Genomic DNA, 57,671 nt, shown 5'->3' with positions numbered 1-57,671 from the left:
GTATGCTGCGCTTACCTGCCTATCGTTCCCGTTTAGTGCGCCGCTGCGGGCAAAGCATGCTGCTTCAGCCCCCCAGCCGCCGCTACCCAATTTTATCGCTGGGTTCGGCGCTGTTTGGCATCATTCTAAACATTGGCGTGCTGAATCTGTTCGCTGCGATGATCGAAAAGAGCAATACCCTGAGTGCTGCCCAAGGGCGCGCCTGGGTGCGCGAGGCCCGTCAGCGGCGCATGATGCTGGCGCTGCTGCGCGGATTTTCGCTGGCCCCGCTGATTTCGCCCATGGGTATCGGGGTGGCCGTGGTGCTGTCAAGCCTTCCTCAGGTCACCTGGCTACAGCTGGCACCCTATATTCTGGGGGCCGCCGCGCTGATTTTTATGGCGGGCTGGGCGGTGGACTACTTCACCGGCCCGCACCCACCCGCCAATAAGACCTATGTCACCCCCTCGCTGCGTCCGTTGGCGCAGTTTAGCGTTCTGCTAATCGGTATCGTGGCGCTGGTGTTTTCCATTGCGTGGCTGCTGGAGTTACGTTTGCCGATTGCCGCGCTGCTGGGCGCGCCTACCGGGGCGCTTTTATGGCTGGCTTGGCAGCGTCGCCGGCTGGGTTTTGGCGGGCTGCCTGCGGCAGTCACGGCGGTACATCGCCAACTACCTTGGCTGTTGACGCCCAGTGCCAATGAGATTGTGGTGCTGGGGGCGGCAGGCTATTTGGGGCATGTATGCGTGGGCTTGGTGGATACTCAGCAGCTCGCGCCGCTATTGGCAGTGCTTGGCCCGCTAGGCGCGTTCAATGCGGTGTTGGCCATGCTGATGGTGGTGGGGCTCGCGCAAATAGGCGTCAACCCGATTGTCACGGTAACGCTGTTGGTGGGCCTGTTACCCACGCTGGGCATTGAGGGGTTAACGCCTGCGTTGATAGGGGCATCGTTAATGGTAGGCTGGGCGCTGGCGCTGATGTCATCGCCAATGACGGCTTCCATGCTCATCCTCTCGCGCTTTACCGGCGTACCCGCCACACGAATCGGCTACCGCTGGAACGGGCGCTTTCTGATCGCGGTGATCCCGCTGCTGGCGTTATGGTTTGGTTGGTCACCTTTCTGAGACTGGAGGTTCAATGAAACGCTTGACCTTTGGCAGGCGTTTTTTTATTGTTCTTTTTATAAAGTGAAATATTATTTTACTGTGCGGAATTAAAAGCCGATGGTTCAATCGCTGGAGCATGCCTAATGAAAATCCTCGTCGCGGTAAAACGCGTCATCGACTACAACGTCAAAATCCGCGTTAAAGCGGATCATTCTGACGTGGATCTTACCAACGTCAAAATGGCCATGAACCCCTTCTGCGAAATTGCCGTAGAAGAAGCCGTGCGCCTGAAAGAGAAGGGCGTGGCCACCGAAGTCGTGGCCGTGACCGTAGGCCCCAAGGCCGCCCAAGAGCAGCTGCGCACCGCGCTGGCGCTGGGGGCCGACCGCGCCATCCACATTGAGACCGACGAGCGTGTCGAATCGCTGGCGGTGGCCAAACTGCTGGCCAAAGTGGTGGACGAAGAGCAGCCCGGTTTGGTGATCCTCGGCAAACAGGCCATCGACACCGACAACAACCAGACCGGCCAGATGCTGGCAGCCCTCACCAACCTGCCGCAAGGCACGTTCGCTTCGGAAGTGGCGGTAGACGGCGACAAGGTGAATGTGACGCGTGAAATCGACGGCGGCCTGCAAACCGTCGCGCTGACGCTGCCCGCCATCGTCACCACCGACCTGCGCCTGAACGAGCCGCGCTACGCCAAGCTGCCGGACATCATGAAGGCCAAGAAAAAGCCGCTGGATGTTAAAACCTCCGCCGACTATGGCGTGGAGGTGGCCTCCAAAGTCACGCTGCTCAAAGTGGAATCTCCTGCCGAGCGCAAAGGCGGTATTAAAGTTGCCTCGGTGGACGAGCTGATCGACAAACTGAAAAACGAAGCCAAAGTGCTTTAAAAGGAGCTGATCTCATGAGCATTCTGGTACTTGCCGACCTTCATGAAGGTCAGTTAGCGGGCGCGACCGCTCACGTCGTGGCGGCGGCCCAGGCCATCGGTGGCGATATTGATGTGCTGGTCGCCGGTGAAGGCGTCCAGGCGGCTGCCGAGGCGGCCGCTAAACTCGACGGCGTGAGCAAAGTACGCGTAGCGGATAACGCCGCCTACGCCCATCAGTTGGCCGAGCCCATGGGCGCGCTGCTGGTCGAACTCGCTGGCGATTACACCCACGTGCTGGCCAGCGCCTCCACCACCGGCAAAAACGTCCTGCCGCGTCTGGCGGCCCTGAAAGACGTCAGCCAGCTGTCGGATGTGATTGGTGTCGAAAGCGCCGATACCTTCCTGCGCCCGATCTATGCCGGTAACGCCATCGCCACGGTCAAAAGTGACGACGCGCTGAAAGTCATCACCATCCGTACCACCGGCTTTGATGCAGTCGGCACCAGCGGCAGCGCCACAACGGAAGCGGTGGATTTCGTCGCAGACAACGCCCAGTCCAGCTTCGTCAAACAAGAGCTGGCGCAAAGCGACCGCCCGGAACTCGGCGGTGCCAAGGTGGTGATCTCCGGCGGCCGCGGCATGGGCAACGGCGAGAACTTCAAGCTGCTGGACGGCATTGCCGACAAGCTGGGCGCGGCCATTGGCGCTTCCCGTGCGGCGGTAGACGCTGGCTTCGTGCCCAACGATATGCAGGTCGGCCAGACTGGTAAAATCGTCGCGCCGGAGCTCTACATTGCGGTGGGTATTTCAGGTGCGATTCAGCACTTGGCAGGCATGAAAGACTCCAAGGTGATCGTCGCGATCAACAAGGATGAAGAGGCACCGATCTTCCAAGTGGCCGACTATGGTCTGGTGGGGGATCTGTTTGAGATTCTTCCTGAGCTGGAAAGCAAGCTGTAAAAGCTTCTTGCATCCACGTCTTGGTCGGAATAACCCGTAGCGGGGGTCTTTCGCCATGGATGGCGAAAGTAGCGCCCATGGATGGGTTCACAGCGCCCCCGCGTAGGGTTGTTCCGACCATGCCACTGCAGTGTGACATCTTATTGAAAGGCCCTGTGGGGCCTTTTGCAGTATTGCTTCAAAATAATAACTAGCGAGTTTTCTATGCTAACCCAACTGACTGCCTCGATGACGCTGCCGGTTATCGGCTCCCCCATGTTTATCGTTTCTGGCCCTGAGCTGGTCACTGCCCAGTGCCAGGCGGGCATCATTGGCGCGTTTCCGGCGCTGAACGCCAGGCCTGCGGAAGTGCTTCGGGAGTGGCTGCAGCAGATTACCGATACCTTAGATGACTATAACGCGCAGAACCCGCAGCAGCCCGCCGCGCCGTTTGCGGTGAACCAGATCGTGCACCCCACTAATGACCGCCTGGCTCACGATTTAGCGCTATGCGCTGAGTTCAAGGTGCCATTGATCATCACCAGCCTGCATGCGCCCAATCGGGTGGTCGAGCAAGTGCATGCCTATGGCGGCCTGGTGTTTCATGACGTGACCACGTTGAGGCACGCTAAAAAAGCCATCGATGCCGGGGTGGATGGGCTGATTTTGGTCTGCCATGGCGCAGGCGGCCATGCGGGGCGGCTTAACCCCTTCGCCTTTGTTGCAGAGGTCAGGCAGTTTTACGATGGCCCGCTGGTGCTGGCAGGGGCGATAACCAAAGGCGAGCAGATCGCCGCCGCCCAGGCGCTGGGTGTGGACATGGTGTATATGGGCACGCGCTTTATTGCCACCCAGGAAGCCAATGCTCAGCCCGCGTACAAGCAGATGGTACTGGAAGCCGCTGCGGGGGATATCGTCTATACCAACCTGTTCACGGGTGTGCACGGTAACTACCTGCGCCAAAGCATCGAGCTGGCCGGGCTTGACCCAGAGGCACTGCCAGAGGGCGACAAAAATGCCATGCGCTATGGATCAGGCGGCAGCAGTAAGGCAAAAGCGTGGCGGGATATTTGGGGTGCCGGGCAGGGAGTGGGGGGCATTACCACACTGAACAGCGTGGCCGATGAAGTAGCCACGCTGCGTACGGATTATCAGCAAGCACTGGATCAGTTACGACGGCGCTGACGAAAAGCAGCCACGCGAGCGTGAAAATCCTCGGTGGCCTTACACTCATCCTGCAGTGCGCCTTCAAGCGTTAGCGTGTCGTCAAGCGACAAGTTCGCCGCCTGTCGCATGGCCCGTTTTGTTGCTCCCAGCGCTTGGGGTGACTGAGCCACCAGGGCCTGTGCCAGCGCTCGTGCTTCCGCTAACACCTGATCATCTTCCACTGCCCGGTTGGCCAAGCCCAGCGCCACACAGCGCTCGGCATCCATTGGGGTAGCCAGTGCCGCCATCTCAAAGGCTTGGGCGTGGCCAAGCTTGCGTACCAAATGCCAGCAAGCGCCGCCGTCGGGAATCAAGCCAATATTGATAAAGGCCAGTTTTAGGTAAGCCGAGCGGCCCATCACCACCATATCGCTGGCTAGCACGTAGGACACACCAATTCCCGCAGCAGCGCCGCTCACCGCGGCGATCACGGGCTTTTCCATCGTCATCATGCTGCGCAGCGCAGGCAGAAACAGCGTTGCCAGCCGCTCGCTGGCAGGCTGAGTTGAGGCTTTTTCGAATTCTGCTAAATCGGCACCGGCGCAGAAGGCGCTACCTTCACCGCTCAGGATCACGCAGTGCACCTGCGGGTCAGCTGCCACGGTGGCTAATGCGTCATTGAGCGCAAGGGCCGTGGGCTCGTTGAGGGCATTGCGCACCGCAGGGCGCGCAATGGTCACTTCGGCGATACCGCCCTCGGTAGTCTCAAGGCGTACAAGTGACGTTTCTTCACTGTGCATAAGCTTCTCCTCAGGCGGCGTCGAGCTGTTCGCTCACCGTCTCAAGGTGATAGTCGCTGTCGCCCAGGTAGTGGTCAAACATCACCAAATGTTTGGCGTAGTGGGCCACGTAGCACTCTTCGGTCATACCCATACCGCCATGAAGCTGAATGGCTTGTTCCGCAATAAAGCGCGCAGACTCGCCGCAGTAAGCCTTGGCCGCGGCGATTTTATAGTCCCGCTCGTCAGCAGGCAGTGAGAGGCTGGTGGCGGCGAGAATCGCCATGGAGCGCGACTGCTCCAGGTGGAGGTGCATATCCACCATGCGGTGCTGCAGTGACTGGAACGTGGCCAGCGGCAGGCCAAACTGCTTGCGCTCTTTTAAATAGGCGAGGGTTTGGTCGCAGGCAGTTTCCATCGCACCAATGGCCTCGGCACACAGCGCCGCGCGGCCCAGGGCCAGCACCTCTGCCAGTGCGTCACTGACGTCTTCGCTTAGGCAGTTCTCTAGCGGCAGTGCCACGCTGTTCAATGTTAGGTCACCGGCGGGCTGTTCATCCATCGTGCGGTAGGTCTGCAAGGTGACGCCTTGAGTATTGGCAGGGACGATAAACACGCCGAGCTTGCCGGTAGGCAGTTGGGCGGTCACCAGCGTGGCGGCGGCACTGCCTAGATTCATCACGACATCTTTGCGGCCATTAAGCTGCCACTGGCCATCTTGTTGGCTCGCTTGGGTGGAAATACCGAAAGCGTCATAGCGGGCGGTGTGTTCTTGCCAAGCCAAGGCGAGCTGGTGTTCACCTTCCAACAGCGGGTCCAGCCAGCGCTCCTGCTGTGCTGAGTTGGCGCATAGCGCAAGCAGCTGCCCGGGCATGACTAACCCAAACAGGTACGCCTCTGGCACTAAGCCGCGCCCCAACGCCTGCATGATGATCATTACATCGGTGCCGTCGCCGCCAAGCCCGCCTGTGTCTTCGCTAAACGGCATATGCAGCAGGCCTAATTCTGCGAACGTGCGCCATAGCGGGCTGGCCCCTTGGGCAGGCGCTTCCAGCATAGCGCGGCGCTGCTCGGGCGTTACCTGGTCGGCCACCAAGCGTGTCAGTGTCTCTTCGAGCATGCGCTGCTCGTCGGTGAGTGCAAAATCCATGGTGACCCCCTTACATTCCTAAAATGGTTTTAGCGACGATGCTTTTTTGAATCTCGTTGGCACCGCCATAAATCGACAGCTTGCGACGATTAAAATACTGGGCGCTGGCGGCAGCGCCTTGGGCGTACTCGTCATCCAGCGATTCATCACCCTGGAGAAATTCGGGGAAAAACGGCAGGGCAGCAGGCCCAAGCGCACGGCGGGTGAGCTCGCTGATCTCTTGGCGCAGTTCAGAGCCGCGTACTTTTAGCAGCGAGCTCTCCGCACCCGGCACGCCGCCATCTCGCGCTGCGGCAATCACGCGTAGGTTGGTCACTTCCAGCGCCATCAGCTCAAGCTCGGCTTTGACCACCCGCTGGCGAAAGCTGGGGAGCGATAAAAGCGGCTTGCCGCGATGCTGCATACGGGAGGCGAGGGATTTCAAATGGCGCAATGCCTGCTTAGCGTGGCCAAGCCCGGCAATGCCGGTGCGCTCGTGGGTAAGCAAGAATTTGGCGCAGGTCCAGCCTTGGCCCTCCTCACCCACGCGGTTTTCTACCGGCACGCGCACATTATCGAGAAACACTTCGTTGACTTCATGAGCGCCGTCGAGGGTGATAATCGGCCGTACGGTAATGCCAGGGGTCTGCATATCCATCAGTAAGAAGCTAATACCCGCCTGCTTTTTTGCGTTGGGGTCGGTGCGCACCAAACAGAACATCATGTTGGCGTGCTGGCCTAGGGTCGTCCAGGTTTTCTGCCCGTTGACGATGTAGTGGTCGCCATCGAGCACGGCGCGGGTGGATAAGCCCGCCAAATCCGAACCAGCGCCCGGCTCAGAATAGCCTTGGCACCACCAATCCTGGTTATTAAGAATCCGCGGCAGGTAGTGCTGTTGTTGCTCCACGCTGCCGAATTTCATAATCACTGGCGCGACCATATTGACGCCAAAGGGCACCACTGTGGGGGCGTGGGCGGCGGCGCACTCTTCATCGAAAATATGCCGTTGCACCGGGCCCCAGCCGGGGCCGCCGTGCTCCACAGGCCAGTTGGCGGCAAGCCACCCTTGATCGCTAAGAATATTCTGCCAGCGGATGTGGTCATCGGCGCGCAGATGCCGCCCAAGGCGCACGCGCTCACGAAGTTCGCTCGGCAGTGCATCGGCTAAAAATCGGCGGACTTCCTCGCGGAATGCCTGCTCTTCAGGGCTAAACGTCAGGTTCATGAGTGTGTGTCCTTGGAAGGCGTCTTTTTGTGAATCGATAAATGGGATGGCAGCGTGGCTTGGCGGTGTGGCCCGCCTAAATGGCGGGGGTAGCCCAGCGCTTCCACCGCCAGCAGATCAATATCGCCCTCGCGGTAGCAGGTACCTTGCTGCGCTAGCGTCAGACTCGCCTGCTCCATGGCTGACTGAGTGTCGTTGGCGGGCGTTTGCTCTGTGGCGTTGCAAAGCGTGCTCAGCACGCTTTGAGACTGAGTGACCACGACATTAGCCCGCAGCGCTTTGAGCGTTAAGGCAACCCGCTGCTGGTCGGTCGCGCTGGCGCTATGATTAACCAGCTCATGGAACGGGCCGCGCTCGGCAAGCACTAGGCTGAGAGGTGATGCGGAGGCATTTCCGGTCAGTAACTGCAGCGCTACGGTGACCGCTTGAGAAGGGCAGGCGCTGGCATCTTCGCCAGGGGCGAGCAGGCACAGCTCAGTGCTATCGTTTGGGGTATCGGTAAGCGTTATGTTGGCGCGCTGGGCGGCGGTGTGAAACGTCTCAAACAGCGGGTTCTCACCGATAAGGGCGATCTGCGCAAAGGGCTCAGCATTGTCTACGCCAGGGACGACATGGGGATTTCTGGCGGCAAAAAAGAGGTGAATCAGCCCCGCGCGCTGTGGCGAGTCCATACAGGCAAGAAACAGCTCACGCTCGCGGCGCAAGCCCTCTTCCAGAGATGCGGCTTTGGTACAGGCGTCAATGGCTTCCACAATGCGAAACGGTGAAAACAGTGCCGGTGCGCTGGTTTCAAGCTGTTCGTGCATGGCGGCAATGGCCTGGGGGTTGGCCTTTGGAGCGGGTAACTGGCCGGTGATGCGCGCCTTCTGTTGTCCCGCTAATATCTCTTTTGCCGCTGCCAAACCTGCCTCCAGCGGAGTTTGGGCATCGCTGATGGCATCAATAATGCCGATATCCTGCGCTTCAGCGGCTTCCACAAAGCGCCCGCTGGTGATGATCTCTAATGCTTTTTCTACACCTACCAAGCGGGGCAGCCGCTGAGTACCGCCTGCGCCTGGCAGTAAGCCAAGCTTCACTTCCGGTAAACCAACGCGGGTGCCTGCCAGCGCAATTCGATAGTGGCACCCTAGCGCAACTTCCAACCCGCCTCCCAGCGCGGTGCCGTGTAGCGATGCGATGAGCGGTTTAGGGCACGCTTCTAGCTGTGTAATGACATCCGGTAGCAACGGCGCTTGGGGTGGCTTACCAAATTCACGTATATCGGCACCGGCAATAAAGGTACGCCCCTCTGCCATCACCACCAGTGCTTTGGCCTGCTGATCGGCCAGCCCCTCTTTAAGGGCGCTGAGCAAACCGCTACGCACCGCTTGGCTCAATGCGTTGACGGGCGGGTTAGCGATACTGATGACCCCGACCTCGCCATGTCGCTGGTAGTGAACACTCATAGTGGCTCCCGTATTTCGCTATATGAAATTTGAAGTTGTTATTCGGAATTCAGTGATCATGGCGAAAGACGCCGTTGGAGTCAATAATGCAAAACAGCGTTCTGCATTGCGGAATATTGCTGGCTAAACAAAAGGCCGCACAGAGGCGGCCTTAGGTAATGACTTCCGTCGTGATTGAAGCAACATCAGAAAACGGGGTTTAACCCAGCTTCTTGTAAGGCGGCGCGCCGAGTTTCCATCCAACCGTCGATAAACGCCGCTTCGTCTTCGGGTGCATTGGCTTGATAGGCGTCCCAGGTGTCCATTAGCAGCTGTTGCCGCTCCACCAAGGCGTTTTGGTGGGTGTCCATTTCATCGGTCCATACGCCGCTTTCTTGGTAGTACGCCACCACGGCATCGTGGAACGGCACCACCCAGGTCATATTTTGATTCTCAAGGGCATAGCCGCTAGCCCCTGGGGCGTTATCTTTATAGTCGTCAAACGACTCCACAAGCGTAGTGATCAAGCCGGTGACCGTTTCAGGCGCTAAATCGGCGTTGCTCACCATAATCGGGTAAGGGTAGCTGGCGCTGGCTAGCGGCTGTTCGGCGTTAATACCCGCACCTGACGTTACATCGTGGGGCTGGAAGTAGGGGGCCACTTCCAGCATCTGTGCCCAGCTTGCTTCATCGTCCGTGGGCAGTTCAGGCCACTGCAAGCCACGGGGGCTAGCCGCTAACCGCTGCGCCGCCGGTGTCACGGTGGTGGTAATAGCGGCATCGGCACGGCCGCTGATAATGCCGTCGAAGGCGGCGTTGTAGCCGGGGAAGTCGACGCGTTCAACGTCATCCCAGGTTAATCCCGCAAACGCTAAATACGCCTCGGCGGCTTTATTCAACGCATCGTCGCCGCGCAGGTAAGCAAGCCGTTTACCTTCCAGATCGGCGATGGTGTCCATCTCCACATCGCCTGCCACTGCCATACCTAACCCAAAACTCGCCATGGAGGTTGAAATCACCCGAATAGGCTGTGGGCCCCAGTCCGGCCCGGCGAACATCATGACGCCTTCCGAGCCGTAGTAGCTGGCAATACCGCAGGCGCACAGATCCACGCGGCCGGTTTTCAGCGGCGTCATGCGCATGGTGTCGTTTTCACCCGGAATAACGCGAGACTGAGTGCCGTGCTCCTCCTGTAGCAGCTGGCTGATCGCCATAATCTGCGCATGGCCACTGGTGCCGGTGCCATAAGCTGTCCAGTTCAGCGTGCTCGGCATAGCGCTGGCGCTTCCAGCCGCCAGCAGGCCTGCCGTTAAACTACTGAGTACGAGGGTGAGGGTTGTTTTTGTGCTCATAAAGTTCCTCGAGGGTGGCATTAAGCGTTTGCAGTGAGCGAACGCTGGTGATGGCGTTGGCTAAGCCGCGCAAGCGCAACGCCTGGTAGCAACGCCGCTGCGGCCAAGCCAATTAATTCCCACTGGCTGAAAGGCACCATACCGCCACCGGGTAGCGCTAATAGTAGGCCAGCCATCAGCACGAGTGCGCGAATGACGATTTCCTGAAGCGCACCGTAGCCCAATCGCCCAACTCCCATCAGATATCCTTGCATGGCCGAGGCAAACAGAATGATGCCGATCACCGCCTGGATAAACACGGCAACGATCATCAGCGGCTCGCCCTGCATGATCAGCGCGGGGTTCAGCACGAATAGGAAGGGAATAAAGTAAATCACGCTGCCCAAACGCATGGCCTGAAGGCCAGTTTCCATCGGGCGGGCACCGGCCACGGTGGCCGCCGCAAAGGCACCCAGCGCCACCGGCGGCGTGATAAAGCTGAGCATGCCCCAGTAGAGGATGAACATATGCACCGCCATGGGGTCCAGGCCGCCGCCTTGAATCAGCGCAGGGGCCAGGGCCACTGCCAGGAAGATATAAGCCGCGGTGACGGTCATGCCAATGCCCAACACAAAGCTGGTGACCGCGCCCATCAACAGCAGCAGCGGCACGCTGCCACCGGCAATATTGATAAAGTCGTTGGCAATGGTGCCCGATAGGCCGGTCATCGAGAGCGCGCCGACCAGCATGCCGACACCGGCCAGAATGGCGATGAGTTCCGCAAATAGCTTGGCCGCCGATGACAGCGTCTCGGTGACATCCTTCCAGCCCCAGCGGTTGTGCTTGGAGAGCTGATTAAGCACTAACAGCAGGGCGGTTGCGTAAAAAGGCGCAACGGCTTCACGTTGCATCACCAGCAGCATCCAAACGAGAAGGCCGAAGACAAAAATGAAATACCAGCCTTCTTTCAGCGTTTGCCAAACTGACGGCAGTTCGACAGCAGGCAGCCCCTTGATGTCGTTTCGTGCAGCGTAAGCGTCGATTTGGATGAACAGGCCTAGAAAATAAAGAATGGAGGGGATGACGGCGGCCAACGCAATGGTGGAGTAAGGCACATCCAAAAACATCGCCATCACAAAGGCCGTTGCCCCCATGACCGGGGGCATGAGTACACCGCCCGTGGATGCACAGGCTTCGACACCCCCTGCAAACGAGCGGCTCATGCCGATTCGGCGCATGGCGGGAATTGAGAGAACCCCGGTGGTCAGCACGTTGCTAATCACGCTGCCGCTCATGGAACCCATTAAGCCGCTTGAGAAAATCGATACCTTTGCGGGGCCGCCGCGCACATGGCCTAGCAGCGCAAAGGCTAAGTTAATGAAGAATTTGCCGCCGCCGCTTTTTTGCAGCACCACACCAAACACTAGAAAGCCAATCACCAAGCCCGCAAAGGCCTGTAGCGGAACCCCCATGATGCTCTCAGTGCTCATGGTGTGGTACATCGCCGTTTCAGAGAGGCTAGACGGAAACGCTTGAATAGGGCCGGGCACAATATCGGCCACTAATGGATAAAGGGAGAACACGCCCGCAATGATGGCAATGGGCAAACCACCCGCTCGGCGGGCGGCTTCAATAATCAGCACCCAATAAGCGTAGCTGGCATAAATGGCGGTATCCGGTGCCGCAAATGCCCAGCCGCGCTCAAGAATAGGCACGGCGTTGTAAACAAAGTAACCACCGACGATGAGGGTCGCGGCGCTCAACAGGTAGTCATACCAGGGAATCGATTGCTCCTGCTGGCTGCTGCGTAGGGGCCATAGCAGAAACACTAACGGCAGCAGCAGCGCTACCACGGCATAGTAAAACTGGGTTTCTAGCCCTGTCACAAACGTGAGCCAGCCCAAGTTAAACAGGTAGTCCAGCGTCATCATCATTAATAAAACGGTGACGGTGGCGGGCACCCAACGAAGAGCCGCAGGCAGCTCGCGGATTTGGCTGATTTTTTCTTTAACCTGCGCCGTGTTGGCAGGTGGTGTTTCAGTGGTCATAGGGCGTTCCATCAATCAGCAGGGGCGGCGAGCGCCGCCCCATGGCGAGTTACTCGAAGATCGGCTCGAACCCAGCATCGGTGAGCGCCGTGGCGCGGGCGGCCATCCAGTCAGTGGTAAACGTATCGGCATCGCTGGGGGCGTCTTGCATAAACTGCTCCCAGGCCTGCATTAATACGTTTTGCCGCTCAACGAGCTGGTCTTGGTGGGCCTGCATCTCGTCGGTCCACACGTCGATCTCTTTGTAGTACTCCACCACTGCGTCGTGGAAAGGCACCACCCACTGCAAATCTTGGTATTCAAGCGCGTAGCCCACTGCACCCGGCGCGTTATCTTTATAGTCGTCGTAGTTCTCCTGCATCGCTTTAATCAAACCATAAGCGACGTTGTCATCAAGATCCTGGTTGGCCACCACAATGGGGTACGGGTAGCTGGCGCTGGGCACCGGGTTGTTGGCGCTAATACCTCCTGCACCCGCAGTGACTTCATGAGGTTGGAAATAGGGAGCAACGGCTGCCATACGCTCCCAGCCTGCTTCATCGTTAGGGTCGAGTACTGGCCAGCTAATACCCCTTGGGCTACTGGCAAGCTGCTGGGCGGGAGGCGTTACGGTAGTGGTAAACGAAGCGTCCACGTCGCCAGCAATAATGCCGTCAAAAGAGCGGGCGTAGCCTGGGTAGTCAACGCGCTCAACGTCATCCCAGGTTAAGCCGCCAAAGGCAAGATACGCTTCGGTGCCTTTGTTCAAGGCATCGTCACCGCGGATATAGGCAATGCGTTTGCCTGCTAAATCGGCGGGGGTTTCAACGTCCAAATCACCCGCCACGGCCAGTGAAAGACCAAAAGATGCGGTAGAGGTGGTTATCACGCGCAGCGGCTGCGGGCCCCAATCGCGGTCGGCAAACATCATGACCCCTTCAGCGCCGTAGTAGCTGGCGATCCCGCAAGCGCATAGATCCACCCGGCCCTGCTTAAGCGGCGTCATCCGTGAAACATCGTTATCGCCGGGCAAAATGCGTACCGAAGAGCCGTACTTGTTTTGCAGCATATTGCCGATAGCAACGGCTTGGGCGTAACCGCTGGAGTTGGTGCCGTAGGCGGTCCAGGCCATGGTGCTGGGAAGTTCTACTTCGTTGGCTTGGCTAACCGCTGCACCTAGAAGAGAGAGGGGAAGGGCAGCGATGAGTAGGCGGTGAGCAAACGGATGCATTGAAATGCTCCTTTATTGTGGTTGCTTCTATTGTGATTGTTACTGTCGGGCTCGTTACGTTCAGTTACTTTATGTTTTGCTGTGCGGTATTTGGTTTTGCTAAGTGGTCGAGTGATAGTAGGTAAGGCCAGAGAGGCTGTCAACGCTGTTCTCATAGGCGGCTACAAATAGTCCTTAGCACAACGTAAAAAGCCAGGCGGTTGCCTGGCTTTTCAGTAAGTTATGATTATTGAAGCTAAGAAAATTCGCGCCATGCGGCGTAGGTGCTTAAAAATACCCGCCCGGTTAAAGCCTCCAGGAAGTCACTTTTTTTCAACTGGTCCATCACCGGCCCTTTCACTTCTGACAGGTGTAGTTTGACGTCAGAATCCTTCAAGCGAGCATTGATAGCATCCAGGCTTTCTAAGGCAGAGGCATCAATCAGATTGACCGCTGAACAAATCAATACCACGTGTTCAAGCTCCGGACGACTCGCCACCAAGTTGTAGACGGTGTCTTCGAGATAACGAGCATTGGCAAAGTAGAGGCTCTCATCAATACGCAGCAGAGCTGCGTTGGTTACCGTCTCCACATCGTGGCGCTCCACGTTACGAAAGTGCTCGGTATCCGGCACCCGGCCCACTAACGCGCTGTGGGGGCGGCTGGTGCGGTACAAAAAGAGCGCAATGGAGAGCGTCACACCGCCGATAATGCCTGCTTCGATCCCTTCCACCAGCGTTAATAGAATGGTGACCGCCATGGCGGCAAAGTCGCTGCGGGAGTAGCGCCAGGTTTGGCGCAGCATGGGGATATCCACCAGCGTTAAAATAGACACCGTGATAGTGGCGGCAAGTGTTGCGATGGGTAGATAGTAAAGCCAGCCAGTGAACGCCATCGTCACCAGCGCAATGCCGAGCGCGGCAAAGGCCCCGGCAGCTGGCGTTTGCGCCCCAGCATCATAGTTGATTACCGTGCGGGATAAACCGCCTGTGACGGGCATGCCGCTGGTAAACCCAGCCGCTAAGTTGGCGGCCCCTAAGCCAATCAACTCCTGGTTGGGGGAAATACGTTGACGCCTTTTTGCCGCAAGCATCTGCCCCATAGAAACCGACTCCACAAACCCTACTAGGCTAATCAGCATGGCGGGTATTAATAGCGCTCGCCATAGCGAGGCATCCCCCCAGGGAAAGCTTAGGGCGGGTAAGCCGCTGGGAATGGTGCCCACAACGGCGACGCCTTGGTGATAAGCCAGCTGCCAGTACCAGGCGGCCAGGGTGGTGACTACCACGGCCAAGACAGGCCCTGCTTTGGTGATTAAATCGGCAAGGGCGGCGGGTATTCCTAGCTTTCGCAGGCTCTGTTTGCCGTAGCGACGCATTAGCACAAGAAACAGCAGCGTTCCGCCGCCAATCGCCAAGGTGTAAGGATTAAAAGTGGGCAAGTTAGGCAGCAACGTCATCAGGCGCTCAACCAACGTAAAGCCGCTGCTGGAAACGCCTAGAAGGCTGCCCAGTTGACTTACGGCAATCAAAATTCCCGAGGCGGTCAAGAAACCGGAAATAACCGGGTGGCTTAAAAAGTTGCTGAAAAATCCCATTTTCATCGCGCCCATTGCCACCAAAATGGCACCTGAAAGCAATGAAAGAACCAGCGCGGCCTGCAAATATTCGGCGCTGCCAGGCGTTGCAACAGAGGATAACGCGGCCCCGGTCATCAGCGCGATAATAGCCACAGGCCCCACTGCCAGAGTTCTACTGGTGCCTAAAAAGGTATAAAGAAGCTGAGGCAGGATGCTGGCATACAGCCCGACCACCGCAGGTAACCCAGCTAGCAAGGCATACGCCAGCGATTGTGGAATAACCATCACGGTCACAATCAGGCCTGCCAAGAGGTCGGCCCCAAGCAAGCGCTTATGGTAGTGGGGCAGCCAGTTAAAAATAGGCAAATAGCGCTTAAACATAAGCTCCTGAGGCGTCGGCCGAGTGTGTAAACAACAGCGTTAAAAATAAGGCCATTAGTTTAGCGCGTTACGCCATTAATTACGGCATTTAGCATGTTCATTGTCTGCCGTTCATCGTGCTCTTCCCCCAAAGTGCTACTTATTTCATTAGCATAACCCGTTAAGCTGAGTGAGAAAGAGGGTATGACTCCATCGCATCGTTTTACAGCTCAATAACGTCAACTAAAAAAGAGTGCCTTATATGCGACTACTCCGTTGGCTGATGCCACTGTTTCTTCTGCTAGCCGCTATCTGGTTAGTGTCGCTGCCCAGTGCGTGGCAATACGCTGGGGTGCTGTGTGCTGTGTTCGCCGGGATGGCCGCCGTGGTCAGTGCGCTCTACGGGATCTACAACGCGGGCCAGCACCACCTGGGGAAATCTGCGCTGCTGAAGCCATTACGCGATTATGGTTCGCTGCGCGCCATGGCGTATCGGCTCATGAACCGTGCCAGTCGCACGGCCATTGCCTCTGCCGAAGTGTCTCACTATGCCGACTTGATGGCCCAGCGGCTCGGCAAACAAGAAAGTATGGCTAGTGACGCGTCCTCTAGTATGAGCGCTATCAACACAGCGATTATGCAAGTGAGTGCGAGTGCCTCTCAGGTAGCTACGCTGGCGGAAAATGCTCGTCAGGCCAGTCATCATAATCATGATGAGCTGACTGATATCATCCTCGACATGAGCGAGGTGGCCGAACGCTCAAGCCAGGCGCTAGAGATGCTCAACGCGCTCAATGACAAAATTGAGCGGGTGCGCAGCGTTACCTCAATGATTGAAGATATCGCTGAGCAAACGCATCTGTTGTCGCTTAATGCCTCCATCGAAGCTGCCCGGGCCGGGGAGCATGGCAGAGGGTTTGCCGTGGTCGCGGGTGAAGTGCGTAATCTTGCCTTGAAAACATCCACGGCGACGCAAAGCGTTGATGAATTGGTCAAGGACATGCATCAAAGCGGGCAGAGTGTGGTCGCCACCATGGGGGACTTAATGACGCGGGTTCGCGAGCGCTCCCAAGGCATGCAGCGGGTGGGCAGTAGTTTGGCAACGATCACCGAAGAGTTTGATCAAGTACAGCAGGAAATTACCAGCGTGGCGGACGCCATGAGTAGCACCAAAGAGCACAGTCAAACCGTGGCCGATAGCCTGCGTCAACTCGAAGACGATGTGGATGAAGGCAACCGCAATATGCATGAATTAGCGCTGCAAGCGCGCGCATTAATGGATGCCGCAGAGGGCGTTGATGGCGAGCTGGCGCAGCAGCGTTTATTGGGGCGGCATCAAACGGTGTTCTTAGCCGCACGGCAAACCGCCGACCGCATTGGCAAATTGTTTGAAAAAGCCATTGCCCGAGGAGAGCTGTCAGAAACCGCGCTATTCCAGCCTGACTACGCCACTATTAAGGGTACAAAGCCGCCGCTGTACCACACCGGGTTTGATCAGTTTACGGATCAGCAGCTACCCACGCTCCAAGAGCCCTTACTCAGCGAATATGGCCTTAGCTACGCCATTGCCTGTGATAGAAACGGCTACGTGCCGACGCACAATACAGCGGTTAGCCAAGCGCCCACCGGCGATTACGACCATGACCTAAAGTTTTGCCGCAGCAAGCGTATTTTTGATGACCCCACCGGTAGCCGGTGCGGTGCCCACGAGAAGCCACTATTGTTGCAAACCTACAAACGCGACACGGGTGAAGTGATGCATGATCTATCAGTGCCCATCTATATTAATGGTAAGCACTGGGGAGGCTTCCGGGTGGGCTACCAGCCTGAAAAGGAGGTAACCCCCAGCGGCGTCCCCTCAGAACAGGCAGCGCTGCCAGCTTCAAGCAGCCGCTTGGCGCGTGCGTGATTGCCAGGATGACCAGGAGTAGAGTGCAAGCCCTGTCCAGATCATTAAGAACGTGGCCAGTTGGATAATGCCCAGCGGCTCACCAAAGACGGTCAGGGCAATGACGAACTGAATGCTGGGGTTGATGTACATTAAAAACCCTAGCGTGGCCAAGCGTAAGCGACGGGCTGCGCCTGCAAACGCCATTAACGGCAGAGCAGTTAACACGCCACTCACCACCAACAGGGCCGACATAGGCACATCGTGAATAAAGTGTGATTCGCCCTGCCAGCTCATCCATGTCAATGCCATTAGCGCGAGAGGGAAGAGCAACAGTGTTTCCACAAACAGCCCCGAAAGCCCGTCTAGTGGTACCTGTTTCCTAAATAGCCCATAGCTGCCAAAACTTAGCGCCAGCAGCAGGCTAATCCACGGCAATTCACCCAGCATGATAAATTGAATAGCGATGGCGAGGCTGGCAAGGCCAAGTGCCACCAGCTGAAGCTTTGCCATGACTTCACGCAGCACCAGCATCCCCAGCGCTACATTTACCAATGGCGTGAGAAAGTAGCCTAAACTGGCCTGCAATACCTGCTCGTTTTCCACCGCATAGATATAGATGCCCCAGTTAAACGCGATCAGTAGCGCGCAGGCTAATACGCGACCCAAGCGTTTAGGCTGCACCAGCGCCGCCACCACCGGCGGCCAGCGGCGCAGTACGCTAATAAGCCCGACTAAAAACAGGCACGACCACAAAATTCGGTGAATCAAAATTTCAAACGCGGGAATGCCGTCAAACAGAGCGAAGAACAGCGGGAAGCAGCCCCACATGGTATAGGCCGTTAAGCCAAACATAACGCCTTTGACCGCTTCAGGGTCCCGTGGAGCGGATGGAAGCATAGCAGCCTCATTAAGTAAAAATGCTAATCTAGCACACAATTGATAAAGACACTGATGCAAAGGAGACGCGGCATGAGCCAATTAAAAACCAGCTTGGTGCAGTGCGATTTACGCTGGGAAGATCCTCAAGCCAACCACGACCATTTAGCCGCGCTGTTGGGTGATTTAGATAGTCGCGATACGGACTTAATTGTCCTGCCCGAGATGTTCGCCACCGGTTTTACCATGAACTCTCGGGAAATGGCCCAGCCCATGGCCGAGAGCCAGAGCGTTGCCTGGCTACAGGCCCAAGCGAAGGCAAGAGGCTGTGTGATCACCGGCAGCGTTGCTATTGTCGACGATGGTCAGTACTTCAACCGCATGGTGTGGGCTACGCCGCAGGGTGAACTTAGCTACTACGACAAGCGCCACCTGTTTCGCATGGCCGGTGAGCACGAGCGGTACGGGATGGGTAAAGAGCGCCATATCGTCGAGCTGAAGGGGTTTAAGCTACAGCTGAGCGTGTGCTACGACCTGCGCTTTCCCGTATGGATGCGCCAGCAGCCAGCAGAGGGTGAGCATTTCGAGTATGATGCCATTCTGTGCGTGGCTAACTGGCCCGCTCCTCGGCGGCATCCGTGGCGTACGCTATTGCAGGCGCGCGCGGTAGAAAACCTCGCCTATGTGGTCGGTGTGAACCGCGTAGGGGAGGATGCCAAGGGGCTGTCCTATAGTGGCGACTCCATGCTGGTCGACTTTAAGGGCGAACCGCTCATCGACCGACCTGCCCATACTCCGTTTATTGAAACGGGGACGCTAGATAAAACGGACCTAGATGCCTTTCGTGAAAAATTTCCTGCCTGGCAAGATGCCGACCACTTTTCGTTACTGCCAGGAGTGGGCCAATAATGCGACTTGATCGTTTTTTAAGTGAGACTTCGCCGCTCACCCGCAGCTTGGCAAAACGCGCGCTTAAAAACGGTGAAGTGACGCTCAACGGTGAGCCGATTAAACAGTCGGCCACCCAGATTGATACCGAGAATGACGAAGTGAAATTAAATGGCGAGAGGCTTGCCTTAGTGGGTCTTCGCTACGTAATGATGCATAAGCCGGTGGATGTCGAGTGTACCGCACGCCGGGGGCTTTACCCGCGAGTGATCGATATTATCGATTTGCCTAAGGTAGAGCGACTGCAGCCCGTTGGGCGGCTCGATGTGGATACCACTGGCCTATTACTGCTAACGAATGATGGGCAGTGGTCTCACCGAGTGACCTCACCACGCCATCGCTGCGCCAAAGTGTATGTCGCGGAGTTAGCCGAACCGATGGAAGGCGAGACTGCCCAATGGGCGGTAGAGCAAGTAGCGCAAGGCATCCTCTTGGACGGTGAAGAAACACCGACACAGCCTGCCACGCTGCGATTTGTGACTCCACAGCAGGCGGAACTGACCATCACGGAAGGGCGTTACCATCAGGTGAAGCGCATGTTTGTTGCCTTAGGCAACCATGTGAATGCGTTGCATCGCCGCTCGATTGGCGATGTGGTGCTGCCAGATGACTTGGCCCCTGGAGAGTGGCGGGAGCTGACGGCAGAAGAGATCGCCAGCTTTTAAGCGTTGATGATCCTCAAGACGCCGCCATGGATTCTATATCCATGGCGGCGTTTTTGTAGTGAAGTAGGCATGAATTTTTATACCGTTATCTTATAGCCATCACTTTCAATTTGCCTGCCCGATTCATTGACCCAATCGAAAGTAAGCGAGGCAGAAACCTAGTGCAGGTGTGCGGCTTCGATCAGCGCTTTGGTGTAGGCATGCTGAGGGGCGGCGAGCACTTCCAGGCAGTTACCTTGCTCCACTACTTCACCATCTTTGAGCACCATGATGCGGTGAGCCATAGCGCGCACAACGGCAAGATCGTGGCTGATAAACAGATAGCTGAGCTGGCGGCGAGCCTGAAGCTCTCGCAACAAGATCACCAGCTGCTTTTGCACGGTGCGATCAAGGGCGGACGTGGGTTCATCAAGCACCAGTAGCTCTGGCTCTAAAATAATTGCCCGCGCCACGGCGATGCGCTGGCGCTGTCCGCCAGAAAACTCGTGGGGGTAACGTGCTGCGCAGCTCTCCGGCAAGCCGACTTCACGCAGGGTGCGGTGAACCCGCTCGGTGACTTCCGCTTCACTCAGCGTCGGGAAGTGAAAACGCAGCCCCTCACTGACAATATCAAATACCGGCATGCGTGGTGACAGGGCACCGTAGGGGTCCTGAAACACCATCTGCAGACGATGGCGTTGGCGGCGCAGCGCATCACCCGACAGCTGGCTGAGCGTGGCATCGCCCAGCTGCACCTCTCCTTGGCTAGTCACCAAGCGCATAATCGCCGACGCTAACGTCGTTTTTCCGGAACCTGATTCACCGACTATCCCAAGCGTTTCCCCTGGGGCGATGGTCAAGTTGGTGGTTTTTAAGGCCTCAAACGCCGGCGGTTGCCGCTGAAACAGACCTGTCTTGGGGCGTTTAAAACTGACTCGTAGCTGCTGAGCCGTCAGTAACGGTGTGGTATTCACTGGCTCAGCGGGGCGGCCTTCGGGCTCGGCGGCAATCAGCGCTTTGGTGTAGTCGCTTTGTGGATGGCTAAACACCTGGGCCACGCTGCCGGTTTCCTGCACCTTGCCTTGGTACATCACGCAGACACGGTCGGCATGGCGGCGAACAAGGTTCAAGTCGTGGCTGATCAACAGCACGCCCATGCCGTGGTGGTCACGCAGCTCTTTCAACAGCGCAAGTATGTCCTGCTGTACGGTGACATCAAGCGCGGTAGTCGGCTCATCAGCAATCAATAGTGCGGGGTTGTTGGCAATGGCCATAGCAATCACTACCCGCTGGCGCTGGCCGCCAGAGAGCTGATGGGGCCAAGCATCCAGCAATTCTTCAGGGCGGGGCAGCTTGACTTGCTCAAGCAGCATTTTTGCCTTGCTGCGAGCGGCTGAACCGCTGAGGCCTTGATGAAGCCTCAGGGTTTCGCCAATCTGCTTACCAATGCGGTGCAGCGGGTTGAGCGATGTCATTGGCTCTTGAAAAATAAACCCCACGCGATTGCCGCGAATGCCGTTCCAGTCGCGGTTGCTGAGCTTATTCAGATCGGTCTCTTCTAGCCAGCGCTGGCCGCGAACTTCCGCGTTACTTGGCAAAAGGTCTATGGAACAGAGCGCGGAAACCGACTTGCCCGAGCCTGATTCCCCTACAATGGCCAGCGTTTCACCAGCGTTAACCGTGAGCGACAGAGCGTCTACAACGACCTTGCCATCGAAGGCTACTGTTAGCTCATCAAGTCGCAGTAGCGGTTTGGCAGTAGGCTCAGACATGAGACGTTTCCTGGGCGGAGGTTTTCTGGACAGAGGTTTGCTGGATAGAGTTAGGGCGCTGTTTAACGTGACGTGGGTCGAAGGCATCGCGCAGGCCTTCACCAATAAACACCAGCAGGGAAAGCATGACGGCCAGCGTCATAAATGCGGTAATGCCCAGCCACGGGGCGTGCAGGTTATTTTTGCCCTGCGCCGCGAGTTCACCCAGGGAGGGCGCTCCCGGCGGCAAGCCAAAGCCCAAGAAATCCAGCGCAGTTAAGGTGCCAATCGCGCCGGTAAAAATAAACGGAATAAAGGTCAGCGTAGCCACCATGGCGTTGGGCAGAACGTGCCGCCACATAATAAGCCGTGATGGCAGCCCCATGGCTTTGGCGGCGCGTACATACTCCAAGTTGCGGGCGCGCAAAAACTCGGCACGGACAATGTCCACCAGCCCCAACCAGGAAAATAGCAGCATGATGCTTAATAACCACCAGAAACCTGGCTGCACAAAGCTGGCCAGAATGATCAATAAAAACAGTACCGGTAGCCCCGACCAAATCTCAGTGACTCGCTGGCCAATGAGGTCCACCTTGCCCCCGAAGTAACCCTGTACGCCGCCTGCGAAGACCCCAATCACCAATGAGCCCGCTGTCAGTACCAACGCAAAGGCCACGGAAAGCCTAAAGCCGTAGATGACGCGGGCCAGCACATCGCGGCCCTGGTCATCCGTGCCTAGCCAGTGGCGGCTGTCCGGCGGCGCAGGTGAAGGCTGCGTCATCTGCATGTCGAGGGTTTGGTAAGAGAAGGGAATGATCGGCCAGATCGCCCAGCCGTTATCACTGATCTGCTGCTGAATAAAGGGGTCCAAATAGTCGGTGCGAGTGGGCAAGAAACCGCCAAATTCCGTCTCGGGGTAGTCCACCAGCAGAGGAACGTACCACTGCCCGTCGTACTGCATCACGATGGGTTTGTCGTTGGCGATGAGTTCGGCAAACAGGCTGGCAATGAAGAGCGCGCCGAACAGCCAAAGCGATACCTGGGCGCGGCGGTTGGCTTTAAACGCTGCCATTCGGCGCAGAGTGATCGGGGAGAGGTGTGAGGTAATAAAGCGCATATTAAGACTCCCTCGATGCAAAATCGATACGCGGGTCTACCCACACATAGGTCAAGTCCGAAATCAGCTTGAGCAGCAGGCCAATCACGGTGTAAAGAAACAGCGTGCCGAAAATCACCGGGTAGTCCCGCTGCATAACCGCCTCAAACCCTAAAAGGCCCAGCCCATCCAGGGAAAAAATCACTTCAATCAATAGTGCGCCGGTGAAGAAAATACCGATCATCGCAGAAGGCAGCCCCGCGATAATAATCAGCATGGCATTGCGGAACACGTGCCCGTATAAAATGCGCTGCTCATCAGCCCCTTTAGCGCGGGCGGTTAGTACGTACTGCTTGTGGATCTCATCCAGAAAGCTGTTTTTCGTCAGCATGGTCAGCGTGGCGAAGCTGCCAATAGCCGCGGCAATGACCGGTAGAGTGATATGCCAGAAGTAGTCTTTTACCTTGCCCCAGGTGGAAAGCTCGGCAAAGTCGGGCGAGGTGAGGCCCCTCAGCGGGAACCAGTCTAGATAGGTGCCGCCAGCGAACAGCACAATCAGTAGGATAGCGAACAGAAAACCGGGGATGGCGTAGCCGACAATGACCAGCCCTGATGTCCATACATCAAAGCGAGAGCCATGGCGCAGTGCCTTGCGAATCCCTAGAGGTATAGAGATTAAGTAGACCAATAGAGTGGTCCATAAACCTAGGGAAATTGACACTGGCAGTCGCTCAATCATTAGATCAATGACCGGCCGGTCTCGAAAAAAGCTGGTGCCAAAATCGAAGGTCAGGTAATCCGCCATCATGCCAAGAAAACGCTCATGGGCAGGTTTGTCGAAGCCAAACTGCTGCTCTAGCTGCTCAATAAAGCGCGGATCAATCCCCCGCGCTCCACGGGAGTCGTCGTTGATCTGTACATCAGCACCGCCCATGTCGAGCCGGGTGCTAGCCATAGCATTGGCTCCTTCAAAGCGGGCCAGCATTTGGTCAATGGGCCCGCCGGGAGCGGCTTGAACAATCATGAAGTTAAGCAACATGATGCCGAACAGCGTCGGAATCATCAGTAGCAGTCGGCGTAGGGTATAACGTGCCACAGCGCACTCCACGAGGTTAAGCAAACAAGCCGTTGTTAATTAGCGACGCTCAGCGGCATTTAGTATCAGCGGCGGCGGTTACGTCGCTGAAGAGCTGTTTCACGATCGGTATCTACCCACCAAGCGTCTAGGTCCATGGCATAGGCAGGGAAAGGCTCGGGGTAACCGAATTTATCCCATACCGCGATGCGCGTCTCGCCAGAGTGATAGTGAGGAATGACATAAAAGCCCCAGCGCAGCACACGGTCAAGGGCTTGGGTGGCGGTATCCAGGGATTCGCGATTATCAGCGCGAATGATCTGTTCCACCAGAGCATCAACGGCCGGGTGAGCCAATGCCATGCGGTTTCGGCTTTGGGGCGCTTCTGCCGCGGCGCTGGTCCAGTAATCCCGCTGCTCATTGCCGGGGTTGTTGGATTGCGGGAAGTGGCTAATCACCATGTCATAATCGTAATCACGTACCCGGTTAAGGTACTGGTTAATATCGACAATACGCAGTGATGTTTGAACACCTAAGCGCGCCATATTGCGCAACATAGGTTGTACGACTCGTTCTAAGCCAGAGTCGTACAGCAGCACTTCCAGCGACAGTGGGCGGCCATCGGCATTCACCAAAACGCCATCTTCAACGCGATAGCCTGCGTCATGCAGGAGGTCTAACGCTCGTCTCAGCCGCTCGCGTAGTTCTACAGGTTGTTCGATAGGGAGGGCGTCGGTAAAGAGCCGCTCTGAACGGTGAGAGGCCAGCAGCTCTTGACGAAACGGTGCCAGCAGCGCCAGTTCCTCTTCCGAAGGGGGGCCAACGGCTTCCATTTCGGAGTTCTGGAAAAAGCTCTCTGTGCGCGCATAGGTGTTGTAGAAAATATTGGTATTCAACCATGGAAAGTCGAACGTCAGACTCAAGGCTTCGCGCACCCGTGGGTCTTGGAACTTCTCTTCGCGCAGGTTGAACACAAACGCCTGCATCATCGACGGGTTCACGTCGGGGACGGTGATGCGCTTAATGAGGCCGTCCCGGTAAGCGGGGAAGTCGTAGCCAATGGCCCAAGTGGCTGCACGGGCATCAGTACGAAAGTCCGTGAGTCCGGCTTTAAATGCCTCCCAGGCGATATCCCGGTCTCGATAATACTCATAGACCACGCGGTCAATGTTGTAGCGCCCCACGTTCACTGGGAGGTCTTTCCCCCAGTAATCTTCGTTGCGCTGGTACACAATGCGCCGTCCTGGGTCGACCTCACTAATGCGGTAGGGGCCTGAGCCAGGGTGGGCAGCCAGAGTTGGTGCACTAAAGTCACGGGGCTCCCAATAGTGGCGTGGGAGAATGGGGAGCTGCGCTACTATCAGCGGTAGCTCTCGCGACTCTGCATCATTGAACTCAAAGCGCACCTGGTGTTCGTTTAGGGCAATAACCCGCTCAACGCCCGCGTAGTAACTGGCATAGAAGGGGTTACCCTGGTCGCGTAGCAGATCAAATGAGAACACCACGTCGTAAGCCGTCACCGGCTCGCCATCCTGGAAGCGGGCCTCTTCGCGCATATCGAACTCAATCCACTGGCGCTCAGGATCTAAACGCACCCCTTTGGCTAATAACCCGTAAAGGCTAAAGGGCTCGCCTGGGTTGCTGGCCATTAATGTGTCATAAATTTGCGAAATGCCCGTGGCAGGGGTGCCGCGAATAATAAAAGGGTTGGTCGAGTCGAAGCTACCGCCTACGGCGGTATGAGTAATAGAGCCGCCTTTGGGTGCCTGGGGGTTCACGTGGGGAAAGTAAGCAAATCCATCCGGCAGTTCCGGACTATCGTAAAGCGATAGGCCGTGAACGGTTTCAACAGGGGATGCTGCGGTGGCCTCAATGGACACTTCGGAGGCAAATAGCGACAAGCTCAGCAGTAAGCCGCTCATCAGCAACAGCGTTTTAGTAAACATGACACCGCGTGGCATTGGTAACTTCCTGTAGTGACAAAACCGGGTAGTAACAAAACCGGGTGGTAACAAGCTAATCATTAACAAAAATATCTGCTAGCACCCCAAGTGCTAGCTAACCCAATCGTCATAACGTCCACGTGTCACCCAGCAGAGCGCTTGGCTCCGCTACTGGCCAGAAAGAGAAAGCAGTTGTCCTGGCTGCAGTGCCTCTGGGCGCTCTATGGCATTCCACCTGATTAAGTCTTGCTGATCAAGATTATACTGTGCGGCAATCGCGGAAAGATTATCGCCACTTTCTACACGGTGCACGGAAGGTGTGCTAGCTGACGCGAGCGAGGTATTGTCGGATTGCGAAAGCTGAGCTAACACCTGTGTATCCACTTCTTCCGGCACTAAGAGGGTTTGTGCACTGCTTGGGTCGAGGCTGCCGTTTAGCAGGCCAGGGTTTAGCTCGGCCAGCGCGGACTGGCTTACATCCAGCAACTGAGAAGCCTGGGCTAAGCTCACCGGCTGTTCCAGCTGCACTTTGGCAAACGCGGGGTCTGGATGGATATCCGGCAGGCTAACGCCATATGCTTCGGGGTCGTTGATGATGGTTGCAATCGCTTTGAGCTTGGGCACGTACTGCATGGTTTCTTGGGGCAGCGATAGATCCCAGTATTGGCCTTTTAAGCCTTGGCTCTGTGCTTGGCGCTGAGCGCGATTGACGGTGCCCGCTCCTGCATTATAAGCAGCTAACGAAAGCATCAAGTCTCCTTCGTACCACTCATCTGCCTGCATTTCTAGATAGTCCAGTGCAGCATCGGTAGAGGTCACTACATCTAAGCGGCCATCATAATTCCCGTTACGAACCAGGCCCAGAGCATCGCCGGTTCCTGGCATAAACTGCCAAAGGCCTGCAGCCCCTAAATGGCTTCGGGCATGAGGGTCAAATGAGCTTTCAACAAAGGGAATAAGGGCAAGCTCGCCTGGCAATCCGCGGTCACTCACCTGCTGGGCAATCCAGGCAAGCCATGGCGTGGCACGCTCGGTGATGGCCGCGATGTTCTGTGGGCTAGAGCGGTAGTATTCGATCCACTCATCAACTCTCGCCTGGGCATCGGCGGGGAGATTTTTTTCTTGCCATTGAAAGCTCGAACGCAGTGAGCTCCAGGCATCCTGGGGTTCAAGCACAAGGGCTTCCCAGAAATGGTGATGCAGGGCCGTCGGCTGAAAACGTGAAGTGCTATTCACACTGCCATTGTTGGCGGTGGCATCATTCACAGTGGTATAGGTGTGGTTTGGGTCGGTGGCAGAGGCTTGTGAACTTGCCGCCGCGGCCAAAAAAAGGCCCATAATTACAGTGCTCCCAGCGCTTAGTAGTAAGCGCTGGCGAATCGTTCGATAGGTCATAGTGGGTTCGTTTCTATTCGATAGCGTTCTTAAAAACGGTTCTTCCACTCCCGCAGAGTGGTGAACGTGGCGAGATCATCATCATTTTCTCCCTGGGTGCCTGCCGCTTGGCGCACGCTATCGGTGCCCACGCGCAGGTAGGGATTGATTTTCAGCTCGCGTCCTATCGTGCTGGGTAAGGTCGGCCGGTCCAATGACCGTGCCTTCTCACACTCCTGAAGTGCGTGCGTAACAGCATCATTCTCAGGGTCGGCAGCACGTGCAAACGTCAGGTTCGCCTGCGTGTATTCATGCGCTGCAAAGACCAGCGTATCCTCAGGGAGTTCCGCAAAACGGTTCAATGAGGTAAACATCTGTTCTGGGCTTCCCTCAAATAAACGCCCGCAACCGGCGCAAAAGAGGGTGTCGCCACAGAACAGTAAAGCGGGGATGCCCGGTGTAAAGTAGCTGATGTGGTCGAGCGTATGACCGGGTGTGGCCATCACTTCAAACAGGCGGCCCATAATACGTACTTGGTCACCTTCACCCACACGCTCATCGATGCCGTTGATGTCGGGATTGGCGGGACCGATGACTCGAGGAGAGTAGCGATTGATCAGCGTCTCAAGTCCACCAATGTGATCCTGATGGTGGTGGGTAATCAGGATCGTATCCAGGGTAAGCGCTTCACGCTCCAGAAACTCGATGACGGGCGCTGCTTCACCGGGATCCACTACGCAAACGCTTTGGCTGGTATCTTGTCGGATAAGCCAAATATAGTTGTCGCTTAGGGCGGGAATCGGTGTCACGCTCATCATGGGCGAGATCCTTTAATGTAAAAATGTTCAAAAAGCCTAACGATTCAAAACGCTTAAATGTTCAAAAAAGCGCTGCTGTGCTTGGAATATGACGCATAGCGTCGCTAAAAAGCAGTTACTGTGGAGGGAAGCGCCGTTTATGTCAAATTCGCCAAAGGCCACTAGCCTTGCCCAGCGTATGACAGACGCGCAGTCATACTGGCAAACAGACGCGGGCCGCGCCCTATGGGAAACCCAGCGCGCCTGCTTGGGCCCTGTGGTGGAGGGCCGCAAAGGCAGGCACAGTCTAGAAATGAGCATAGGCCCAGCGCTGATGACCATGTCTGCGATTGCCCACCCCATTCGTTGGTCGCCAAGTCTTGCCTTGGCCCAGAGCGACTCCACCCTGGTATGCCCGCCGGATCAATTGGCACTGCCTGATCGTTGTCTGGATACCGTCGTCATACACCACTGGCTTGAATACCTTCCTGATGCCCATTTCACACTGCAAGAAGCTGCCCGGGTAACCGCTGATAACGGTGTGTTGGTGCTATTTGGCTTTAACCCCATAGGGTTAAATGGGTTGAGCCGGCGCTGGAGAAAGCAGCAGGATGACTTCCCATGGAGCGGCCAGTGGCGCTCGGCAAACCGCCTTAAAGATTGGCTGGCGTTTGTCGATTTTGAGGTGGAACGCGTAGACTATTGTTGTTTTCGTGGCCCAATGAGTACCGCCTGTGGGGAGCGTTGGGAGGCACTTGGGCGTCGGCATAATTTGCCGCTTGGCGAAAGTTATATGATTCAAGCCCAGCGCCGTCAGCGCCATGCACCCATTCAGCGGGTCAAGTTTGGTCTGCGTGCGCCCGTTTCGCCTTCATCATTGGGGGCGACCCGTACGGGTGCCCCGATGCGATACCCGTCAGGTCATCGTCGTCTAAAAAAGGATAGTGAACGTGAGTAAGCAAGCAGCCGAGGGGCTGCCCCAGGTGACGGTATATACCGATGGGGCCTGTCGAGGGAATCCAGGCCCGGGTGGCTGGGGGGTGGTGTTGGAAAGCGGTACCCACCAGAAAACCTTAAAAGGCTATGAAGAGGATACGACCAATAATCGCATGGAGCTCATGGCGGCGATAATGGCCCTGCGTACGTTGAATAAGCCCTGCGATGTGGCGCTCTGGACCGACTCACAGTATGTGCGCCAAGGCATCACCCAATGGATTCATAACTGGATTAAGCGCGGCTGGAAAACAGCGGCCAAACAGCCGGTTAAAAATGCCGAGCTTTGGAAAACCCTTCATGAAGAGACTCAGCGCCACCGGGTGGAGTGGCATTGGGTGAAAGGGCACAGTGGTCACCCAGGCAATGAGCGTGCAGATGAACTGGCGAATGAAGCCATTGATGAACACCAGAGGAGATCGGCATGCGCCAAGTAATTCTGGATACGGAAACGACGGGCATTGACCCCAAAGATGGCCACCGGTTAGTAGAAATAGGTGCCGTCGAGATGATTAATCGTCGGTTTACCGGGCGTACTTATCACCAGTACATTAACCCAGAGCGCCACATCGACGCTGAGGTAGTGGCGGTACACGGCATCGACGATGCCAAGGTGGCGAATGAGCCGGTGTTTGCTGAGGTGGCGGATGACTTCTGGGCGTTCATTGAAGGGGCCGAGTTGGTCATTCATAACGCGCCCTTTGACGTTGGGTTTATCGACCATGAGCTAGGCATGCTCAACAAGCGCCGCCAAGCACCGGCGCTTGGCCCCGTGCGAGACCACTGCCGTATTTTAGATACGCTGGTCATGGCCCGGGAGATGCACCCCGGCCAGCGTAACAATCTAGATGCGCTGTGTAAGCGTTACGATATTGATAATGGGCACCGGGTGCTCCACGGGGCACTGTTAGACGCCGAAATTCTTGCCGATGTTTATCTGGCAATGACCGGCGGCCAAACAGCCTTAACGTTAGATGCCGATAGCGGTGGCGATAAAAAACAGCAAAACCAAGCCAGCGAAGGTCTGTCGGTGCAGCGTCTGTCGTTAGCGCCGGGGCAGTTGCGGGTCGTGCGGCCCAGCGCTGAAGAGCGCGCTGCGCATCAAGCCAAGTGCGAAGCGCATCAGTTGCGCTGGTTTCAAGAGTCGTTAGACGGTACCACTGCCGATGCTTAAACGTGAGATTCCTCATCATGCCAGGGAAGGGCGGGTGATCCGTGTTTCCCGAAGCCATATTGCGCCAGCGCCTTTAACCGGCGAGCTAAATCCGCTGCAGCCGTTTCAGCCGTGGAGTGAGCACATGCAACCGCTTTGCTACTGGCACGATGAGCCCGTAGCGCTGCTGGTGGAGAATAAGCCAGGAGATGACTGGATTGAAGGAAGGCAGTGGCTAGGGGAGCTGCCGGCCTCTTGGTTTGGCCTGCTCTCTACCGCGTTGCAGGTAGGCGCTTGGCTTGAGAATCATCGTTTTTGCGGTCGTTGTGGGGAAAAAGCCACCAAGCTCGAAGCAGAGTTTGCCATGCACTGCTATGCCTGTGGGCATCGTAATTACCCACGTATCTCCCCCTGTATTATTACCCTGGTCACCAGTGGTGAAGCGATGTTGCTCGCGCGTAGCCCGCGATTTCCCCCTGGACGCTACTCCACGTTAGCGGGATTTATTGAGCCGGGCGAGTCTGCTGAAGAGGCTGTGCATCGTGAGATCTTTGAAGAAGTGGGGGTGCATGTCGATCAGTTGCGTTATCACCATAGCCAAGCGTGGCCGTTTCCCCATTCGCTGATGTTTGGCTTTTTCGCTGAAGCCACCACGCGGCGCATCAAGATTGATGGCGTGGAAATTAGCGATGCCGCGTGGTTTTCGCCACGGCAGTTACCTTCACTGCCGCCGCCGTACTCCATTTCACGAGACTTGATCGAAACTCACTTGGCCAAGTGGCGCTGATAGAGCAGCTTACTGGCCAGGGAATAGGCTAGTCAGCTTGGTGGCCAGCATCACGTTGCCGGTGGCTTTTAGCTTGCCGGTCATAAACGCAGTCATGCCGTTGATGTCACCGTTCATAATACCTTTCAAGGTGTCAGTGCTCATGCTCAGGCTAACCGAAGGATCATCGTGTTCGCCTTCATGTACCCCTAGCGTACCGTCCTGAATATCCAGATAGTGGCTACCGGCATCAGAAAAATGAAACTGGAAAACCTCATTCATACCTTTAGCAGCCTCTGGGTTGAAGCGGGACTGCAACTTTTCAAGCGTATTGGATGACATAGGTAAGTTCCTAAGCGTTAATTGGGTAACAAACAGGTGATGCCTCAGGTGAGACTATTTCAAACAATTGTTTTAATCAAGTCTGATGAGCAACCTGTGCCGAGTATGTGTGCCGAATAGTAAAAAAGCTAAACGTTTTAAACGTTTAAACACAGCAAAAGGAGAGTAACAATGGCTGAATGGCTCGCAGAGATGGGCACATTCTTACTACAAACCACCCTGGTGATGGTGGCCGCTGGGGTAGTGCTGTTAATGGTCATGCGCAGCAAAGAGAGTAACGACCATGGCTTGAAGCTACAGGTCGAGTCGCTAAATGACCAGCGCCGACATCGGCATCGTCGACTGCGTGTCACCACTACTGCGCAAGGCGCACGCAAAAAGTTATTAAAAGCGTTTCGCCAAGAAGAAAAGGCACGACAAAAGGCGGCCAAGCAAGACAAAAGCGATAGCCAAAGCCGTCAAAAAGTGTGGGTGCTGGATTTTCATGGCGATATTAAAGCTTCTCAGGCCGAGCAGTTCGCCCAGGAGGTATCGGCAGTCATCGATGTGGCCAGTGCCTATGATGAAGTGATTGTGCGTTTGGAATCAGCCGGTGGCCTAGTACATGCCTACGGCTTGGCTGCCGCCCAGCTAGACCGGTTACGAGAAGCCGGGCTGACCACGACGGTCTGCATAGACAAAGTTGCGGCCAGCGGTGGGTATATGATGGCCTGCACTGCTCATCATATTAAGGCAGCGCCGTTTGCGGTGATTGGCTCTATTGGTGTAGTGGCGCAAGTGCCTAATATTCACCGACTGCTCAAGCGTAATGATATCGATGTGGAGCTACTCACCGCAGGCAAATATAAGCGCACGCTCACCGTACTAGGCGAAAACACTCAAGAAGGGCGTGAAAAATTCATCGATGATTTGGAAAATACACACCGCCTATTCAAAACGTATGTGTCGAGTCACCGGCCTGAGATGGATATTGAAAAACTAGCCACCGGTGAGATCTGGTACGGCAGCGAAGCGCTTGAGCAAAAGCTGGTGGATAGCGTGGGCACCAGTGAAGCCTACCTGGTAGAGCGCATTGCGCAGGCCCAGGTGTACCGTGTGAAGTTAGAGCCGCCGAAAACCATCAGCCGCAAAGTAGGGCTTGCGATTTCGGCGGGTGTGGAGCATGCCGTGGTCAAGTCGTTAGGGGTAATAGAAGCAGCAGGGTGGCAGCGCCGTTGAGGGCTTGATAAACAAGCAGTAACAGCACGTTACGCTGCGTAATGTTGCGCCAGGGTGGCAATGATCGCCTTGGCGCTTTCGCTGCTCAAAGAGTAGTAAATGGTTTGAGACTCTCGGCGCGTATTCACTAATTGGTCACGACGCAAAATTGCCAGATGCTGAGACAGCGCCGACTGGCTTAGCGACAGCTGTTGGTTGATCTGGGTAACCGACAGCTCTTTTTCCGCCAGTAGACACAAAATCTGAAGCCGTTTCTCGTTCGCCAGCGCTTTCAGCAGGTTGGTGCCTGCCTCAATGGCATGACAGTTATGTTCCAGAAGACGTGCAGCGGCGCTAGTAGAAGCAGACATGAGGATCTCCTTGCCTACACTGTTGTGACAGCGTTGTTATAGATTATGTAGCCATCGTCGCGTCGCGAGGATTGGGTTGTTTAATGATCAGTAATTTAGCGGTTTTTGTCCAAATGTGGGTTTAACGCTCTATCAATGGTAGTGCACGTGTATTTGTCGACAATGTCTGCGTTTTTATACGGCTTTGGTCGCGTTTTATCCCATAGTATGAGGGTGTGATCGGTAGTTACTTTATAAAGTGTCAACAATCCATCTTGACTACTAAGATGCTTCTTCACTGACACAATAATCACAAGGTCACCATGAGCCTCTACCAGCACACCTACCAGCACTCTATCGAGCAGCCAGACATCTTTTGGGCCGAGCAGGCCAAAAAACTGCCTTGGTACACGCCCCCCAGCACTATCCTCACTTACGACGATCAGCAACACGCCCGCTGGTTTGGCGATGGTGAGCTGAATATGTGCTATGCCGCCATTGATTACCATGTAGAGCAGGGGCGTGGAGAGCAGCCCGCCATTTACTGGGACTCCCCGGTGACCCACTCCAAGCAAACGATTAGCTACCTTGAGCTGCGTGACCGAGTCGCGCACTGCGCGGGAGGGCTTGCCCAGCTGGGGGTCACCAAAGGCGACCGTGTCATTATCTATATGCCGATGGTGCCTGAAGCGCTGATTGCCATGTATGCCTGTGCCCGTTTAGGGGCGGTGCACTCGGTAGTGTTTGGCGGCTTTGCGCCTCACGAGCTCGCGGCTCGCATTGAAGACGCTGAACCGAAAGTGGTGATTGCTGCCTCCTGCGGAGTAGAAGTCGATAAGGTGCTGCTCTATAAGCCGATTGTGGAAAAGGCCATTTCGCTGAGCAGCTTTAAGCCGGAGGCCTGCGTGGTGTTTCAGCGTGAGGCGCACCGGGCCGAGCTGCAACCTGGCGATGTTGACTGGCAGGCGCTGGTGGCAAACGCACCATTTGCCGACTGTGTCCCGGTGAAAGCCACCGACCCGCTCTATGTACTCTATACCTCTGGCACCACCGGCAAGCCCAAAGGCGTAGTGCGCGATACGGGCGGCTATGCAGTCGCCCTGGCTTACTCCATGGAGGCTATTTACGCCCTTAACCCAGGCGATGTGATGTTTACCGCTTCAGATGTGGGCTGGGTTGTCGGGCACTCCTATATTGTTTACGCCCCGCTGCTGCGTGGGTGTACCACGGTGGTGTATGAAGGTAAACCGGTGAAAACACCGGATGCGGGTGCATTTTGGCGATTGATTGACGAGTACAAAGTGAAGAGCTTCTTCACCGCGCCGACAGCGTTTCGCGCCATCAAAAAAGAAGACCCCGACGCCAAGCAGCTAGAAAAGTACGATATCAGTAGCCTGCAGCACTTATATGTGGCGGGTGAGCGCTTAGATCCACCGACTTTCCACTGGTTGGATGACTTGCTCGATGTGCCGGTCATTGACCACTGGTGGCAAACGGAAACCGGCTGGCCGATTGCCGCCAACCTGCCGGGCATTGAAGCTGTCGCCACTAAGGCGGGTTCTGCCACGTACCCTGTACCCGGTTTCAATGTCCAGATTCTGGACCGCGATGGTGAGCAGGCTCCCGCCATGCAACAGGGCAGTGTGGTAATCAAGCAGCCGTTGCCGCCTGGCTGCTTGGTAGGTGTTTGGCGCGACCCGCAACGCTTTCATAGCGCTTATATGGCCGCTTACCCAGGCTATTACTTGACTGGCGACGGCGGTTACTTTGATGAAGAGGGTTACCTATTCATCATGGGGCGCACCGATGATGTCATCAACGTGGCGGGGCATCGCCTTTCCACCGGAGAGATGGAAGAAGTGGTGGGCGCACATCCGGCGGTGGCTGAATGTGCCGTCATCGGTATTCACGATGAGCTGAAAGGCCAGCTGCCGGTAGGATTGGTCATTCCTAAAGACGGCTTTAACGGTGATGAAGCCACTTTAGAGGCCGAGCTGATTGAGCGGGTGCGCGAGCATATTGGCCCCATTGCCTGTTTTAAGCAGGTGCTGGTGGTCAACCGGCTTCCCAAAACCCGTTCGGGTAAGATATTGCGAAAGCTGCTGCGTAATATTGCCGATGGGAAATCCTTTGGTATTCCTTCCACTATTGATGACCCTACCAGCCTAGACGATGTGCATGCGGCAATGCGTGAGCATCATGTGGGCGCTGCCGACAGAGCTACTCCTACCGATAGCTAAGTGCTTGCTTAGCTGATGCGCCAGAAGCCGCCCACAACGATGGGCGGCTTTTATTCACGGCTATCCTTGATTCGACTGCTGCATTCCCTCCTTTTATTACACAGAGGAAGGCGTATAATGCGCGCCCCAGTGGCGCTTACCGCGCTTGTTCGAGGGTTCCCTAACCCCTCTCTCTTCCAAAAAAAGGCCCATCTGTATGTTTGCATTAACTGAGGCTCAGCATCGTCGCTGCCTTTTGGTGATGGTTGTTTTCCATATTGCGATTATCGCCGCCAGTAATTATCTGGTTCAGCTTCCTTTTACGTTGTTTGGTTTTCATACCACCTGGGGAGCGTTCAGCTTTCCGTTTATCTTTCTAGCGACCGACTTGACGGTGCGCCTGTTTGGCAAAGGGCCAGCTCGCACGATTATTTTGCGCGTGATGTTTCCGGCACTGCTGGTCTCTTATGTCGTGTCGGTCATTTTCCCTCGCGGTAGTTTTGCCGGTATTGAGGCGCTGGGCGAGTGGAACCTGTTTGTCGCACGCATTGCGGTGGCAAGCTTCCTGGCCTACGTGCTTGGGCAACTGCTGGATGTGCAGGTGTTTGACCGCCTTCGCCAGTGGGCCTGGTGGGTCGCGCCGGTCTGTTCGACCATTTTAGGCAATCTGGCAGATACGTTTGCCTTCTTTGCCACGGCCTTCTATAACAGTCCTGACCCCTTTATGGCTCAGCACTGGGTAGAAATTGCCGCCGTCGACTACGTCATTAAGCTAGCGATCAGCCTGCTGTTTTTCTTGCCGCTCTATGGCCTGTTGCTCGCATGGCTTACCCGCCGTTTATTGGTATGGACAGGCCAGGACGACGCTGCGCCGCGAACTGCTTAACTAATAAGGAATTAGCATGACCGACCATGCCCCTGTGGATCTCTATGCGATGGATTTGCCTGCCGAGGCGGAAGCCGATGCCGATAGCCAGCCGCTTGTGGTGATTCATGGCCTGCTCGGCAGCGCCGATAACTGGCGCTCGCATTTGAAAGTGTGGCAGCGCAAGCGTCGGGTAGTGGCGGTGGACCTGCGTAATCATGGCCGCTCCCCACACGCAGAAGGCATGAGCTACAGTGCCATGAGCCAGGATGTGCTGGCCGTGCTGGATAAACTAGGTATTGAGCAAGCGCACATTTTAGGCCACTCCATGGGCGGCAAAGTGGCGATAACGCTGGCGCGCCAAGCGTCACAGCGCTGCCTTTCGTTAATGGTGGCGGATATTGCCCCTGTGGCCTATCAACATGGTCATGACGATGTGTTTGCCGCTTTGGAACAGGTGCGTGAAGGCAAACCCACCAACCGCCGCGAAGCAGATGCCTTGCTCGCAGAACACGTCGACTCGCGTCCTACAAGGCTCTTTTTAGCAACTAATCTCGTGCGTAACGAGCACGGTGTTATGGATGTTCGGGTTGGTCTGGATGAAATCCAGCGCGGCTATGAAGCCATTATCGGGAAGCCCGATGGTGACGCTCCGTATGAAGGGGCGACGCTCGTACTGCGCGGTGCCGAGTCTCACTACGTGAGTGACGAAATGCTGCCCGCGCTGCGTGAAGTGCTGCCGCGAGCGCGGCTGGTGACGCTGAAAAATGCTGGCCATTGGCTACATGCAGATCAGCCCGATGCGTTCCAGCAGGCCATCGATGCGTTTATAGCGGCGCAATCGTAAGCTGATGCTGTTCTGGAGCGTTTAAAAACCGGTTCAGTATGCGGTAGGTATCTACATCAAACTGCGGCGCGTCGCCTTTTAGCGCTTGGGCGCGCCGTTTGGTGGCCGCGCTGCCCAAGTAGCACCAATGGTCGACGACGTGGTGCGCTACCGGTCCACCTTTGCGGCTTTTTTCACGCACCACGATTCTGCCGGGCCAAGGCCATGCGCTTACCTGTAGCTTGGCAAGCGCCTGCTGTGCACGCTGTGTGTGCTCGTCAAGCTGCTCTCGCTGGCAACATGCTCCTCGGCACTTGCCCAACTGGTGGGCAAAGCAGCGGCCCTTGCCTTTCTCTAAGCCCAATACCTGTGGGCAGAGTTGATACTCTTCCGCTATGCTCCGCAGCGCCTCTTTTGCTTCTTTGGCACTTCTAAATAGCCCAAACAGCTTGCCCGGCTGGGGCTGGCTGATGGCTTTACCGCTCACCAGCGTGGGGCAAGCTGTGTCGCTTGGCCAATACCACGTTTTTAAGCTGCCTTGGCGGCGCAACTGCCGGTTCATAATCGGCATAAGCGTTTTTACGAGCTGCGCTTCCCGCAGCTGCGCGCTTAAATCTCCGGCGGTCTCTTCCCACTCAATGTGCTGGATCTGCTGCGCTAGCCGCATCTCTTTGTCATCTTGATGATCACGCTGAAAATGCCCTAACACTCGGCTGCGTAGATTGATGCTTTTGCCCACGTAAAGCGGCAATCGGTTATGGCCATAAAAGAGATACACGCCCGGGGCACTTGGCAAATCAGCTAACTGCTCGCTAGAGAGGTGCGCAGGCAGGCTACGGTGACGCTGCTCCTCGGCCAGCGCTGCTTTCCAGTGCGCTGGCTCATACTTGGTTTGCCACGCCTGCCACAACCTCCATAGTGCCGTTGCGTCATCTTCTGCCCGATGTTGGCGCGCGCGTGGTATATCAAAATGGGCGAGTAGCGCGGCAAGATTATGCTTAGGCAGCGTGGGGTGTAAGCGTCGTGAAACACGCAAAGTGCATATCAGGTGGGGCCGGTAGGTATAGCCGGCACGCTTAAATTCGTTGCGCAGAAAGCTGGCATCGAACCGGGCGTTGTGCGCCACCAAGCAGGCGCTGCCTAGCCAGTCGTGCAGCTCCTCAGCGATGGCTGAAAAATCAGGGGCGTCGGCCAGCATATCGTCATAAATTCCGGTTAACTGGCTGATGTGTGCGGGGACGTTGATGCCTGGATGCACCAAGCTCACAAACCGCTCAACGACTTCTCCCTCTACCACCTTAAGTGCTGCAATTTCGGTAATGCGATCTCGGGTGGCACGGGTGCCGGTCGTTTCCACATCGATAAACACTAACGGGGTATCGTGCATGCTGCTCCAGCGCGTTGATAGGTCGTGCGTCGTTTAATACGCGGCGTTTTAGCGTTCTATTAATAAATGGGGGTTCACTGCTAAACGTGCCACGGGAAGGCTGGTGGTCGTCACGCCTGCGTTTTGCAGGTAGCTTTCAAACGCTGCATAGCGCCGCTCGTCTAGTGCTGCAGGGCTTAATGCAACGCGGCGGAGTAGGTCGCCCCACGTGCTCTGGTTGATGGGGTTGTCTAGCACTGGGTGTGTCGTTATTAGTAGCGACCACGCGTCTTCAGGGTTCTCAATCATCCAATTGCTAGCCTCTTCTAACGCAATCAACACCCTCGACCAAGTAGTCGCCCGACGGATCATTGAGTCGCTGTTAGCCAATAAAATGAGGCCATCGTGGCGTGGGATATCGATATCGCTATAGCGCACGGTATGGGTAACGATGCCATCGGAAGCGAGCTGTTGGGGCAACGTATGGAAAAAACCGTCCGTGACGGCGTCGACTCTGCTCGAACGTAGTGCATCGGCGGCATCAAAATGCACGCTTTCAGGGGGCACAAAGTCATCTACCTGACGCACCGAGAGGGGCAGGAGTTGTCCTGCCAACATGTCGCGCCCCTCACGGGTGGAAAAACCGTAGTGCAAATCCGCCAGGGTATCCTCAACGGCTGCCGGTGGTGGGGCTTCGCCTGCCACAATGACCGCATTGAGCGGCGTTTCAATGAGTGTGGCGATGCGTGTGATCGGCGTGCCGTCGTGGGCATGTAAATGCAGCAGTGGCTGACGGGTGAGCGCTAAATCCACTTCTCCAGCCGCCAGCAGCTTAATCGCAATGGAGGGGTCGGCAGGTGTTAACAGCTCGATTTCAAGGCCTTGGGCGGCGAATAAACCACGCTCTTTCGCTACAACAAGGGCAGCATGCTGAGGGCTTAAGTACCAATCCAGCATCAGCGTGAGCTGTTTGAGCGGCGGTGGGTCAAGGGGCGGCGGGGGAATCACCCCCATACTAGGCGCTTCTTCCAGCTCTTCAGGCACGCTGTTGTCGTCAGTAGCCCATAACCCTTCAGGAACTGTCACATCGCTTTGTAAAGAGAGAGGCGTTTCGGGGATATCTGCTTCACGCTCTTCGTTTGCGTAAGTCGCTGAAAATGAAAATAATAAAAGAAAGACCAATGACAGTGCTAGCAATGAACGGCCACGCAAAAAAGCGTTCAACATAACCTCAACTCCCGATGGTATGACGGCGGAGTTTAGCTTTCAGGCAAAGCACCTGGCTAGCCCCTTGCATAAACCCTTTACACAAACCAAGTGAACACGCTCAGTAAATTCAGCACTGGCATGCAATAATAGAACGGCATTGATGTAGAGACGGAGAGACATGGACGCAATTTATACGTTCTTCCTAGTAGGTGGTTCCTTGATGGCGCTCAGCATATTAGCGAGCCGCCTTTCTTCCATGATGGGCGTACCGCTGCTGCTGATTTTCTTGGGCCTTGGCATGCTAGCGGGCGAAGAGGGCCTGCTGGGCGTCGAGTTCGACGACTACTCCATGGCATTTACCATCGGCCACCTAGCGCTGGCCATGATTCTGCTGGATGGTGGTTTACGCACGCGTCTTAAAACCTTCCGTGTTGGCTTTCGTCCGGCCCTTTCGCTGGCCACCTTTGGCGTCTTTATCACCAGCGCCATAGTGGGCGTGATCGCCATGTGGGTCTTTGACCTCACGTTGGTGCAGGGGTTGCTGGTCGGGGCGATTGTGGGCTCTACCGATGCCGCCGCCGTTTTTTCCATGCTTAGCGGCAGAGGTGTGAACCTCAACGAGCGGGTAGGGGCCACGCTTGAAATTGAATCGGGCACCAACGACCCGATGGCAATTTTCTTAACATTGATGCTGGTAGAGCTGCTGGTAGGGGATATCGGTGGTATTACCGAAACCCTGCTGTTCTTTATTTCTCAGTTTGGTATTGGCCTAGCCGTAGGGATAGGCGGCGGCTGGTTGAGCGCCAAACTGCTGCGCTGGCTGGATTTAGCCCCTGGCCTCTACGCCATGCTGGCACTGGCGCTTGGGTTTAGCGTGTTTGGATTAACCAGCGTGCTGGGTGGCAGCGGTTTCCTGGCAATCTATTTAGCGGGTTTGATGATTGGTAACCAGCCCGGGCGGCACCTTAACTTTATTCTGCCGGTACACGATGGGCTAGCGTGGCTCAGCCAGATAGGGCTCTTCTTAGTGTTAGGCCTGCTGGTTACCCCCAGCCAGTTATGGGAGGTAGCCTTACCCGCCGGGTTTGTGGCACTGGCGCTGATTTTCGTTGCGCGCCCGCTCGCGGTGCTGATTACCATTAAACCCTTCTTTAAATTTCGCTGGCGAGAAACTTTCTTTATTGCCTGGGTAGGCCTACGCGGGGCAGTGCCGATTGTATTGGCGATTTTTCCTTTAATTGGGGGGGTCGAAAACGCCTCGCTCTACTTCAACGTGGCTTTTGCGGTGGTGCTGATGTCGCTGCTGATTCAGGGTGGCTCGCTTACGCTGATGGCCCGCTGGCTAAGGGTTGAAGTGCCGGTAGGCACCACGCCCAACCGCCGAGGCCCGCTGGGCATTCTGCCGGATAACGACTTCGAGATGTTCGTGTACGTGGTGGAAAACGAAGACCTTGAAGACGTTCCCATTCGTCTCCTGCGCTTCCCCTCTGGCGCGCTGATTTCGGCGCTGTTCCGCAATCACGTCATGCTGCACCCCAAAGGCAGCACGCGCTTGAAGCTAGGTGATGTGATTTGCGTGATTGGCCGCACGGAAGATCTTGTCGCGCTCAACCGCCTGTTCAATGGCGACGCTAAGCTCAAACAAGAGCGCGCCTTCTTCGGTACTTTCACCTTAGATGGCAGCGCGCAGATGCAGGATATCGCCCAGGCCTATGGCTTAACCCTAAGCCCCGGCGAGCAGGATATGACACTGGCAGAGTTTGTCTCGCTGAGGGTAGGCGGGCACCCCGTAGTGGGCGACGACGTGGATTGGCACGGCATCCATTGGGTCGTCAGCGAAATGGAAGGCGGCGAGATAACCCGCGTAGGCTTAAGGCTCTACTAATTTATTCAAAAGGCGTTGACTTACAAGGGGAAGCTGTTATTATACGCATCCATAAGCCGGAGGGATGGCAGAGCGGTTGAATGCACCGGTCTTGAAAACCGGCATAGGTTAATAGCCTATCCAGGGTTCGAATCCCTGTCCCTCCGCCACTTATCTCGAAAAGCCCCTGATTCGTCAGGGGCTTTTTTCGTTGAGATATATCCACTACATGTTTAGTCTGTAGCTTTTAAGCTACGCTAGTGCTATGACTGAACTTACTCATTACCTTACCGCTGATGGTCATGACCCGTTTCAAGCTTGGTTAGATGCTACCAAAGCAAAAGATCGTCAAGCCGCTATGCGAGTTTTGACTCGCCTTAATAGGCTGGCAGCGGGTAATGCTGGGGATACCAAGACGGTAGGTGATGGGGTATGGGAACTACGCATTGCTTATGGGCCAGGCTACCGTGTCTACTACGCCAAGGTAGGCACACGCTTGGTAATGCTGCTAGTAGGCGGCACCAAACAACGCCAGCAAGCTGATATTGAGCAGGCTAAAGCGTTTTTGGCCGACCACAAGAGGAGGGCACGCCATGAGAAGCCATGATGAAGCGGTCATTGAAATGCTTCGTAATGACCCTAGTATGGCGTTGGATTACTTGCGCACCGCCTTTGATGAGCTTGATGAGGACGGTGGAGAATCAGCGTTCCTGATGGCACTACGCCATGTCGTTGAAGCGCAGGGTGGTATGGCACTGGTGGCAGAGCGTGCCAAAGTGTCTCGTGAAAGCCTATACCGCGCTTTATCACCTAAAGGTAACCCAACACTTCGCACCATGACGGCGGTGATTAAAGCCACAGGCATCAATTTCCATGACCTGACCCATCAAGCGCCTGCGGGCTAACACCTCGCAACATGTTTAATTAGTATAAAAGCAAAAGGCAGCATTTCTGCTGCCTCATACGCAAGTGAGCTAAAGAAAAGTTGCGTCATCACCCTTAAATCTTAATATCGTAATCCACGTACTTGTTCATAAGCTCGTCGTAAGTCCCGTCTTCCTTAATCTCACGTAGCGCCTCATTGAACTGCTCTGCTAAAGCCTCGTTACGTGGGTGGAAAGCAGCGGCTACGCCGTGGCCGAAATAGCTTTTGGGTTCACGTATTAGCGGTGAGCTAGTCACTACATTGCTGCCGTCCTGGTTAACCCGAAGTGATGACAGCGCCAGCGGGTAATACATAAAGGCTGCGTCTAGGCGGCCTGAATGAACGTCGACCGCTAAGTCTTCGCCGGTTGCATAGCGGCGCACATCCACCAAGTCGCCGTAGGTATCGGTGATGTAGGCATCACGAATAGTGCCGCGCTGTACGCCTACCGATAAGCCTTCAAGTGCGTCTTGGTCTTCAATATCAATCTCTTTGCCTACCTGAGTCACCCACACACTGGGATTACTGTAGTAAGGCTCAGAGAAAAGCACTTGTTCTCGACGTGCATCGGTAATTGCCATGGAGGAGACGATCGCGTCGTATTTGCGTGCCAGCAACCCAGGAATGATGCCATCCCAACCTTGCTCGACCCATTCACACTCACGCTCAATGCGTCGACATACCTCTTCGCCCAGCTCGACCTCAAAGCCAGTCAACGTGCCGTCGGGCAAGCGATATTGAAAAGGCTCAAAGGGAACGTCAACCGCTAGCCGCAGTGGGGAGTCGGAATAGGCGGGAAGGGCGAACATCAATGATGTTAAGGCGGTTGCTACACCTAGGGTCACTCGAGACATGCCGTTTTTCCTTCTTCTTTTTATATAAGTGTTCATGAAAACTACCATGCTGTCTGGCAAGGCACTACTACGTATGCACCTCTGTTTTATGCAAATGAGCCAGTTGGCCTGTTGAGCACTGCCTGTCAATCGAGAGACTTCGCCTGCAGGAAGAGCGAGTAGAAGTAAGGCGTGTGAGCACAAAAGAAAACGAGCTGCCCATTAGAAAGGGGCAGCTCGTTGCGGGCCAGTAGCTTTAACCAGCGAACCTACAAATCATATTGCTCCCTGGCATAATCCCCCAGCCCTACCTCATCAAGCTTGGCTAGAGGCGCTAAAAACGTCACCTGAATAACCCCCGGTGCCCGGCCAATTTCAATGGCACCGTTAACGGTGGCTCGGTTGCGGATCTCCGCCACGCTCACCTTCAGCAGTTTGGCTGCCCGTTCCAGGCCGTTTTCGATGGCGTCGTTCAGGGTGGCGGCAGTGCCGACTACCGAAATAGGCGCTAGCGGCTCGATATGAGAAACGCCCCATTTTTCCGCAAGCCGTTGCCCCTTGGCCTTTTCCGAGGCGCTGAACGGTTTGGCTAGAGGTGGCAAATCTTCCAGTAGGGGAAAGAGTACCGGGCCATCTAACGGGTAGTGTTTGACGACTTCCACCTGCAGGGTAACGCTGCCGGCAACGTCCATGGTGTGCCCGGCAATTTCACCATCGCCTTGGCCTGCGTGCATATCGCCCATATAGACGCCCGCGCCTCGCACTTTGACTGGCGCAATCAAAATGGCGCCTGCACGTACGGCATCAATGTCCATATGACCATCGGTTTTGTGCTCCGCTAACTGCTCGGGCGTGATCGCGTACTCATGGGGCGCGCCTACCAAAAACGCGCCGAAATCTCCGGCGTTGTGGCTATCCGGCATCGGCATGGAAGGGCACGTACCTAGCTGGCCCATAAACGGGCGTGTGCGAATGAGCGTGCCCGGCATATCAGAAGGTGCATAGTTAAGAATCGAGTGCTGCTTGCTGCCGTCGGGTAGCGCTGAATAGTGATCAGCACGCTGTGCAAATGTGGCGGCGACATCGCTAGGCACGGTGAGGCCAACGGTGCGCGTGTCGTCAAACGTGACGGTATAGCCATGCACAATCTCGAAAGGCTTGACGGGGTTGTTGCACACATCACATTTCACCGCGTCTTGCCCGATACCTTCAATGTGCGTTTCAGGCCACACGGTGTCGCAGGTAGGGCAGCGCGCTGCCACGTAGGGGTCGCCCAGGCAGAAGCCTTCCGGTGAGCTATCGTGGCCAGAGGCTGTCGCAATCGAGGTCACGGTAATCTCGCGTATCCGTATCGCCACGCCGTCGCCTACTTCTGCACCCTCGATAAACACAGGCGTGGTCACTTCATGCCCGCCACGCAAACGGGGCGTAATCATCGGCCCCCAGCAGCCGGGGGCCGTGTTCGCGATGATGGTGCCGCCACTCTCCACCGGCCCCAGCATCGGGGCGTTGGGGTCTAATACGCTGTTGGTAAACTCTTGAACCACAACGCTTCTGCGTACAGGGGTTGAGCTTTGATCATGTTGCATGTTGGCTATCCTTTTGTTTTTAATGCAATTAATGCGCTGTGGAGTGAAGCGCGTCCCGGTAAGGCCCGCCGTGTGGAGATAGGAAGTTAGCGTGGTTATTAACTATTAACCCAAAGTGGGTGGTGTGTACAAGGGTTGTCTATAGTGTCGTGGCTATTAGCCATCCTTGGCGGTATACGGAACGAAGCGCATAAAAAAACCAAATTGGTCATTTCTGTGGTGTGGTCGCGTTGTGCCTTAACAAAGCCGGGCAGTAAGCTCCGAACACAGCCTTACGAGTCTGTAAGCCAACAACAATTAATAAAAACGCTAGGAGAAACAAAATGTTCAATAAAACCGCTATTGCTGCATCGGTCACATTGATGTCGATTGCGACAGCGCACGCCGAAGGCCCTTATCGTATAGGTATTACTCAAAACAACGTGGGTGTCGATAGTTATCAGACGACGTATGAAAGCGCGTTTGAAGCCGCTGCAGAGCGTGAAGGTAATGTGGATGTCGTGGTGCTGGACGCCGGTGGCGATGTGGCCCGACAGATTGGTCAAATGCAAGACCTTATCCAGCAGCGTGTCGACGCCATCATTATTTGGCCTACCAATGGCCAAGCGGTTATTCCCGCTATTCGCCAAGCTCATAGTGCTGGCATTCCTGTCATCGTGACCAACTCTAAAATCGCTGAAGCAGGCATGGAGTTTATTGCTGCTTTCTCTGGGCCGGACAACGTTCAGCAGGGCATTTCCTCTGCTGAAATGATGTGCGATGCCTTGGGGGGCGAGGGTCAAATTGTTCAGATTTCCGGCCAGCCTGGCTACACCACGGCCATGGAACGTGCAGGTGGGTTTGAGGATCGACTGGCTGAAGCTTGCCCAGGTGTCGAACTGTTGGAAACACAGCCCGGTAACTGGAACCGTGAGCGTGCCCAGCGGGTAATGGAAGATTTTCTAACGAAATATGACCATATCGACGGTGTGTATTCTGGCGACGACAACATGGGCGTAGGCGCTTTAAATGCCGCTAAAGGCGCGGGGCGTGCAGACGGAATTATCTTTATTGGAGCCACAAACTTCGCTGTTGGCTACGACGCGATTGCACGCGGTGAATATTATGGCTCTATCTACCAATCCCCGGTGGATGATGCAGAAGCCGCGCTGCAAACCGCACTGGATGTGTTAGCGGGCGAAGATCTTCCGAAAATGAACTTCTTTGACACCCCGAAAATCACCGCAGAAAACCTTGAAGAGTTTGATCGCCCGGTTTTCTGAAGGTAGGGCGTATTACCCAGTATTGATGATGTGAAGACAACTCAATACCGATGGGGTGCGAACCTGAATGCAGGCTTCCTGCGCTGGGAGGCACCGCCAGTGTGACGATAGACATCGTGCATCGTCACCTTCATAGGTGCCTCCCTAGGTGATTTTTTACAGGTGAATAGCATGGCTTCCACAGAACAAACAAAGGTTGTAGTGCCGTTAGGAAAGCTGAGCAAAGCAGGTGTGCTGAGTTTTTTATCGGCTCAGGGCATTCTCATTTTTTTCCTGATCGGCATGTTCGTTTTTTCGTTTTTTTCTGAGCAGTTCCTCTCTCAGTCAAACATTATGACCGTTGTCCGCCAGGCATCCATTATTGGCATTATCGCGGTGGGTGTCACCGTGGTCATTATTGGTGGCAACTTAGATCTTTCTGTTGGCTCAATGCTGTCGTTCTCCACCGTCCTGGTGGTTGATCTACATGACAAAATTGGCCCCACTAACGCCATTCTGTTGATGTTCGCGCTGACCTTGATGATCGGTGCCGTTAACGGGTTTTTGATTGGTTTTCTACGACTCAACTCGCTGATTGTGACGCTGGCTATGCTGTCAGCCATACAAGGGTTTGTGCTGATTTATAGCGGCGGCCAGAACGTCGATATTGCCAATCAAGAGAATACCTGGTTTGCCTTCTTTGGCCGTGGGTTTGTGGGGGGTATTGCGGTGCCTGTTCTGATGTTTGGACTGCTGGCTATCTTGATTCAAGTAGTGATGTCTTACACCGGATATGGGCGACGTATCTTTGCCGTCGGCGGTAACCCGATGGCCGCCGTTTACTCTGGAATTCGTAAAAACTGGTGTGTATTCAGCACATATTTGATCTCTGCTTTCTGTGTGGCGTGCGCCGCTCTGGTGCTTGGCTCGCGGGTCATGGGCTCGCAAAACAACGTGGGGCAGGGATACGAGTTACTGGTGTTGGCCGGCATCATCCTTGGCGGCACAAGCTTGCTAGGCGGTGCAGGCAGTATCTGGAAAACGGTGATTGGCGTGTTGATCCTAGGCTTTATCCAAAATGGCCTTTTGTTGATGGGCTACCCCTATTACATCCAGTGGATCGTGACCTGGGTAATTATCATTCTGGCCGTATGGCTGGACCTCGCTAACAAACGTAAGCGCTTGTTTACGAGCCACTCATAACGCGGAGGAATGCAAGATGACATCAATGAAAGGGTTCTTCCGTGGTAGAGCGAAAATACAGCCGATCTGGGTATTCGTTATCGCGCTCTTTATCTTCTTTAGCGTTATGTCTGAGTACTTCCTGTCATTTGGGAATATCAGCAATATTCTGGTGCAGACCTCAACGATAGGCCTGATAGCCCTAGGCATGACCTTCGTGATGATTAACGGCAACATCGATTTGTCGGTGGGCGCGATACTGGGGCTTTCCGCTTCTCTGGCAGTGGGTTTGCAGGCAATTAGCATGACGCTGGCCATTCTAGCCGCGTTAGTCTCAGGTATTTTGCTGGGAGCCCTCAATGGCTTTGTTGTTTGGAAAACCGGTGTTAACGCGTTCATCGTAACGCTAGGAGCCATGCTGGGTGTGCGTGGCTTAATCTTTCTATACACCGGTGAGCAGTCTTTCTTCGCCATGAACTTTGCGTTCGCCGACTTCGGCACGAGCACGATCGGGCCGGTTCCCGTCTTGGCCATCATCTTTCTGATTTGTGCACTAATCATGCATCTAGTGCTGACGCGTACCAGCCATGGCCGCAACACCTTTGCCGTAGGCGGCAACCCTGAAGCATCGATTGATGCGGGTATCCGCCTAGGCCGACACATGATGATCAACTTCATCATCGTAGGGTTTTTCGCGGCACTCGCGGGTGTCCTGCTTGCCAGCCAAATGGGGGCGGCCACGCCTAATCTAGGCCGAGACTATGAGCTTTGGGTGATCACGGCGGTAGTGCTGGGCGGCACGAAGTTGACCGGTGGTTACGGCAGCATTGTCGGTACACTAGGCGGCGTACTGGCCATCGGTATTCTGCGCAACGGTATGAACTTAATGCAGGTGCCCGCTTTTTACGTACTCGTTATTCTCGGCGCGATTCTCATCTCTGTTCTGATCATTGATAAGAAGCTTAATGCACCCTCGGCCAAGGAGGTGCGGATATGAACGCCTCTTCACCGCAATCACGTCAGCCCATCGATGCGGCACCCATCCTGGAACTTAAAGGCATCACGAAACGATTCCCCGGAGTGGTCGCGCTCAACAACGTTGATTTTGACGTTCGCCCTGGTGAGGTGCATGCCTTGCTGGGTGAGAACGGGGCTGGCAAATCGACCCTGATGAAAGTGCTGGCCGGTAAGCACCAGGCCAACGAAGGCAAGATTATTCTAGGCGGCCAGGAAATGGCCTTCGAGAATCCTAAGCATGCCAAACGCGCGGGGGTCGTACTGATCCATCAGGAGCAGTCGTTGGTCTCTGAAATGACGGTGGCCGAAAACATCTTTCTCGGCAGTCTGCCCAGAAAGTCGTTCAATCGCGTGGATTGGCGAAAACTGCGTGAGGATACCAATAAGATTCTTGAGCGGCTTAAGTGCGGTTTTCAGCATGACGATCTAGTGGGCTCGCTATCGATTGCCAAAAAGCAGATGGTGGAAATTGGCAGGGCGCTTGCCTTTACTCCGCAGGTTGTTGTGTTTGACGAGCCGACGGCATCGCTCACCGACCACGAAAAGCCGGTGCTCTACGACGTGATCAATTCGTTATGTGAGCAGGGCGTGGGCATTGTGTATATCTCCCACCGCATGGATGAGATTTTCCATCTATCACACCGCATTTCAGTGCTGCGAGACGGCGAGTACACCGGCACGGTCAACACCGCAGATACCAACGAAGATGAAATCACGCGGATGATGATCGGCCGCAGCCTAACGCTTGATCATGCCAGCAAGCCCACGGATTTCGGCGACAACATGCTGGAAGTGCGCCACCTGTCAGTTAAGCGTGTTTTTGAAGATGTCAGCTTTAACGTTCGCAAGGGCGAGATTGTTGGCATGTATGGTTTGGTCGGCGCAGGGCGCTCAGAGGTGGCCGAAACTATCTTTGGCCTGCGTAAGCCTTCGGCTGGTGACGTCGTGCTTGATGGTGAGGTGGTGAATTTTCGTAACTCCCACGATGCGGTGATGAGCGGCGTCGCATTAGTACCGGAAGACCGCAAAGATCAGGGCCTGATTCTGGGCATGAACTGTCGTGACAATATGACATTGGCAAGCCTCTCTAGCGTGTCGTCATTAGGCTTTATGACCAGTGCGAAAGAGCGCGAAGTCTACGACAAGTATCACCAAGCCATGAAAATCAAAACCCCCAGCTGGCGCCAAAAAGTCGGCAATTTAAGCGGCGGTAATCAGCAGAAGATCGTCATCGGCAAGTGGCTGCATACCCAGCCTAAATTGCTCATCCTCGATGAGCCAACGCGGGGTATTGATGTCGGTTCTAAATCTGAAATCCACACCCTCGTCAAAGACTTAGCCAAATCCGGCTACGCCGTGTTGGTGATCTCGTCAGAGATGCCCGAAGTGCTGGGCCTGAGTAACCGCATTATTGCGATGTACGACGGCCGCGTCACCGCGGAGTTTGATGGTGACAACGTCAGTGAGGACGCGCTGGTGCAAGCCATTACCGGTATGGGAAAGCAGGCGCAGGCGAGCTAGCTCACCTGCTGCGATAAGTGTGCCCGCTAGCAGGTAGAGGGTAGCGAGCACACAGCCCACTTCAAACGACTAAGGAATGTTTTATGCAACCTTTTGTTTATGATGGCCTGCCATCCCGGGTGGTATTTGGCCAAGGTACCCTGGCTCAGCTGAGAGAAGAGCTTGAACATCTCGGCTGCTCACGCGCCCTGGTGTTAGCCACGCCTCAGCAGCACGAGCAAGCAAGCCGCGTACTAGAACTTCTAGGCGATAAGGGCATCGGCGTTTATGCAGATGCCGTGATGCATACGCCCGTTGAGGTGACCAAACATGCCCTGCAGGTAGTTAAAGAGCTCAGCGTAGACTGCACGGTGGCCATCGGTGGCGGTTCAACGATTGGCTTGGGTAAAGCCATTGCCTTACGTACTGGCTTACCTCAGATCGCGATACCCACCACCTACGCGGGCTCGGAAATGACGCCGATCCTGGGTGAAACAAGCGACGGCATCAAAACCACCCAGCGCACCCTGGACGTACTACCGGAAACGGTCATTTACGACGTTGACCTGACCTTAACGCTGCCTGCGGTGATGTCGGGCACCAGCGGCATTAACGCAATTGCCCATGCCGTTGAGGCGCTTTATGCCCGTGACTGCAATCCGGTGATTGCGCTGATGGCAGAAGAGGGGATTGCGGCGCTGGCGCGAAGCCTGCCGGTAATTGCCAACGAACCCGCCCATATTGAAGCGCGTTCTGATGCGCTCTACGGCGCTTGGCTGTGCGGCACTTGCCTGGGTTCGGTGGGCATGTCGCTGCATCACAAGCTGTGCCATACCCTCGGCGGCTCTTTTAACCTTCCCCATGCGGAAACGCACACCATTGTGCTGCCTTATGCGCTGGCCTATAACGCGCCAGCGGTGCCGGAAGCGATGGCGCGTATTGGGCGTGCGCTGGGCTGTGACGACGCAGCGGCTGGCCTTTACGATTTAGGGCGTGCTGTCGGAGCCCCAAGCGCACTCTCCGAACTAGGCTTTAGCGTAGACGATGTGGTACGGGCCACAGAGATTGCAACCCGCAACCCTTACTGGAACCCACGCGATGTGGAAGCGAAGGGTATCCACCGTTTGCTCAGTGATGCTCAGTCGGGGAAACGGCCCCAGGCGGAGAGTGGAGGTGGCCTATGAGCACGCTGTTTGTTAACGCCACGATTGTCACCATGGACCCGCAGTTGGGCGAACTGAGCGATGGCCAGGTACTGATCGAGGGTGATCGTATCGTCGCCGTGGGGCATGACCTGACCGATCACCCCAAGGCACACGCAGCCGAGGTAATCGACTGCGGCGGCGGTATCCTGATTCCCGGGTTGGTGAATGCCCATATGCATACCTGGCAAACCGGCCTGCGCGGCGTTGCCGCCAATTGGACGCTGCTGGAGTATTTTCGCCATGTTCACCGTGGCCTCGCGGCGCTATTTACGCCCGAGGATATCTACATTGCTACCCGGATGGGCGCGATAAACCAGCTTAATTGCGGTACCACCACGTTAGGTGATTGGTGCCATAACAACCCGACCCCGGAACATACTGACGCCGCTGTGAAAGGGCTAAAGGAATCGGGCATTCGCGCGCTGTTTCTGCATGGCTCCCCAAAACCTGACCCTAAACCTGGTCAGCCGCACTTTAGTGAAATTCCTCATCCTCGTCATGAGATAGAGCGCTTATTAAACGGCGAGCTGGCAAACCCAGAAGGGCTCGTCACCTTGGGCATGGCTATTCTCGGCCCTCACTACTCAACCCTAGAGGTGACGCTGCAGGACTTTGCTTTGGCCAAAGAGTTTGGCCTGGTCGCCTCCATGCACCAGGGCGGCGGTGAGGCCGTGGCCCCCGGTGCCTGGGATGAAGTGGAAGCGCGTGGCTTACTGAGCCCCGATATCAACATTGTGCATGGCCAAAGTTTGGACGAAGGCCAAATGTCCCGGTTCTGCGCAAGCGGCGTGACGTTCTCCATTGCCCCTGAAAACGAGATGACCCAAGGCCACGGTTTCCCGGTGACTGGGCTGGTTCGTCAAAACGGCGGCGTGGTGTCTTTGGGTGTGGATCTCGAATCGGTGCTCTCTGGAGATATGTTCAGCGTCGCCCGGGCAGCGCTGGGGATGCAGCGCGCTCTTGATAACGACGCCTCCCGCCGTGAGCAGGGCAAGATCCCCGATACCTCCACCATTACCACTCGGGAAGCGCTGGGCTGGATCACCCTCGATGGGGCAAAAGCACTGGGTCTTGATGACCGTATTGGCAGCCTCACGCCGGGTAAGCAGGCCGACATAGTGCTGCTGGATAGCAATCAGCTCAACATGCAGCCGGTGAACGACCCAGTTTCTACGGTGGTCATGCAAACCAGCCTTGCCAACGTCGACAGCGTGATGGTGGCCGGGCAGTTCAAAAAACGTGGCGGCCGTCTGCTCATGGAGACTCAGCAGGGTATCGCTGAGCTGGCCAAGTCTGGCCACCGTATTCACGCCGAACTGCTGGCGCGTGAAGCGCAATCAACACAGGAGGTCACCCCATGACAACCGCTTCTGCAACGCCTTCAACGACCCCAAAAGTGGCATGGGTAGGCTTGGGTAAACTGGGTTTGCCAATGGCCGCCCGAATTGTTCAAGCCGGAACCCCTGTTCAAGGCTTTGATCTGTCGGCGGACCGCCTTGCTCTCGCCGCAGAGATCGGGGTGACGCCTCATCAAACGCTGGCAGAGGCCGTGGCCGGTTGCGACTTAGTGTTTGTGTCGATTCCCGATGACCGCGCATTGATCAGCCTGTGCCTTGAGGCTGGCGAGCTGATTAGCCACATGATGCCCGGAAGCACCTTAATTGAGACAAGCACGGTGAGCGTGGAAGCCTCTACGCGAGTGGCCGAGGCGGCAACGGCTCACGGTGTGGTCTATCTGCGCAGCCCGGTATCCGGTAACCCCGTTGCGGCAGAGGCGGGCACGCTTTCCGCGATGGTCTCTGGCCCACGGGAAGCGCTGGAAGCGGCCAAGCCCGTGTTTGTAGCGTTTACCAAAGCGCAGTACTGGCTGGGCGATGAAGAGCAGGCCCGGGTGGCCAAACTGGCCATCAACCTGATGATTGCCGTCAGTGCCGGGATGATGAGTGAAGCGCTGACACTGGCGCGTAAAGGCAATATTGAGTGGGACGCTATGCTGGAGCTGATCTCTGACAGCGCGGTGGGCTCACCCATGGTGAAGTACAAGGTACCGCCCCTGTTAGCGCGGGATTTTACCTCGACGTTTTCCGCCGCGCAGATGGCCAAAGATCTTGATCTTATCCTCGACTGCGCCCACGGCACTGGGGTCTCGACCCCGCTAGCAGCGCAAATGCGCGAAGCCTACACCGCCCTTATCGCCACCGGGCACGGCAACGATGACTATATCGCCACCGTTCATCATACCGAGCGCCTGTCAGGGTTGGGTGAACCTTCGCCCGTCACGCAGGGAGGCCACACACATGCGTAATCTCACCACTGATAATATTACTGCCGCCGTGATGGATGAGTTTTCACGTTGTGAAGATGAACGGCTGAAAACGCTGCTGAATGGCTTGGTCAAACACCTGCATGCCTATCTACGCGAGGTGAAGCCCACCGAGAAAGAGTGGACTCAGGCGATTGAGTTTCTCACCCGAGCCGGGCAAATGTGCGACGACGAACGCCAGGAATTCATCCTGCTATCAGATACCCTGGGCGTCACCATGCTGGTGGATGCGATTAATCACGCCAGCAGCGACCCTAAAATCACCGAAAGCACCGTGTTGGGGCCGTTTTACGTCGCAGACCCTCCCCAAGCCAACCAGGGCGACGCCATTAACTGGGGCGTGGAAGGGGAGCCCCTGTTCATCGAAGGTTACGTACAAGACGCCCATGGCAAACCCTTGGCAAATGTCGCCATCGATGTTTGGCAATCAGACAGCGAAGGCTTTTATGACGTCCAGAAGCCTGAACTTGAAGGCGCTACGCTGCGCGCTCGCTTTCATACCGACCGCCAGGGCCGCTACGCCTTCTGGACGGTAACGCCGTCTCCTTATCCCATTCCTACCGATGGGCCGGTTGGCAAAATGCTTGAAATTACAGGCCGTCATCCTTATCGCCCCGCCCATGTGCACTTCATGCTGATGGCCCCAGGCTACGAAACCCTGGTGACCCAAATCTTCGCGGAAGACGACCCTTACCTTGATTCTGACGCGGTATTTGGCGTGAAAGATTCCCTAGTGAAGGAGTTCATTCAAATGCCCGCGGGGCTAGCGCCCGATGGTCGGCAGATGGACACCTCATACCGCTATTTTCAATACGATTTCGGCTTAAAGACGGCCTGAACGACTCACCCTGAACGCCTGGCTCCTACTGAGCGGGTTAAACCGAAAGAGGCAACACCATGACAACGATTAACCAAGCAGCGATAGCCACCCTATTCACAGAAGCGCGTACCCATAACGTTTGGCAGGATCGAGAGGTGAGCGAGGAAACGCTGCGCGAACTGTATAGCCTGATGCATTACGGCCCTACCTCGATGAATTGCCAGCCAACGCGGATTATCTTTCTGACCACCGATGCGGCGAAAGAGCGCCTGAAGCCTGCTCTATTACCGGGCAACCAGGAAAAAACCATGAAGGCACCGGTGGTGGCAGTGCTGGGCTTTGATACCGAGTTTTACGAGCACCTGCCGCGCATGTTTGCCCATAACAAAGATGCCAAATCGCTGTTTGAAGGCAAGCCAGACTTCATTCACTCCACGGCGTTCCGCAACAGCTCGATTCAAGGCGGCTATTTGATTTTAGCGGCCCGTGCGCTTGGCTTGGATGCAGGCCCTATGTCGGGCTTCAACAACGCCGCGGTGGATGAAGAGTTCTTCCCCGATGGAAAAGTGAAGAGCAACTTCCTGTGCAACTTAGGCTATGGCGATGCCAGCGCCTTGTTCCCGCGTGGCGACCGCTTCTCCTTCGATGAAGTGTGCACCGTACTGTAAGTACGCCATACGCACGCATATTGGTTGACTTACCGAAAAGGGGCCGTGCCTGTCATGGCCCTTTTTTCTGCGTGTGTGGCACGGCGTAAAGGCGCAATCTGAAAGGGGTGTTCTGATGGCATTTGATTGGGTATTTGTGGCACTGATGATCGTGGCCGTGTTACTGACGGGGATTTCTAAATCAGGGTTTGCGGGTGGGGTGGGAGTGGTCGCTGTACCGCTGATCTCGCTAAAGGCAAGCCCCACCTTTGCGGTGGCGGTGATGCTTCCGCTGCTGATTGTCATGGACGTGTTTAGCCTAAAAGCCTGGTGGCGACAGCGGGTGGATCGTTTGTTATGGCTGATGTTTCCGCCTGCGATATTGGGCGTTGCGGTGGGCTACTTCACCTATGGCTGGTTTGATGAGGCGCTGCTGACACTGCTGCTGGGTATTTTTTCCGTGCTGTTTGGCCTGTGGGGGCTGCTTAAACCGCTGCGCGGACGACTGCTGCCCACTTGGGTGGGGCGTCTGTGTGGAGGAATCGCCGGGTTTACCAGCTTTATTGCCCATGCGGGCGGCCCACCGCTGAATTTTTACTTGCTGCAGTGCCAACTCACCAAGCAGCAGTTTTTAGGCACTGCGGTTGTGTTTCTTGCGATCACCAACTTAGTGAAGCTGGTGCCCTATACGCTGCTCGGCTTGGTGACGTTCGATAATCTCACCATCGCACTGCTGTTGATGCCGGTGGCATGGCTGGGCATCCAGTTAGGGTTAATCATTCAGCGACGGATGGATGGGGAGCTGTTTTTCCGGGTGATTCTTTGCCTACTCATTTTGTTAGGTATCCGCTTGATCATCGATGGAGTAAGTTAAAGCCACCATGAAAAAGAGGCGAGTGGGCTGACTATGTTTGACGATACGCATCCTGAAGGGCCTTACGACAAGCTATCGCAAACGCCCGTTTCTAAAATCTCGAACACCGAGTTAGCGCGCTTCATCGAGTTCATTGAGAAGTTTGAAAACGAGACTGAATCCACGCTCTCGATGTCGCTGGGGTATCGTGAGATGCGGATGTTGCTGCACGTGATGCGCAATCATCTGGCGGGCCGATTAACCACGCCTACCTCGCTGGCGGATGCCTCAGGGCTGACCTACGGCACCGCCAAGCGCGGTATTGAAAGCATTATGCAGCGCGGCCTTCTGATTTCGCGCCCACGCACAAAGACCGGAAAAACCGTCTCGCTGCATCCTTCCCCACAGATGATAGAAGAGTGGGAAAGCTACGCGGAGCGCATTAAAGGCCTGCTGGGCCCGCTGTTTGGGATCGACCCCGCCTCAGAGTCTGGCAGCAAGATATTTTTAGGCACGTCAGCGTCTCAGCAGGTGATCTCGACACCCGCTGTGCTCTCCGCGCGGCTGGAGCTGAAAGGGGGCTTACGTGTGCTGGCGCATGCGGACCCTACCTTTATGGCGATGCATAATTTAAAACGGCAGCTAGAGTCCATTTTCGGTCTGGAAATTCGCAATAAAGCACGCTCCATTGATAACTTGCTGGATGATATTCTCGATAATGCCCGTTTAGCGAAATCCCGCTACGACATTGTGGCCTGCGACTTGCCCTGGTTTGGCGACTTGGTTTCGCAGGGCGTTTTGATGCCGTTAGACGCGCTCATCCAGCGCGATGGCTACGATCTTTCTGACTTCCACCCGATGGCGATCCAAAGCGCCGGCTATGCGGGTTGCCAGTACGGCATACCTGTGCAAACCACCCCTGAACTGCTCTGTTATCGCAAGGATATTTTGGCCGCAGCGCAGTTAACGCCCCCCAGCACCACCGAGGCTTTGGTAAAAGTCGCACGGCAGTTGCACGACCCTGCCAAGGGGCGATACGGCATCGCTTGGAACGCCGCCCGTGGCACGCCGCTGGGGCATACGTTTAGCTTTCTGATGGCTAAATTTGGGCAACCGATAGTAGATCTACCGCTACATGCAGGCGGCTTCGATTTTCAAAACGCCAGCGGTGAGCAGCTGCGCCCCATGTTTCAATCAGATGCCGCTTACCGAGCCTGCGAGTATATGCTGGATATTCTCAAATACTCCCCGCCGAATATTCTCAATATGTCTTGGTATGAACGGGCGCAGTCCTATGCCTCGGGCGAGTCGTGCATGGCTTACTGCTATACGCTACTAGCCCCCTTGATCGAGTTCGATAAGCGATCACCGGCATACGGCAATACCGGGTATTTATCACATCCGGTGGGCAATCACGGCAGGGCGATTACGCCCATTGGTGGGTATGCGCTGGCGATACCTGCCAACTTATCCAAAGAGCGAGTGGAAGCCGTGTGGACGGCGTTAAAACACCTCACGTCGCCCAATATGTCTAAGCTCTACATCATGAACGGTAGCTTGGTCACGCCACGTTTTAGCGTTAGCCAAGACCCGGAAGTGTCCGCGCTGTCGCCGTTGATTACGATTGTCGATGATATGGCGAAACAGGATGTTTTGCAGGCGTGGCCACGTCCGCCGGTTCCGGGCATTACCGAGCTCATCAGCATTGCAGGTAATGAAATTTTCGAGGTGCTAGACGGGCGGCGCTCGATAAAAAAAGCCCTTTCTATCGCCCAAGAGCGCGCTGATAACGTTATGCGGGAAAAGGGCCATTATTGAGCAGGTAAAAAGGAGTAACCCCCATACCTGAGAGGCAGGTATGGGGGCGGTGGTTTCTTGGCTGGAGGCTTACTGCATGATCATACCGCCATCGATCATCAGCAGCTGGCCGGTCATGTAATCAGACTCTTGGCTGGCGAGGAACGACGCGGTGCCGACCACATCTTCGGGGTAAGAGTAACGCTTCATCAGAATCATTTTTTCAGCCAGCTCGTCCATCGACTGGCCCTGCTTCTCGAATTTGCCGATACTGACTAAGTCTTTATCCAGCTGTTCCCAAAGCTCGGTGCGCACTACGCCTGGGGCATAGCCGTTAACGGTGATGTTGTGATCAACCAGTGCTTTTGCACCGCCATTAATCATCGCCAGCACGGCATGCTTGCTGCAGGAGTAGGGCACCACATCGTCAAATGCCTGACGGGAAAGAATCGAGCCCACATTAATGATCTTATAAGGGCCGCTTTCTTTACCTTGGCTAATCATCTGTTTAGCGGCTTCCTGCATGCCGAGTAAGCAACCCAGCGCATTAACATCCATAATTTGATGCCAATTTTCTTCAGTGATATCCAGAAACATTAACGGCTTATTGATACCGGCATTGTTCACCATCACGTTTAAACTACCAAACGCTTCTACTGTGGCTTTAACGGCTGCCTGCACTTCTGCCCGGTTAGTTACATTCAACTTAATGGCAATAGCATCGCCACCTTTTGATTTGATGCGCTGAGCGACCTCTTCGCACCCCTCAATGTTGAGATCCGCCACGCAGACCTTTGCCCCTTGCGCGGCATAATGCTCAGCGACAGCCGCCCCCATACCACGCGCAGCACCAGTAATGAGACAGTGTTTACCTTTGAGTCGAGTGTTATCCATGAGGTCACCTTGTAAGTTTTGTTGTGGGTCAGTATGCGCTGCCACCTTTACCAGACCGTGCTGGTGGGGTGCCGGTAGCCAGCGCTAACAAGGACGTGCGTTGTTAAATCGGCGTTGCGAATAACAGAAGTGCAACCTTGTGATAGGCATTCTCAGGCCGTTTTGACTCTAAGGACAGAGCGCCTCGTTGTT

50 protein-coding genes, 1 tRNA gene and 1 pseudogene (1 of these 52 running past the window's edge) are annotated in these 57,671 nt (G+C 55.7%); 30 read left to right on the top strand and 22 right to left on the bottom strand.

Translation table 11 applies throughout. The features are described from left to right. From IEW65_RS07265 to IEW65_RS07250, 4 genes are all read left to right on the top strand, one after another. On the top strand, nt 1-1,103 hold the 3' portion of the coding sequence (locus tag IEW65_RS07265) for a hypothetical protein (protein ID WP_188638813.1). The gene continues 283 nt to the left of window position 1, outside the view; only the last 1,103 of its 1,386 coding nucleotides appear in the window; the start codon falls outside the window, past its left edge; the stop codon is at nt 1,101-1,103. A gap of 125 nt (nt 1,104-1,228) precedes the next feature. Next, complete coding sequence (locus IEW65_RS07260; RefSeq protein ID WP_188638812.1) at nt 1,229-1,978, top strand: electron transfer flavoprotein subunit beta/FixA family protein; 750 nt, start codon at nt 1,229-1,231, stop codon at nt 1,976-1,978. Between the two features lie 14 nt (nt 1,979-1,992). Further along, the gene (locus IEW65_RS07255; protein ID WP_188638811.1) at nt 1,993-2,919 is read left to right on the top strand and encodes an electron transfer flavoprotein subunit alpha/FixB family protein; all 927 of its coding nucleotides are present in this window, start codon (nt 1,993-1,995) and stop codon (nt 2,917-2,919) included. A 204-nt stretch (nt 2,920-3,123) separates the two neighbouring features. After that, nucleotides 3,124-4,083: an NAD(P)H-dependent flavin oxidoreductase gene (locus IEW65_RS07250; protein WP_188638810.1), complete on the top strand. Its 960-nt coding sequence runs from the start codon at nt 3,124-3,126 to the stop codon at nt 4,081-4,083. Here IEW65_RS07250 and IEW65_RS07245 read toward each other — a convergent pair. From IEW65_RS07245 to IEW65_RS07210, 8 genes are all read right to left on the bottom strand, one after another. Next, a complete protein-coding gene (locus IEW65_RS07245) occupies nt 4,065-4,844 on the bottom strand; it encodes an enoyl-CoA hydratase/isomerase family protein (RefSeq protein ID WP_188638809.1) in 780 nt (259 codons plus the stop codon). The two genes, IEW65_RS07250 and IEW65_RS07245, sit on opposite strands and share 19 nt — an antisense overlap. A gap of 10 nt (nt 4,845-4,854) precedes the next feature. After that, a complete protein-coding gene (locus IEW65_RS07240) occupies nt 4,855-5,973 on the bottom strand; it encodes an acyl-CoA dehydrogenase family protein (RefSeq protein WP_188638808.1) in 1,119 nt (372 codons plus the stop codon). Between the two features lie 10 nt (nt 5,974-5,983). Further along, nucleotides 5,984-7,177, bottom strand: coding sequence for an acyl-CoA dehydrogenase family protein (locus IEW65_RS07235; RefSeq protein ID WP_188638807.1), 1,194 nt, complete (start codon nt 7,175-7,177; stop codon nt 5,984-5,986). Beyond that, nucleotides 7,174-8,622 carry an enoyl-CoA hydratase/isomerase family protein gene (locus tag IEW65_RS07230; RefSeq protein ID WP_188638806.1) on the bottom strand — a complete coding sequence of 483 codons (1,449 nt, stop codon included), beginning with the start codon at nt 8,620-8,622 and terminating at the stop codon, nt 7,174-7,176. The genes IEW65_RS07235 and IEW65_RS07230 overlap by 4 nt, the downstream gene beginning before the upstream one ends. A 185-nt stretch (nt 8,623-8,807) precedes the next feature. Beyond that, the gene (locus IEW65_RS07225) at nt 8,808-9,953 is read right to left on the bottom strand and encodes a TAXI family TRAP transporter solute-binding subunit (RefSeq protein ID WP_188638805.1); all 1,146 of its coding nucleotides are present in this window, start codon (nt 9,951-9,953) and stop codon (nt 8,808-8,810) included. 20 nt (nt 9,954-9,973) lie between these two features. After that, nucleotides 9,974-11,980 carry a TRAP transporter permease gene (locus IEW65_RS07220; RefSeq protein WP_188638804.1) on the bottom strand — a complete coding sequence of 669 codons (2,007 nt, stop codon included), beginning with the start codon at nt 11,978-11,980 and terminating at the stop codon, nt 9,974-9,976. Nucleotides 11,981-12,029: 49 nt separating this feature from the next. Continuing rightward, entirely contained in the window at nt 12,030-13,190 is a 1,161-nt protein-coding gene (locus IEW65_RS07215; RefSeq protein ID WP_188638803.1) for a TAXI family TRAP transporter solute-binding subunit, read from the bottom strand. Nucleotides 13,191-13,425: 235 nt separating this feature from the next. Further along, nucleotides 13,426-15,129: a SulP family inorganic anion transporter gene (locus IEW65_RS07210; RefSeq protein ID WP_188638802.1), complete on the bottom strand. Its 1,704-nt coding sequence runs from the start codon at nt 15,127-15,129 to the stop codon at nt 13,426-13,428. Nucleotides 15,130-15,370: 241 nt separating this feature from the next. Here IEW65_RS07210 and IEW65_RS07205 point away from each other — a divergent pair, with 241 nt between their 5' ends. After that, nucleotides 15,371-17,017 (top strand): methyl-accepting chemotaxis protein, encoded by a 1,647-nt coding sequence (locus tag IEW65_RS07205; protein ID WP_188638801.1) that lies wholly within the window; start codon nt 15,371-15,373, stop codon nt 17,015-17,017. Here the strand turns inward: IEW65_RS07205 and rarD are convergent. Further along, complete coding sequence (rarD, locus tag IEW65_RS07200) at nt 16,991-17,896, bottom strand: EamA family transporter RarD (RefSeq protein ID WP_188638800.1); 906 nt, start codon at nt 17,894-17,896, stop codon at nt 16,991-16,993. The genes IEW65_RS07205 and rarD overlap by 27 nt on opposite strands. A 72-nt stretch (nt 17,897-17,968) precedes the next feature. On the opposite strand from rarD, the gene IEW65_RS07195 reads away from it, so the two are divergent. Further along, nucleotides 17,969-18,784, top strand: a complete 816-nt coding sequence (locus tag IEW65_RS07195; RefSeq protein ID WP_188638799.1) for an amidohydrolase — start codon at nt 17,969-17,971, stop codon at nt 18,782-18,784. Then, nucleotides 18,784-19,488, top strand: coding sequence for a pseudouridine synthase (locus IEW65_RS07190; RefSeq protein ID WP_188638798.1), 705 nt, complete (start codon nt 18,784-18,786; stop codon nt 19,486-19,488). The genes IEW65_RS07195 and IEW65_RS07190 overlap by 1 nt, the downstream gene beginning before the upstream one ends. 158 nt (nt 19,489-19,646) lie before the next feature. Here the strand turns inward: IEW65_RS07190 and IEW65_RS07185 are convergent, their stop codons facing one another. The 6 genes from IEW65_RS07185 to gloB all read right to left on the bottom strand — a co-directional run bounded on the left by IEW65_RS07185 (nt 19,647) and on the right by gloB (nt 27,524). Further along, nucleotides 19,647-21,239, bottom strand: a complete 1,593-nt coding sequence (locus IEW65_RS07185) for an ABC transporter ATP-binding protein (RefSeq protein ID WP_188638797.1) — start codon at nt 21,237-21,239, stop codon at nt 19,647-19,649. Further along, complete coding sequence (locus tag IEW65_RS07180) at nt 21,232-22,335, bottom strand: ABC transporter permease (RefSeq protein WP_188638796.1); 1,104 nt, start codon at nt 22,333-22,335, stop codon at nt 21,232-21,234. Before IEW65_RS07180 ends, IEW65_RS07185 begins: the two co-directional genes overlap by 8 nt. Before the next feature lies 1 nt (nt 22,336). Beyond that, nucleotides 22,337-23,410 (bottom strand): microcin C ABC transporter permease YejB, encoded by a 1,074-nt coding sequence (locus IEW65_RS07175; RefSeq protein WP_188638795.1) that lies wholly within the window; start codon nt 23,408-23,410, stop codon nt 22,337-22,339. A gap of 65 nt (nt 23,411-23,475) precedes the next feature. Further along, on the bottom strand, nt 23,476-25,350 hold the full coding sequence (locus IEW65_RS07170; RefSeq protein ID WP_188638794.1) for an extracellular solute-binding protein: 1,875 nt from the start codon (nt 25,348-25,350) through the stop codon (nt 23,476-23,478). A 150-nt stretch (nt 25,351-25,500) separates the two neighbouring features. After that, nucleotides 25,501-26,727 (bottom strand): transglycosylase SLT domain-containing protein, encoded by a 1,227-nt coding sequence (locus IEW65_RS07165; RefSeq protein ID WP_188638793.1) that lies wholly within the window; start codon nt 26,725-26,727, stop codon nt 25,501-25,503. Between the two features lie 29 nt (nt 26,728-26,756). Continuing rightward, the gene (gene gloB, locus IEW65_RS07160) at nt 26,757-27,524 is read right to left on the bottom strand and encodes a hydroxyacylglutathione hydrolase (RefSeq protein WP_188638792.1); all 768 of its coding nucleotides are present in this window, start codon (nt 27,522-27,524) and stop codon (nt 26,757-26,759) included. A 139-nt stretch (nt 27,525-27,663) separates the two neighbouring features. Between gloB and IEW65_RS07155 the strand changes: the two genes are divergently transcribed. From IEW65_RS07155 to nudC, 4 genes are read left to right on the top strand one after another with little or no spacing between them, the layout of a single operon-like run. After that, on the top strand, nt 27,664-28,461 hold the full coding sequence (locus IEW65_RS07155) for a class I SAM-dependent methyltransferase (protein WP_188638791.1): 798 nt from the start codon (nt 27,664-27,666) through the stop codon (nt 28,459-28,461). Next, the gene (gene rnhA / locus IEW65_RS07150; protein WP_188638790.1) at nt 28,454-28,933 is read left to right on the top strand and encodes a ribonuclease HI; all 480 of its coding nucleotides are present in this window, start codon (nt 28,454-28,456) and stop codon (nt 28,931-28,933) included. The genes IEW65_RS07155 and rnhA overlap by 8 nt, the downstream gene beginning before the upstream one ends. After that, nucleotides 28,921-29,670, top strand: a complete 750-nt coding sequence (gene dnaQ / locus IEW65_RS07145; RefSeq protein WP_188638789.1) for a DNA polymerase III subunit epsilon — start codon at nt 28,921-28,923, stop codon at nt 29,668-29,670. The genes rnhA and dnaQ overlap by 13 nt, the downstream gene beginning before the upstream one ends. Continuing rightward, a complete protein-coding gene (gene nudC, locus IEW65_RS07140) occupies nt 29,663-30,436 on the top strand; it encodes an NAD(+) diphosphatase (protein WP_188638788.1) in 774 nt (257 codons plus the stop codon). The genes dnaQ and nudC overlap by 8 nt, the downstream gene beginning before the upstream one ends. Nucleotides 30,437-30,445: 9 nt before the next feature. On the opposite strand, the gene IEW65_RS07135 is transcribed toward nudC, so the two are convergent. Further along, nucleotides 30,446-30,757, bottom strand: coding sequence for an SCP2 sterol-binding domain-containing protein (locus tag IEW65_RS07135; RefSeq protein ID WP_188638787.1), 312 nt, complete (start codon nt 30,755-30,757; stop codon nt 30,446-30,448). 171 nt (nt 30,758-30,928) lie between these two features. Here IEW65_RS07135 and sohB point away from each other — a divergent pair, with 171 nt between their 5' ends. After that, the gene (gene sohB / locus IEW65_RS07130; RefSeq protein ID WP_188638786.1) at nt 30,929-31,975 is read left to right on the top strand and encodes a protease SohB; all 1,047 of its coding nucleotides are present in this window, start codon (nt 30,929-30,931) and stop codon (nt 31,973-31,975) included. A gap of 29 nt (nt 31,976-32,004) precedes the next feature. On the opposite strand, the gene IEW65_RS07125 is transcribed toward sohB, so the two are convergent. Further along, nucleotides 32,005-32,325 (bottom strand): ArsR/SmtB family transcription factor, encoded by a 321-nt coding sequence (locus IEW65_RS07125; RefSeq protein WP_188638785.1) that lies wholly within the window; start codon nt 32,323-32,325, stop codon nt 32,005-32,007. Between the two features lie 299 nt (nt 32,326-32,624). Between IEW65_RS07125 and IEW65_RS07120 the strand changes: the two are divergent. The 3 genes and pseudogenes from IEW65_RS07120 to IEW65_RS07110 form a co-directional block, all read left to right on the top strand. Then, a pseudogene (locus IEW65_RS07120) lies at nt 32,625-34,544 on the top strand (propionyl-CoA synthetase); the annotation flags it as partial. 196 nt (nt 34,545-34,740) lie between these two features. Beyond that, nucleotides 34,741-35,409: a 7-cyano-7-deazaguanine/7-aminomethyl-7-deazaguanine transporter gene (locus IEW65_RS07115; RefSeq protein ID WP_188638783.1), complete on the top strand. Its 669-nt coding sequence runs from the start codon at nt 34,741-34,743 to the stop codon at nt 35,407-35,409. Nucleotides 35,410-35,425: 16 nt separating this feature from the next. Continuing rightward, nucleotides 35,426-36,235, top strand: a complete 810-nt coding sequence (locus IEW65_RS07110; protein ID WP_188638782.1) for an alpha/beta fold hydrolase — start codon at nt 35,426-35,428, stop codon at nt 36,233-36,235. On the opposite strand, the gene IEW65_RS07105 is transcribed toward IEW65_RS07110, so the two are convergent. Then, a complete protein-coding gene (locus IEW65_RS07105) occupies nt 36,216-37,601 on the bottom strand; it encodes a 3'-5' exonuclease family protein (protein ID WP_188638781.1) in 1,386 nt (461 codons plus the stop codon). The two genes, IEW65_RS07110 and IEW65_RS07105, sit on opposite strands and share 20 nt — an antisense overlap. 48 nt (nt 37,602-37,649) lie before the next feature. Continuing rightward, nucleotides 37,650-38,807, bottom strand: a complete 1,158-nt coding sequence (locus IEW65_RS07100; protein WP_188638780.1) for an ABC transporter substrate-binding protein — start codon at nt 38,805-38,807, stop codon at nt 37,650-37,652. A gap of 160 nt (nt 38,808-38,967) precedes the next feature. On the opposite strand from IEW65_RS07100, the gene IEW65_RS07095 reads away from it, so the two are divergent. The 4 genes from IEW65_RS07095 (at nt 38,968) to IEW65_RS07080 (ending at nt 41,558) form a co-directional block, all read left to right on the top strand. Continuing rightward, on the top strand, nt 38,968-40,674 hold the full coding sequence (locus IEW65_RS07095; protein ID WP_188638779.1) for a potassium/proton antiporter: 1,707 nt from the start codon (nt 38,968-38,970) through the stop codon (nt 40,672-40,674). A gap of 58 nt (nt 40,675-40,732) precedes the next feature. Then, nucleotides 40,733-40,823: transfer RNA gene (locus IEW65_RS07090), tRNA-Ser, on the top strand. A gap of 95 nt (nt 40,824-40,918) precedes the next feature. Beyond that, nucleotides 40,919-41,260: a type II toxin-antitoxin system RelE/ParE family toxin gene (locus IEW65_RS07085; RefSeq protein WP_188638778.1), complete on the top strand. Its 342-nt coding sequence runs from the start codon at nt 40,919-40,921 to the stop codon at nt 41,258-41,260. Next, complete coding sequence (locus tag IEW65_RS07080) at nt 41,247-41,558, top strand: addiction module antidote protein (RefSeq protein ID WP_188638777.1); 312 nt, start codon at nt 41,247-41,249, stop codon at nt 41,556-41,558. The genes IEW65_RS07085 and IEW65_RS07080 overlap by 14 nt, the downstream gene beginning before the upstream one ends. Before the next feature lie 94 nt (nt 41,559-41,652). On the opposite strand, the gene IEW65_RS07075 is transcribed toward IEW65_RS07080, so the two are convergent. Then, nucleotides 41,653-42,432 (bottom strand): transporter substrate-binding domain-containing protein, encoded by a 780-nt coding sequence (locus IEW65_RS07075; RefSeq protein ID WP_188638776.1) that lies wholly within the window; start codon nt 42,430-42,432, stop codon nt 41,653-41,655. A gap of 248 nt (nt 42,433-42,680) precedes the next feature. After that, nucleotides 42,681-44,000: an acetamidase/formamidase family protein gene (locus tag IEW65_RS07070; protein WP_188638775.1), complete on the bottom strand. Its 1,320-nt coding sequence runs from the start codon at nt 43,998-44,000 to the stop codon at nt 42,681-42,683. Between the two features lie 323 nt (nt 44,001-44,323). Here IEW65_RS07070 and IEW65_RS07065 point away from each other — a divergent pair, with 323 nt between their 5' ends. From IEW65_RS07065 to IEW65_RS07015, 11 genes are all read left to right on the top strand, one after another. Then, nucleotides 44,324-45,262 carry a sugar ABC transporter substrate-binding protein gene (locus IEW65_RS07065; protein ID WP_188638774.1) on the top strand — a complete coding sequence of 313 codons (939 nt, stop codon included), beginning with the start codon at nt 44,324-44,326 and terminating at the stop codon, nt 45,260-45,262. 171 nt (nt 45,263-45,433) lie between these two features. After that, complete coding sequence (locus tag IEW65_RS07060) at nt 45,434-46,444, top strand: ABC transporter permease (RefSeq protein ID WP_188638773.1); 1,011 nt, start codon at nt 45,434-45,436, stop codon at nt 46,442-46,444. A 16-nt stretch (nt 46,445-46,460) separates the two neighbouring features. Beyond that, nucleotides 46,461-47,420: an ABC transporter permease gene (locus IEW65_RS07055; RefSeq protein WP_188638772.1), complete on the top strand. Its 960-nt coding sequence runs from the start codon at nt 46,461-46,463 to the stop codon at nt 47,418-47,420. Next, nucleotides 47,417-48,961 carry a sugar ABC transporter ATP-binding protein gene (locus IEW65_RS07050; RefSeq protein WP_188638771.1) on the top strand — a complete coding sequence of 515 codons (1,545 nt, stop codon included), beginning with the start codon at nt 47,417-47,419 and terminating at the stop codon, nt 48,959-48,961. The genes IEW65_RS07055 and IEW65_RS07050 overlap by 4 nt, the downstream gene beginning before the upstream one ends. Before the next feature lie 83 nt (nt 48,962-49,044). Continuing rightward, nucleotides 49,045-50,124, top strand: coding sequence for a maleylacetate reductase (locus IEW65_RS07045; RefSeq protein WP_188638770.1), 1,080 nt, complete (start codon nt 49,045-49,047; stop codon nt 50,122-50,124). Further along, entirely contained in the window at nt 50,121-51,506 is a 1,386-nt protein-coding gene (locus IEW65_RS07040; RefSeq protein ID WP_188638769.1) for an amidohydrolase family protein, read from the top strand. Before IEW65_RS07045 ends, IEW65_RS07040 begins: the two co-directional genes overlap by 4 nt. Beyond that, on the top strand, nt 51,503-52,450 hold the full coding sequence (locus tag IEW65_RS07035) for an NAD(P)-dependent oxidoreductase (protein ID WP_188638768.1): 948 nt from the start codon (nt 51,503-51,505) through the stop codon (nt 52,448-52,450). Before IEW65_RS07040 ends, IEW65_RS07035 begins: the two co-directional genes overlap by 4 nt. After that, complete coding sequence (locus tag IEW65_RS07030) at nt 52,443-53,306, top strand: intradiol ring-cleavage dioxygenase (RefSeq protein WP_188638767.1); 864 nt, start codon at nt 52,443-52,445, stop codon at nt 53,304-53,306. Before IEW65_RS07035 ends, IEW65_RS07030 begins: the two co-directional genes overlap by 8 nt. A gap of 59 nt (nt 53,307-53,365) precedes the next feature. Next, nucleotides 53,366-53,956, top strand: coding sequence for a malonic semialdehyde reductase (locus IEW65_RS07025; RefSeq protein WP_188638766.1), 591 nt, complete (start codon nt 53,366-53,368; stop codon nt 53,954-53,956). 115 nt (nt 53,957-54,071) lie between these two features. Next, complete coding sequence (locus IEW65_RS07020) at nt 54,072-54,809, top strand: sulfite exporter TauE/SafE family protein (protein WP_188638765.1); 738 nt, start codon at nt 54,072-54,074, stop codon at nt 54,807-54,809. Nucleotides 54,810-54,842: 33 nt separating this feature from the next. Next, entirely contained in the window at nt 54,843-56,606 is a 1,764-nt protein-coding gene (locus tag IEW65_RS07015; protein WP_188638764.1) for an ABC transporter substrate-binding protein, read from the top strand. 69 nt (nt 56,607-56,675) lie between these two features. On the opposite strand, the gene IEW65_RS07010 is transcribed toward IEW65_RS07015, so the two are convergent. After that, on the bottom strand, nt 56,676-57,479 hold the full coding sequence (locus IEW65_RS07010; RefSeq protein ID WP_188638763.1) for an SDR family NAD(P)-dependent oxidoreductase: 804 nt from the start codon (nt 57,477-57,479) through the stop codon (nt 56,676-56,678). Nucleotides 57,480-57,671 lie beyond the last annotated feature (192 nt).

Origin of the sequence: Vreelandella lutescens (assembly GCF_014640815.1) — a bacterium.
Taxonomy (GTDB): Bacteria; Pseudomonadota; Gammaproteobacteria; order Pseudomonadales; family Halomonadaceae; genus Vreelandella; species Vreelandella lutescens.
The sequence above is the reverse complement of the archived record's forward strand: the minus strand, read 5'-3'. Positions and strand labels throughout refer to the sequence as shown.

Coding starts and splice junctions, on each gene's coding strand:
- IEW65_RS07055 (WP_188638772.1), top strand. CDS start 46,461: ATGACATCAATGAAAGGGTTCTTCCGTGGTAGAGCGAAAATACAGCCG.
- IEW65_RS07125 (WP_188638785.1), bottom strand. CDS start 32,325: ATGTCTGCTTCTACTAGCGCCGCTGCACGTCTTCTGGAACATAACTGT.
- IEW65_RS07095 (WP_188638779.1), top strand. CDS start 38,968: ATGGACGCAATTTATACGTTCTTCCTAGTAGGTGGTTCCTTGATGGCG.
- IEW65_RS07105 (WP_188638781.1), bottom strand. CDS start 37,601: ATGCACGATACCCCGTTAGTGTTTATCGATGTGGAAACGACCGGCACC.
- gloB (WP_188638792.1), bottom strand. CDS start 27,524: ATGATGAGCGTGACACCGATTCCCGCCCTAAGCGACAACTATATTTGG.
- IEW65_RS07040 (WP_188638769.1), top strand. CDS start 50,121: ATGAGCACGCTGTTTGTTAACGCCACGATTGTCACCATGGACCCGCAG.
- nudC (WP_188638788.1), top strand. CDS start 29,663: ATGCTTAAACGTGAGATTCCTCATCATGCCAGGGAAGGGCGGGTGATC.
- IEW65_RS07235 (WP_188638807.1), bottom strand. CDS start 7,177: ATGAACCTGACGTTTAGCCCTGAAGAGCAGGCATTCCGCGAGGAAGTC.
- IEW65_RS07230 (WP_188638806.1), bottom strand. CDS start 8,622: ATGAGTGTTCACTACCAGCGACATGGCGAGGTCGGGGTCATCAGTATC.
- IEW65_RS07250 (WP_188638810.1), top strand. CDS start 3,124: ATGCTAACCCAACTGACTGCCTCGATGACGCTGCCGGTTATCGGCTCC.
- IEW65_RS07135 (WP_188638787.1), bottom strand. CDS start 30,757: ATGTCATCCAATACGCTTGAAAAGTTGCAGTCCCGCTTCAACCCAGAG.
- IEW65_RS07260 (WP_188638812.1), top strand. CDS start 1,229: ATGAAAATCCTCGTCGCGGTAAAACGCGTCATCGACTACAACGTCAAA.
- IEW65_RS07065 (WP_188638774.1), top strand. CDS start 44,324: ATGTTCAATAAAACCGCTATTGCTGCATCGGTCACATTGATGTCGATT.
- IEW65_RS07155 (WP_188638791.1), top strand. CDS start 27,664: ATGTCAAATTCGCCAAAGGCCACTAGCCTTGCCCAGCGTATGACAGAC.
- IEW65_RS07025 (WP_188638766.1), top strand. CDS start 53,366: ATGACAACGATTAACCAAGCAGCGATAGCCACCCTATTCACAGAAGCG.
- IEW65_RS07030 (WP_188638767.1), top strand. CDS start 52,443: ATGCGTAATCTCACCACTGATAATATTACTGCCGCCGTGATGGATGAG.
- IEW65_RS07185 (WP_188638797.1), bottom strand. CDS start 21,239: ATGTCTGAGCCTACTGCCAAACCGCTACTGCGACTTGATGAGCTAACA.
- IEW65_RS07220 (WP_188638804.1), bottom strand. CDS start 11,980: ATGACCACTGAAACACCACCTGCCAACACGGCGCAGGTTAAAGAAAAA.
- IEW65_RS07115 (WP_188638783.1), top strand. CDS start 34,741: ATGTTTGCATTAACTGAGGCTCAGCATCGTCGCTGCCTTTTGGTGATG.
- IEW65_RS07050 (WP_188638771.1), top strand. CDS start 47,417: ATGAACGCCTCTTCACCGCAATCACGTCAGCCCATCGATGCGGCACCC.
- IEW65_RS07180 (WP_188638796.1), bottom strand. CDS start 22,335: ATGCGCTTTATTACCTCACACCTCTCCCCGATCACTCTGCGCCGAATG.
- IEW65_RS07015 (WP_188638764.1), top strand. CDS start 54,843: ATGTTTGACGATACGCATCCTGAAGGGCCTTACGACAAGCTATCGCAA.
- IEW65_RS07170 (WP_188638794.1), bottom strand. CDS start 25,350: ATGCCACGCGGTGTCATGTTTACTAAAACGCTGTTGCTGATGAGCGGC.
- IEW65_RS07205 (WP_188638801.1), top strand. CDS start 15,371: ATGCGACTACTCCGTTGGCTGATGCCACTGTTTCTTCTGCTAGCCGCT.
- IEW65_RS07060 (WP_188638773.1), top strand. CDS start 45,434: ATGGCTTCCACAGAACAAACAAAGGTTGTAGTGCCGTTAGGAAAGCTG.
- IEW65_RS07075 (WP_188638776.1), bottom strand. CDS start 42,432: ATGTCTCGAGTGACCCTAGGTGTAGCAACCGCCTTAACATCATTGATG.
- IEW65_RS07195 (WP_188638799.1), top strand. CDS start 17,969: ATGAGCCAATTAAAAACCAGCTTGGTGCAGTGCGATTTACGCTGGGAA.
- IEW65_RS07080 (WP_188638777.1), top strand. CDS start 41,247: ATGAGAAGCCATGATGAAGCGGTCATTGAAATGCTTCGTAATGACCCT.
- IEW65_RS07035 (WP_188638768.1), top strand. CDS start 51,503: ATGACAACCGCTTCTGCAACGCCTTCAACGACCCCAAAAGTGGCATGG.
- sohB (WP_188638786.1), top strand. CDS start 30,929: ATGGCTGAATGGCTCGCAGAGATGGGCACATTCTTACTACAAACCACC.
- IEW65_RS07215 (WP_188638803.1), bottom strand. CDS start 13,190: ATGCATCCGTTTGCTCACCGCCTACTCATCGCTGCCCTTCCCCTCTCT.
- IEW65_RS07225 (WP_188638805.1), bottom strand. CDS start 9,953: ATGAGCACAAAAACAACCCTCACCCTCGTACTCAGTAGTTTAACGGCA.
- IEW65_RS07190 (WP_188638798.1), top strand. CDS start 18,784: ATGCGACTTGATCGTTTTTTAAGTGAGACTTCGCCGCTCACCCGCAGC.
- IEW65_RS07100 (WP_188638780.1), bottom strand. CDS start 38,807: ATGTTGAACGCTTTTTTGCGTGGCCGTTCATTGCTAGCACTGTCATTG.
- IEW65_RS07255 (WP_188638811.1), top strand. CDS start 1,993: ATGAGCATTCTGGTACTTGCCGACCTTCATGAAGGTCAGTTAGCGGGC.
- IEW65_RS07165 (WP_188638793.1), bottom strand. CDS start 26,727: ATGACCTATCGAACGATTCGCCAGCGCTTACTACTAAGCGCTGGGAGC.
- IEW65_RS07110 (WP_188638782.1), top strand. CDS start 35,426: ATGACCGACCATGCCCCTGTGGATCTCTATGCGATGGATTTGCCTGCC.
- IEW65_RS07210 (WP_188638802.1), bottom strand. CDS start 15,129: ATGTTTAAGCGCTATTTGCCTATTTTTAACTGGCTGCCCCACTACCAT.
- IEW65_RS07045 (WP_188638770.1), top strand. CDS start 49,045: ATGCAACCTTTTGTTTATGATGGCCTGCCATCCCGGGTGGTATTTGGC.
- IEW65_RS07010 (WP_188638763.1), bottom strand. CDS start 57,479: ATGGATAACACTCGACTCAAAGGTAAACACTGTCTCATTACTGGTGCT.
- rarD (WP_188638800.1), bottom strand. CDS start 17,896: ATGCTTCCATCCGCTCCACGGGACCCTGAAGCGGTCAAAGGCGTTATG.
- IEW65_RS07245 (WP_188638809.1), bottom strand. CDS start 4,844: ATGCACAGTGAAGAAACGTCACTTGTACGCCTTGAGACTACCGAGGGC.
- IEW65_RS07070 (WP_188638775.1), bottom strand. CDS start 44,000: ATGCAACATGATCAAAGCTCAACCCCTGTACGCAGAAGCGTTGTGGTT.
- IEW65_RS07240 (WP_188638808.1), bottom strand. CDS start 5,973: ATGGATTTTGCACTCACCGACGAGCAGCGCATGCTCGAAGAGACACTG.
- dnaQ (WP_188638789.1), top strand. CDS start 28,921: ATGCGCCAAGTAATTCTGGATACGGAAACGACGGGCATTGACCCCAAA.
- IEW65_RS07020 (WP_188638765.1), top strand. CDS start 54,072: ATGGCATTTGATTGGGTATTTGTGGCACTGATGATCGTGGCCGTGTTA.
- IEW65_RS07085 (WP_188638778.1), top strand. CDS start 40,919: ATGACTGAACTTACTCATTACCTTACCGCTGATGGTCATGACCCGTTT.